38 protein-coding genes (2 of these 38 cut by a window edge) are annotated in these 57,671 nt (G+C 61.5%); 9 read left to right on the forward strand and 29 right to left on the reverse strand.

Translation table 11 applies throughout. From position 1 onward, the window contains the following. Both GTP58_RS28705 and GTP58_RS28710 read right to left on the reverse strand, forming a co-directional pair. Window positions 1–436: the 5' portion of a hypothetical protein gene (locus GTP58_RS28705; RefSeq protein WP_161080374.1), read on the reverse strand. Its footprint begins 224 nt before the window's first position; only the first 436 of its 660 coding nucleotides appear in the window; its start codon is at window positions 434–436; its stop codon lies off the left edge, out of view. 43 nt (window positions 437–479) lie between these two features. Then, window positions 480–977, reverse strand: coding sequence for a Spy/CpxP family protein refolding chaperone (locus tag GTP58_RS28710; RefSeq protein WP_161080375.1), 498 nt, complete (start codon window positions 975–977; stop codon window positions 480–482). A gap of 200 nt (window positions 978–1,177) precedes the next feature. On the opposite strand from GTP58_RS28710, the gene GTP58_RS28715 reads away from it, so the two are divergent. Both GTP58_RS28715 and GTP58_RS28720 read left to right on the forward strand, forming a co-directional pair. Continuing rightward, a complete protein-coding gene (locus GTP58_RS28715) occupies window positions 1,178–1,870 on the forward strand; it encodes a response regulator transcription factor (RefSeq protein WP_161080376.1) in 693 nt (230 codons plus the stop codon). Between the two features lie 3 nt (window positions 1,871–1,873). Further along, window positions 1,874–3,424: a cell wall metabolism sensor histidine kinase WalK gene (locus GTP58_RS28720; protein WP_161080377.1), complete on the forward strand. Its 1,551-nt coding sequence runs from the start codon at window positions 1,874–1,876 to the stop codon at window positions 3,422–3,424. Here GTP58_RS28720 and GTP58_RS28725 read toward each other — a convergent pair. From GTP58_RS28725 to GTP58_RS28740, 4 genes are all read right to left on the reverse strand, one after another. Beyond that, on the reverse strand, window positions 3,414–3,773 hold the full coding sequence (locus GTP58_RS28725; protein WP_161080378.1) for a FlxA-like family protein: 360 nt from the start codon (window positions 3,771–3,773) through the stop codon (window positions 3,414–3,416). The genes GTP58_RS28720 and GTP58_RS28725 overlap by 11 nt on opposite strands. Before the next feature lie 96 nt (window positions 3,774–3,869). After that, window positions 3,870–4,436, reverse strand: a complete 567-nt coding sequence (gene dcd / locus GTP58_RS28730; protein WP_072790061.1) for a dCTP deaminase — start codon at window positions 4,434–4,436, stop codon at window positions 3,870–3,872. 37 nt (window positions 4,437–4,473) lie between these two features. Further along, window positions 4,474–5,310, reverse strand: coding sequence for an alpha/beta fold hydrolase (locus GTP58_RS28735; RefSeq protein ID WP_161080379.1), 837 nt, complete (start codon window positions 5,308–5,310; stop codon window positions 4,474–4,476). A 74-nt stretch (window positions 5,311–5,384) separates the two neighbouring features. Then, the gene (locus tag GTP58_RS28740) at window positions 5,385–7,805 is read right to left on the reverse strand and encodes a DNA internalization-related competence protein ComEC/Rec2 (protein WP_161080380.1); all 2,421 of its coding nucleotides are present in this window, start codon (window positions 7,803–7,805) and stop codon (window positions 5,385–5,387) included. 141 nt (window positions 7,806–7,946) lie between these two features. Between GTP58_RS28740 and GTP58_RS28745 the strand changes: the two genes are divergently transcribed. Then, window positions 7,947–9,038 (forward strand): hypothetical protein, encoded by a 1,092-nt coding sequence (locus GTP58_RS28745; protein ID WP_161080381.1) that lies wholly within the window; start codon window positions 7,947–7,949, stop codon window positions 9,036–9,038. Window positions 9,039–9,074: 36 nt separating this feature from the next. Here the strand turns inward: GTP58_RS28745 and GTP58_RS28750 are convergent, their stop codons facing one another. The 6 genes from GTP58_RS28750 to GTP58_RS28775 form a co-directional block, all read right to left on the reverse strand. Continuing rightward, a complete protein-coding gene (locus tag GTP58_RS28750) occupies window positions 9,075–9,881 on the reverse strand; it encodes a CsgG/HfaB family protein (protein WP_161080382.1) in 807 nt (268 codons plus the stop codon). A 92-nt stretch (window positions 9,882–9,973) separates the two neighbouring features. Beyond that, window positions 9,974–10,768, reverse strand: a complete 795-nt coding sequence (locus GTP58_RS28755; protein ID WP_161080383.1) for a TatD family hydrolase — start codon at window positions 10,766–10,768, stop codon at window positions 9,974–9,976. A gap of 3 nt (window positions 10,769–10,771) precedes the next feature. After that, entirely contained in the window at window positions 10,772–11,467 is a 696-nt protein-coding gene (gene lolD / locus GTP58_RS28760; protein WP_072789572.1) for a lipoprotein-releasing ABC transporter ATP-binding protein LolD, read from the reverse strand. Continuing rightward, window positions 11,460–12,725, reverse strand: a complete 1,266-nt coding sequence (locus tag GTP58_RS28765) for a lipoprotein-releasing ABC transporter permease subunit (protein WP_072789569.1) — start codon at window positions 12,723–12,725, stop codon at window positions 11,460–11,462. Before GTP58_RS28765 ends, lolD begins: the two co-directional genes overlap by 8 nt. 147 nt (window positions 12,726–12,872) lie before the next feature. Beyond that, window positions 12,873–13,586 carry a PEP-CTERM sorting domain-containing protein gene (locus GTP58_RS31555; RefSeq protein WP_161080384.1) on the reverse strand — a complete coding sequence of 238 codons (714 nt, stop codon included), beginning with the start codon at window positions 13,584–13,586 and terminating at the stop codon, window positions 12,873–12,875. Between the two features lie 50 nt (window positions 13,587–13,636). Then, window positions 13,637–20,542: an SdrD B-like domain-containing protein gene (locus GTP58_RS28775; protein ID WP_161080385.1), complete on the reverse strand. Its 6,906-nt coding sequence runs from the start codon at window positions 20,540–20,542 to the stop codon at window positions 13,637–13,639. 254 nt (window positions 20,543–20,796) lie between these two features. Between GTP58_RS28775 and GTP58_RS28780 the strand changes: the two genes are divergently transcribed. The 3 genes from GTP58_RS28780 (at window position 20,797) to GTP58_RS31185 (ending at window position 24,270) form a co-directional block, all read left to right on the forward strand. Beyond that, on the forward strand, window positions 20,797–21,828 hold the full coding sequence (locus tag GTP58_RS28780) for a hypothetical protein (protein WP_161080386.1): 1,032 nt from the start codon (window positions 20,797–20,799) through the stop codon (window positions 21,826–21,828). After that, window positions 21,825–23,519: a single-stranded-DNA-specific exonuclease RecJ gene (recJ, locus tag GTP58_RS28785; protein WP_161080387.1), complete on the forward strand. Its 1,695-nt coding sequence runs from the start codon at window positions 21,825–21,827 to the stop codon at window positions 23,517–23,519. The genes GTP58_RS28780 and recJ overlap by 4 nt, the downstream gene beginning before the upstream one ends. Before the next feature lie 79 nt (window positions 23,520–23,598). Continuing rightward, complete coding sequence (locus GTP58_RS31185; protein WP_202413899.1) at window positions 23,599–24,270, forward strand: hypothetical protein; 672 nt, start codon at window positions 23,599–23,601, stop codon at window positions 24,268–24,270. Here GTP58_RS31185 and GTP58_RS28790 read toward each other — a convergent pair whose 3' ends face one another. Continuing rightward, window positions 24,271–24,696 carry a DUF4440 domain-containing protein gene (locus GTP58_RS28790; protein ID WP_229215784.1) on the reverse strand — a complete coding sequence of 142 codons (426 nt, stop codon included), beginning with the start codon at window positions 24,694–24,696 and terminating at the stop codon, window positions 24,271–24,273. A gap of 87 nt (window positions 24,697–24,783) precedes the next feature. Here GTP58_RS28790 and GTP58_RS28795 point away from each other — a divergent pair, with 87 nt between their 5' ends. Genes GTP58_RS28795 through GTP58_RS28805 form a run of 3 tightly spaced genes read left to right on the forward strand, consistent with a single transcriptional unit; the run spans window position 24,784 to window position 26,240 of the window. Beyond that, on the forward strand, window positions 24,784–25,218 hold the full coding sequence (locus tag GTP58_RS28795) for an antitoxin Xre/MbcA/ParS toxin-binding domain-containing protein (protein ID WP_072789550.1): 435 nt from the start codon (window positions 24,784–24,786) through the stop codon (window positions 25,216–25,218). Continuing rightward, window positions 25,219–25,908: an RES family NAD+ phosphorylase gene (locus tag GTP58_RS28800; protein ID WP_161080389.1), complete on the forward strand. Its 690-nt coding sequence runs from the start codon at window positions 25,219–25,221 to the stop codon at window positions 25,906–25,908. Window positions 25,909–25,910: 2 nt separating this feature from the next. Beyond that, window positions 25,911–26,240 (forward strand): DUF2288 domain-containing protein, encoded by a 330-nt coding sequence (locus tag GTP58_RS28805; RefSeq protein WP_072789544.1) that lies wholly within the window; start codon window positions 25,911–25,913, stop codon window positions 26,238–26,240. Here the strand turns inward: GTP58_RS28805 and GTP58_RS28810 are convergent, their stop codons facing one another. The 16 genes from GTP58_RS28810 to GTP58_RS28885 form a co-directional block, all read right to left on the reverse strand. Next, window positions 26,241–28,094: a carbohydrate-binding module family 20 domain-containing protein gene (locus GTP58_RS28810; RefSeq protein WP_229215785.1), complete on the reverse strand. Its 1,854-nt coding sequence runs from the start codon at window positions 28,092–28,094 to the stop codon at window positions 26,241–26,243. Between the two features lie 156 nt (window positions 28,095–28,250). Then, complete coding sequence (locus GTP58_RS28815) at window positions 28,251–30,290, reverse strand: alpha/beta hydrolase domain-containing protein (protein WP_161080390.1); 2,040 nt, start codon at window positions 30,288–30,290, stop codon at window positions 28,251–28,253. A 109-nt stretch (window positions 30,291–30,399) separates the two neighbouring features. Beyond that, complete coding sequence (locus tag GTP58_RS28820; RefSeq protein WP_161080391.1) at window positions 30,400–30,789, reverse strand: RcnB family protein; 390 nt, start codon at window positions 30,787–30,789, stop codon at window positions 30,400–30,402. 79 nt (window positions 30,790–30,868) lie between these two features. Further along, window positions 30,869–31,945, reverse strand: a complete 1,077-nt coding sequence (locus tag GTP58_RS28825) for a DUF4272 domain-containing protein (protein ID WP_161080392.1) — start codon at window positions 31,943–31,945, stop codon at window positions 30,869–30,871. Window positions 31,946–31,957: 12 nt separating this feature from the next. Then, window positions 31,958–32,797 (reverse strand): aldo/keto reductase, encoded by an 840-nt coding sequence (locus tag GTP58_RS28830; RefSeq protein ID WP_161080393.1) that lies wholly within the window; start codon window positions 32,795–32,797, stop codon window positions 31,958–31,960. A gap of 102 nt (window positions 32,798–32,899) precedes the next feature. Further along, window positions 32,900–33,223, reverse strand: a complete 324-nt coding sequence (locus tag GTP58_RS28835) for a hypothetical protein (RefSeq protein WP_161080394.1) — start codon at window positions 33,221–33,223, stop codon at window positions 32,900–32,902. Between the two features lie 56 nt (window positions 33,224–33,279). After that, window positions 33,280–33,579: a hypothetical protein gene (locus tag GTP58_RS28840; protein ID WP_161080395.1), complete on the reverse strand. Its 300-nt coding sequence runs from the start codon at window positions 33,577–33,579 to the stop codon at window positions 33,280–33,282. Between the two features lie 141 nt (window positions 33,580–33,720). After that, the gene (locus tag GTP58_RS28845) at window positions 33,721–34,476 is read right to left on the reverse strand and encodes a hypothetical protein (RefSeq protein WP_161080396.1); all 756 of its coding nucleotides are present in this window, start codon (window positions 34,474–34,476) and stop codon (window positions 33,721–33,723) included. Next, window positions 34,476–49,112, reverse strand: a complete 14,637-nt coding sequence (locus GTP58_RS28850) for a hemagglutinin repeat-containing protein (protein WP_161080397.1) — start codon at window positions 49,110–49,112, stop codon at window positions 34,476–34,478. The genes GTP58_RS28845 and GTP58_RS28850 overlap by 1 nt, the downstream gene beginning before the upstream one ends. A gap of 43 nt (window positions 49,113–49,155) precedes the next feature. Beyond that, complete coding sequence (locus tag GTP58_RS28855; protein ID WP_229215786.1) at window positions 49,156–50,850, reverse strand: ShlB/FhaC/HecB family hemolysin secretion/activation protein; 1,695 nt, start codon at window positions 50,848–50,850, stop codon at window positions 49,156–49,158. A 172-nt stretch (window positions 50,851–51,022) separates the two neighbouring features. Continuing rightward, window positions 51,023–51,745 carry an ABC transporter ATP-binding protein gene (locus GTP58_RS28860; RefSeq protein ID WP_161080398.1) on the reverse strand — a complete coding sequence of 241 codons (723 nt, stop codon included), beginning with the start codon at window positions 51,743–51,745 and terminating at the stop codon, window positions 51,023–51,025. Window positions 51,746–51,757: 12 nt separating this feature from the next. After that, window positions 51,758–53,707, reverse strand: coding sequence for an ATP-binding cassette domain-containing protein (locus GTP58_RS28865; protein ID WP_161080399.1), 1,950 nt, complete (start codon window positions 53,705–53,707; stop codon window positions 51,758–51,760). A 3-nt stretch (window positions 53,708–53,710) separates the two neighbouring features. Beyond that, window positions 53,711–54,601, reverse strand: a complete 891-nt coding sequence (locus GTP58_RS28870; RefSeq protein ID WP_072789521.1) for a branched-chain amino acid ABC transporter permease — start codon at window positions 54,599–54,601, stop codon at window positions 53,711–53,713. A 69-nt stretch (window positions 54,602–54,670) separates the two neighbouring features. Further along, window positions 54,671–55,828 (reverse strand): ABC transporter substrate-binding protein, encoded by a 1,158-nt coding sequence (locus tag GTP58_RS28875; protein WP_072789518.1) that lies wholly within the window; start codon window positions 55,826–55,828, stop codon window positions 54,671–54,673. A 164-nt stretch (window positions 55,829–55,992) separates the two neighbouring features. Then, window positions 55,993–56,517 carry a tetratricopeptide repeat protein gene (locus tag GTP58_RS28880; protein ID WP_161080400.1) on the reverse strand — a complete coding sequence of 175 codons (525 nt, stop codon included), beginning with the start codon at window positions 56,515–56,517 and terminating at the stop codon, window positions 55,993–55,995. Further along, window positions 56,514–57,671 carry the 3' portion of a bifunctional 2',3'-cyclic-nucleotide 2'-phosphodiesterase/3'-nucleotidase gene (locus tag GTP58_RS28885; RefSeq protein WP_161080471.1) on the reverse strand. Its footprint extends 873 nt past the window's final position, so only the last 1,158 of its 2,031 coding nucleotides appear in the window; its start codon lies beyond the right edge, outside the window — the gene reads right to left on this strand; it ends in the stop codon at window positions 56,514–56,516. The genes GTP58_RS28880 and GTP58_RS28885 overlap by 4 nt, the downstream gene beginning before the upstream one ends.

Below are 57,671 nucleotides of genomic sequence, written 5' to 3' on the forward strand. Positions count from 1 at the left end.
CCGAACCCAGTTTGGCGATCAGGCTTTGCAGATCCGATTCCAGCTTGCCCGGCCCGCCGGGGCCACCACTGCCCTGCTGCTCGCTGTATGGCGGCGGCGCATCGTTGCCGCTGTTCTGCGCATGCAGCGCGCCCATCAGGCTTTGCAGGAAGCTGCCCAATGCAGCAGTGATATCCGTACCGTCCGTCGTGCTGGTACTGTCACTGCTGGATGCCGCCGCCGAGGCGTCGGTGCTGCTGGTACTTGTGCTGGTGTCAGAAATACCGATCGACTTGAGCGCGTCGGCAATCGCGTTGGCAAAACCGCCGCCATCCGGCGGGGGCGGCGGACGCACACCGTCGGTGCCGTTGCTGCTGTTTTTGTTGGTGCTGCTCAGACGGCTCAGGAAACTGAGCGAGCTGGCCGCGCTGCTGGAACTCAGGGCGCTGATAGACATACGGTTCTCCGCTGTTGAGGTTTGAGGGGCACTGCAAAGACAGTCATGGGCGCGGCGGATGGCGCGGCGGTTCGTCCGCCTGCTTCTTGCGTTGTTCCGGCGTCAGCACCGCCAGCAACTTCTGCTGCGTGCGCACGTGCTGCAGCATGATGTTGGCTTCAGCGGTGGCGGCATCCTTGGCCAGGGCTGTGGCCTTGGCGTCGTCAAACTTGTCGCTGTCACCCAGCGCGTGCAAGGCGTCGCGCGCCTTGGCGGCGGTCCTGGACTGTTCGCGCAGATACGGCGCCTCCGCATGCAAGATGGCGAATACCTTGTCTTCCTGCGCCTCGCTCAGCTCCAGGCCGCGCAGGAACGGTGGACGGCCGCCATGCATCAGGCCATGCGGGCCGTGCGGGCCAGGGCCAGGCTCGCCTGGCATCATCGGCGGCTGGTCTGGTGGCACATTGCCATCAGCGCGCGCCGCGCCGCCGGTGACCAGCAGCGGCAACGCCAGCGCGGCCGCCAGCACCATATTGCGTACACCTGAGGTGGATGTTTTCATTGCACATAATCCTTGATTGTTGGAACCGTCATTCTCTGGGCGCCCGGTGTAAAGCGACGTTAGGGCAAAGTAAATCAGGGTAAAGATGTCTAACTGATATTCAATTCCCTGCTGGAAAGACGTTGTAAAACGGCGTAAAAGCGAGCCGTCATGCGGGTTCGGACTGTTATGATGGGCAATCTATACCTGAAGAAATCGCAATGAAAAGCAAAGTACTGCTGATAGACGACGACATTGAACTGGTCGGCATGTTCAAGGAATACCTGGAGCAGGAAGGCTTTGACGTCAAAACCGTGCACGACGGCGAAGCCGGCACCGCCGAAGCATTTACCGGCCTGTACGCCATCGCCATCCTGGATGTGATGATGCCGCGCATGAACGGCCTGGAAACCCTGCGCCGCATCCGCACCACCAGCCAGTTGCCGATCCTGATGCTGACCGGCCGCGGCGACGATACCGACCGTATCGTCGGCCTCGAACTGGGCGCAGACGACTATGTGGCCAAGCCATGCACCCCGCGCGAGCTGACCGCCCGCATCCGCGCCATCCTGCGCCGCGCCCAGGCCGTGCCCGTCGACACCAGCCAGCAGACCGCGCTCACCGTGGGCCAGCTGACCATGTGGCCGGAACAGCGCCGCGCCACCTGGGCCGGCGACAAGCTGGAACTGACCAGCACCGAATTCAACCTGCTGGAAGTCCTGGCCCGCAACGCTGGCCGCCCAGTCAGCAAGAACACCCTGTCGGAACAAGGCCTGGGCCGTCCGCTGGCGCGCTTCGACCGTAATATCGATGTCCACCTGAGCAGCCTGCGCCACAAGCTGGGCACGATTGCCGATGGCCGCTCGTGCCTGCAGACCGTGTATCGGCTGGGCTACCAGCTGATCAAGGAGTAAGTTTTGGGTCGTTTGTTCTGGAAGTTTTTCCTGTCCATTTTGCTGGCGCAGCTGGCTGCGACCGTCGGTATCGGCGGCGCGATCTGGCTCAAGAACCGCAATCAGCTGAATGGCGCGCAGGTCAGCCTGGATACCAGTCCACCGGCGGAAATGGCCATCAACGCCGCCGCGTCGACGCTGGAGTTTGGCGGCGTCAAGGCGCTGCAGCGCATGCTGGAGAGCATGGAGCGCCACCGCGTGTATGCGGTGGACGACCAGGGACATGAACTGCTGGGCCGCGTGGTCAATCCGCGGATCTTGCAGGAGTCGCGCGTGCGCGTGAAGGAAACGGGCCGGCGCCGCGCCGTGCGCCAGGTGACCGCCGACGACGGCAAGCACTACCTGCTGTTCCTGCCGTCAGGCGAGCATCAGCGCGGCCTGGAAGGCGATGGCCGCCCGCTGCTCTCCGGCCTGGGCGGTGGCGCACAGATGGCGATGAAAGCCGCCTCGGTACTGCAAAGCGCCACCGATGACCGCCGTGGCGGCCCTAATCCGGGCCAGGGCGAACCACCGCCGGCCGGTATGCAGCCCGCGCAAGGCATGCAGGCACCGCCGCCCGGCATGGATGGCGAGCGCCGCGACATGGGCGACCGTCCATGGGGTCCACGCTTCCAGCCGCTCGGCCCGTGGGTGCCGATTGCCGCCGCCACGCTGGCCAGCCTGCTGTTTGCGGTGCTGCTGGCCTGGTACTTCTCGCGCCCCATCCGTGCCTTGCGCCAGGCGTTTGATGCGGCCGCGAATGGCGATCTCTCGCCACGCTTCGCCAGCGATAGCGGCAAGGCCGGCAATGAACTCAACGACCTCGGCCGCGATTTCGACCGCATGAGCGCGCGCTTGCGCAGCCTGATCGATGGCCAGACGCGTCTGCTGCACGACGTCTCGCACGAACTGCGTTCACCGCTGGCCCGCCTGCAGGCCGCCATCGGCCTGGCGCATCAGCAGCCGGAGAAATGGAGCGCGTCGATGGAGCGCATCGAGCGTGAAAGCGTGCGGATGGACAAGCTGGTGGGCGAGCTGCTGACGCTGGCGCGCCTGGAAGCTGGCGCCATCAAGGCCTCGCAGGAAGAAATCAGCATGGCCGACCTGCTCGACCAGATCGCCGATGATGCCCGTTACGAAGCCACCAGCCAGAACCGCACAGTGATGCAGGAAGGCGACGCCGACGTGCAAGTGATCGGCCAGTCCGACCTGCTGGGCCGGGCCATCGAAAACGTGGTGCGCAACGCCATCAAGCACAGCCCGGAAGGCGGCGAAGTGCAACTGCAGGCGCGCGCGCTGCCCGACGCCAGCCAGCTTGTGATCCGTGTGCTGGACCGTGGCCCTGGCGTTGCGCCCGCCGATCTGGACACCATCTTCCAGCCGTTCTTCCGCTCCAGCAGCGCCAGCGCCGAAGGCCATGGCCTGGGCCTGGCGATTGCACGGCACGTGATTGAAGCGCACGGCGGCAGCATCCGCGCCAGCAACCGCGCCGGCGGCGGCCTGTGCGTGGAAATGACGCTGCCGGTCAAGCGCTAGTGTCGATCACGCTGCCGACGGTGGCGTAGCGCGATTTGTCGCTGTCCGTGCCGGGCTGCTGCGCGGTCTGTTTGGCCTCGGCTTGCTGCTGGGCCTGCTGAGCCGCCTTCTGCGCGGCCTGCGCCTGCAACTGGGCAATCTGGGCTTCCAGCGCCTGCACCTGGGTTTGCAGCAGCTTGGTCTTTTGCTGACCCGCTTCCGAGGTATCCTTGGCCGCCTCGGTCAAATCCTTTTGCACATTTTGCAACTGTTTCTGCAAGGCAGCGATTGCGCTGCTGCTGTCCGAACTGCCGCTGGTGCTGGTGCTGGTGCTGGCCGCGGCTGTACTCGATCCCACTGCGCTCACCATGATTGCTCCTCATTAATTTATTTCATTAATGAGCTTATCGGCAAAAACAAACGCGGGCCGTAGCCCGCGTGATGTAAAGATCGGTAAATGCCCTGCTTAGGCTTTTGGCAAGGTTACACCATGCTGGCCCTGGTATTTACCGTTACGGTCCTTGTACGAGACGTCACAGATCTCGTCGCTTTCAAAGAACAGTACCTGGGCGCAGCCTTCGCCCGCGTAGATTTTTGCCGGCAGCGGCGTGGTGTTGGAGAACTCCAGCGTCACATAACCTTCCCATTCCGGTTCAAACGGGGTGACGTTGACGATGATGCCGCAACGGGCATAGGTCGATTTGCCCAGGCAAACCGTCAGCACGCTGCGCGGAATACGGAAGTATTCCATGGTGCGCGCCAGGGCGAACGAGTTCGGCGGGATGATGCAGACATCGCTTTTCACGTCCACGAAGGAGTTCGAATCGAAGTTCTTCGGATCGACGATGGTGCTGTTGATGTTGGTGAACACCTTGAATTCGTCGGCGCAACGGATGTCATAGCCGTACGAGGAGGTGCCGTATGAAATCACCTTGCGGCCGTCTTCCTGGCGTATCTGGTCCGGGAAGAACGGTTCGATCATTCCGTGTTCTTCCGCCATACGGCGTATCCATTTGTCGCTTTTAATCGTCATCGCAAGGCATTCCTAAAGTTTTACAATGCCCGGGATTTTACGCTAAAGCTTCTTTTTTAAGAACTTTTTTACCAGGCTGCCCGCCGAGCAGGTCGGCAATCATCTCTTTGGTGGCTTGCGCGGCAGCGGCTGGCGTCTCCATCGGGAACAGGTGGCCGCCCGGCAGGATGCGGAAATGGCGGCCAACCAGCGCCTGCGTGTGCTGGTGGCCGGACTGGCTGGTTTCCCAGGAATTGTCGCCGCCGATAAAGCCGATCGGCACCGGAGAGCCTTTGCTCAGCAGTTTCGGCAGGTGGTGCGGCAGCGTCGCATAGACGGCGGTTTCGTTTTCACGCGTAAACCGCAGCTGGACGCCTTCCAGATGCGGTTTCAGGCCGCTGTCCATGTAGTCACCCAGCACGCCAGGCGCCCAGGCCGCAAACAGGTCCTTGGCGGCGAAATGGTCGTAGGCGGCTTTCACGTCGGGCCACACATTGCGGCGGCGGATAGAGAACTTGGCCGGCGGCACGGCGTAAGCACGCCCCAGCAGTTTAATCATGCGCCAGGCGAACGCGCGCCAGCCGCCAACCACGGGCGCATCCAGCATCACCACGCAACGCACCAGGTCGGGACGTTGGTGCGCCACCATCATGCTCAACATGCCGCCCAGCGAGTGGCCCACAAGGATCACCGGTTCGGTGTAGCGGGTGGTGAGTTCGTTGATGTATTCATCGACCAGATGCGGCCAGCCGTCCGTGACGGGATAGTGCGGATTATGGGCATGCATGTCGAGCGACTGGATGTCGAAGTCTTCAGACAGCAGCGCAAAGAACTGGCGATAGACGCCTGCCGGGTAGCTGTTGGCGTGCGCGAAATGCAGCTTGGGCTTGCTCACAAGCGGTCTCCGTATGATAGTTTTTGCCCCATTGTAATGTGAGTAAGCGCGGGCTGTTGGTGGAAACGCTCTAATTAGCGCGCTTGCCAATAGCGGCCATGGGTGCTGCGGTAGGTGCTTATTCGTATAGTTTCATCAAACTCCAGGGTGATGGCGCCCTGCTGGTCGGTACGGTAGCGCTGGATGTGCATGGCGCCGTAGCGCTCGTAGACTTCCGGCTTGGGATGGTGGTAACGGTTGCGGTGCCCGACCTGGAAAATGGCCGCCTGTGGGTGGACCGCGCGCAGGAAGACCGGCGTCGAACTGGTGCCGCTGCCATGGTGCGGCGCCAGCAGGATATCGGCTTGCAGTTGCGCCGGCGCGCGTGCGACCAATTGCGCTTCCTGCCCGGCCTCGATATCCCCAGCCAGCAGCATGGATTTGCCACCGGCCGTGATTTTGAGCGTGCAGCCGCGCGCGTTGGGCTTAAGGCTGGCGTCGGCATAGCTGGCCGGCAGCGGGTGCAGCATCTCAAAGCGCACGCCGTCCCAGGTCCAGCTCTGGCCTGCCGCGCAGGACACGTGCTGGCGCGCGGCCCGGACAATGGCATGGTTGACGGGCAGCGACGACAGCACCCAGGCGGTGCGTATGCCATCGAGTACAGCGAGTGCGCCGCCGGAGTGGTCGGCGTCGCTGTGCGAAATAAGCACGCCATCCAGCGCATTGATGCCGCGCGCCCGCAGGTACGGCAGGATGACACGGCTGCCAGCATCGGATTCGGGCGAGTAGGCGGGGCCGGTGTCGTACAGGAGCCGATGGCCACGGGTTTCGATCAGCAGCGCCATGCCCTGCCCTACATCAAATACGGTAATGGCCATCTGGCCGGACGCCGGATGAGAGGGCTGCGCGGTCAGCAGCGGAATCCAGCTAGCCAGGCCCAGCCAGCGCACCGGCCAGCCGCGCGGCGCGAGCAGCCAGATGGTGCCCAGCATCGCCCAGCAAAACATCCAGAACGGCGGCACCGGCGCGCTCCACACGGCATAGCGCATGGCGCTGAACCATTGCAGGCACAGGGCCAGCATCTCCACCAGCCAATGCGCGCAGCCCAGTACCGGAACGGCCAGCACACCGGGCAGCATGCTGCCGATCAGTGCAAGCGGCGTGACGACCAGGCTGACCAGCGGAATCGCCACCGCATTGGCCAGCGGGCTGACCACAGAGACCTGGCCGAACAGCAGCATGGTCAACGGCACCAGCCCAAACGTCACCACGTACTGCGTGTGCGTGCCGACGCGCAGCGAATGCGCCAAGCGCTGCCAGCGCGATGGCGCCGGCGGCAGACGCGGCGCAGCGGCAGCACCGGCTTGCGTGTCCGTGCGTTGTGGGCGCGGCGCCGTGCGGCCGATCGTCGCGTACAAAATAATCGCCACTGCACCAAACGATAGCCAGAAGCCTGGCCACAGCACGGCCCAGGGATCGATCACCACCACCACGCCCAGCGCAGCGCACAGCACGTGCGAGATGCTGGTCAGGCGGTTGAACCACAGCGCCGCCGCGACCACGGTCAGCATATAAAGGGTCCGCTGCGCCGGCACGCCGAAACCGGCCAGCAGCACATACAGCAACGCCACCGCCGCCCCGACCAGCGCCGCCACTTTCTGCGCCGGCAGCAGCAGGGGCAGTTGCGCGCGCGTGAAGAAGGACCAGCGCCACAGCGTATAGGCCACCAGCGCGAACAGGCCCGCCACCATGGTGATATGCAGGCCCGAAATGGATATCAGATGGCCGATACCGGTGCGGTTGAACACCTGCCAGTCCGACTGCTCGATACCGCGCTGATCGCCGACCACCAGCGCCACGATCACATTGGCATACGGCCGCCCCGGCAGCGCGGCAAGGATGCGTTCCCGCAGCGCCGCCCGGCTACGTTCAACCAGGTTGCCAACACTCACAACGAAGTCATCCAGCCGCTGGTTACTGCGCACTGGACGTACGTAGCCGGTCGCGCGCAAGCCCTGCTCCAGCAGCCACGCTTCGTAATCAAAGCCGTAGGGATTGGCATTGCCATGGGGGCGCTGCAAGCGTACGGTGAGCTGCCAGCGTTCGCCGGGCTGCAGGTCCGGCACCACACTGACCTGGTCGCGATACCCTGCATACCACGCCAACGCCAGCCGCTGCGGCACTGCGGCGCTGGCGCCCTGCACTAAAAAATTGAAGCGCACGCCTTGGGAAAAACGGTACGGCAAGTTATCGATGGTACCGGTCAGCTGAATATCGCGCCCCTCGTCTTCCAGCGCAAGCTGCGGCGCCAGCGCCTGGTGTGCCAGCCAGCCGGCCCACAGGAAGCCGGCAATCGCGCCATGGCCCAGGTTCGCCATGGCGCGCAGGCGACGCCGCAGCAGGAGCAGCAACGCGGACAGGACGGCCAGCGCGGCGAGCATGGTCCATGAAGGTAGCGACGCCTGCATCTGTAGCACTGTCACGCCTGCCGCAACGCCAATCAGCACCATACGCATCGCACCACCTCCCGGCAGTGATACTACAACGCTGGACAACCCTGCCCGCTTGAGGTGCCTCAACGTGATAATTGACGAGAATTGTTAGCCAGAATTTCAGGCACCATAGGCAATCTCACAACGGATGCCCGGGAGTACGCCATGAAAAGAGGTATCGCCGCTTTGGCCATTTTCCTTGCCGCTTGCAGCAGCACGCCGTACAAGCCGGATGTGGTGATCAAGGACAGCAAACCGTTTGCAGGTATCACACAGTTGCTGGCAAATGCGCCCGACAAAAGGGTGGATGTGATACTGGTCCACGGCATGTGCACGCATCAGCAGCAGTGGGCGCTGGAGACGATCACCACGCTCGCCAGGGCGGCAGGACAAAGCACGTCCGCAGCCAAGACCAGTCAGACAAAAAATATCGATGGCATCGAGATCGTCAGCGCGGAAAGCAGCACGCCCGATGGCACGATTTACTTTAGTGCGTTTATCTGGTCCGGCCTGACGGCGCCAGGCAAGGCCACGCTGGCCTATGACCTCAGCGGCACGCCGACCAATTGCGCGGCGGATGATGCATGCCGGCCAGTGCGCGCCACCTTGAACGCCAGGCTCAAAGACACGCTGATGAATGACTGCCTGTCCGATGCGCTGATTTATCAGGGCGAGAGCAAGGCCGCGATCAACCAGGCCTTCATCAACGCCATCACGCAGGTAACCGCGGAACAGGCCAGCCGCAATGCCGGCAAGACGGTGCCGCTGGTGCTGATCTCCGAAAGCCTGGGCAGCAAGATGACTTTCGACGCGCTCAACCTCATGGCAGGCCATCCTGCCGACAGCAGCAGCAAGCGCGCGGGCGATGACGCCATCGAACGTATCTCCTATCTGTACATGGGCGCCAATCAATTGCCGATACTGAGCCTGGCCGACCGCAGTGCCACGCTATCGCTGCTGGCCGACGGCAAACGTGACGATGCCCTCAACCGGCTGTTGTCGGCCCAGAAGACGCGCAGCCTGGTACCGAAGATCACGGTGGTCGCCTTCACCGACCCGAACGACCAGCTCTCCTGGTGGCTACAGCCCAGCAACTACAGCAACAAAGCGGCCATCGCCAATGTGCTGGTCTCCAACGACAAGACCTATTTCGGCTACCTGGAAAATCCTTACACGGCCCACACCACATATCTGGCAAATGACGACGTCACCCGCGCCATCATGTGTGGCATGCCCGCCAGTCCGCAATGCAAATAGCAAGGCGGCGGCCATCGGCCACCGCCTTGCGCTGCCTTATTTGACGCTCACGTCGGTGGCCTTGATGGCCACGTGTTCGGTGATGTTTTTCGCGGCGATAGTCTCGGTCAGGAACGAGGTCGATTTCACCAGCAGGTCACGCGCCACTTCTTCCAGCGGCGAACCGCTGATGCTGGCGTGGTTGCCGCCCAGCGCGGTGCCGCCGCCCCAGCCCAGTGCCGAAATGCCGAAACCGTTTTTCTCGTTATTGGCCTGGAAGGTCTTGGACGCGATGATCTTGGCGCGCTTGACGTCCACCACACGGATGTCCATGTTCATGTGGACCTTGGATTTTTTGAAGTCAACCGAGCCAGCCAGCAGGCCCAGCGGGCCTTTCAGGAAGCTCAGGCCACCCAGGCCGGTCGAGCTTTGTTCGAAGCCCAGCGAGGTAATCGAGCCGGTAATCATGTAGTCGGCCGCTTCGGCTTCGACCTTCTTGCCCACCAGGGCCAGTTCCTTGTTGATTTCGTCCAGCGCGGCGCGCTCCTGGACGTCGAAGCAGCCGGTCTGGGTCAGCGCGGTGGCCAGCATTTCGGTCATGCCGGTGCCGACGCCGGTGTAGCTTGGCTGCGCCACATTGCCCTGGCGCTCCCACCAGCGGTACTGGCGCGGGTCCTGCTGGCCGGAGCCGGACGAGCAGTCTGCCGATTTGCATTTGAATTCGGTGAACACCACCTTGGCAGCAGGTGCGTTGCATTTGGGGACGTCAATCGCGCGCTCGGTGACTTCGCTCGGCTCGGCGAAGCTCAGCGCGGGCACCAGCAGGAGGGCTGCGAGGCTATAGTTACGTACGTTGTTTTTCAAGGCGGGCTCTCCGTTAGGTGGGTGTAAAGATTTGAAATTATGCACTGTTAAGCAAATATCAAATCTAACCAAATCCCACAATTGGGAAATAATTACCGCACGGAAATTCTTGGCAGCACGTTTTGGGCGTTCTCCGTGGTGGTGGCGGCCACCTGCTCCACCGTCATGCCGCGTAGTTCAGCCAGCACGGCGCCGATGCGCGGAACCTGGTCCGGACTGTTGCGGCCCGGGTGCACCCAGGACGGCGCAATGTCCGGCGCATCGGTTTCCAGCACGATGGACTCCAGCGGCAAGTCCGCCGCCAGCCGGCGTATCTGCAAAGCACGCGTGAAGGTCATGGCGCCGCCGAAGCCCAGCTTGAAACCGAGGTCGATATAGCCTTGCGCCTGCTGGGCGCTGCCGTTGAAGGCGTGCGCGATGCCGCCGTTCGGCCGAATCTGGCGCACATGCTTGAGCACCACGTCCTGTGAACGGCGCACATGGGTCAGCACCGGCAGATTGAAGTCACGGGCAATCTTCAGCTGCTCGCGGAAGAAAAAGACCTGCTTGTCGCGCATGGCCGGTTCGGTCAGCATGGGAATGAAGAAGTCGAGGCCGATCTCGCCCAGCGCCACAAAGCGCGGATCGTCCATGGCGGCGGCGACCTGCTCGCGCAATACGCGCAGGTCATCTTCCTTCGCATGCGGTACGTAGATGGGATGGATGCCCAGCGCGTAACAGGCATTGTCCACGCTGGCCGCCAGCTGCGCCACGATGGCGAAGTTGGCCACTTCCACCGCCGGCAGCACGATCATGTCCACGCCCTGCGCTTTGGCCAGCGCGGCCTGGGCCACGGATTCGTTGCCGAATTCGTGCGCGTCCAGATGGCAGTGGGTGTCTATCCACATGGCTTACGCCTCGTCTGGCTGCAATCCCTGCTCGGTCATGCGCAGCACGCGGTCGCAGCGGCGTGCCAGTTCGATGTCGTGGGTGACGATGACAAACGCGGTGCCCAGGGTGCGCGACAGTTCCAGCATCAGGTCAAAAATCTGCTGCGCGGTGGCGTGGTCCAGGTTACCGGTCGGCTCATCGGCCAGCACGCAGGCCGGCTGGGTGACGAGCGCACGCGCCAGGGCCACGCGCTGGCGCTCACCGCCGGACAGTTCGCCCGGCACGTGCGACACGCGCTTGCCCAGATTGACGCGCTTCAGGATCTCCTGCGCCGCCGACGTGGCGACGTCGCGCTTGACGCGGCGGATCATGAGCGGCATGGCGACGTTGTCCTGCGCGCTGAATTCCGGCAGCAGGTGATGGAACTGGTAGACAAAGCCCAGCGACGAATTGCGCAGGTCACCGCGCGCCGATTCACTGAGGCTGGCGAAGTCCTTGCCCTGCAGGGTCACGCTGCCGGCGGTCGGCGTATCGAGGCCGCCCAGCAGATGCAGCAGCGTCGATTTGCCAGAGCCGGAAGCGCCGACAATCGCCACCCGCTCACCACGGCGCACGTCGATATCGATACCGGCCAGCACCTTGACCGAGTAGCTGCCCTGGGTGAAGGTCTTGCCGAGGTTGCGGCAGGACAGAACGACCGGTTCCTGGTTACTCATAGCGCAGCGCCTCCGCAGGTTTCACACGGGCGGCCCACCAGCTTGGATACAAGGTCGCGACAAAAGCCAGCACCACGGCCACGCCGCCGATCTTGAAGACGTCCGGCCAACGTAAATCCGAAGGCACGGTGCTGATGTAGTAAATATCCTTGGACAAGAACTGCACTCCCAATAAATGTTCAATAAACGGTACGATCACATCGATGTTCAGCGCCACCAGCACGCCCAGGCTGACGCCGATCACGGTGCCCAGTATGCCCACCAGCGCGCCCTGAATCATGAAGATCTTCATGACCGAACGCGGCGAGGCGCCCAGCGTGCGCAGGATGGCGATGTCGGCCTGCTTGTCGGTCACGGTCATCACCAGCGTGGACACCAGGTTGAATGCGGCCACCGCGATAATCAGCGTCAGGATAATGAACATCATGCGCTTTTCGGTCTGCACGGCGGCGAACCAGTTGGCATTGAGCTTGGACCAGTCGCGCACAAACAGCTCGCCCGGCATCGAGTGCTTGAGATCCTCGGCCACTTGCGGTGCGCGGTGCATGTCCTGCAGGCGCAGACGCAAGCCGGCCGGCGCGTCAATGCGCAGCAGCTTCTCGGCGTCGGTCAGGTGCACAAACGCGAGCGCCGAATCGAACTCGTTGTGGCCAGCTTCAAAGATGCCGACCACGGTAAATGAGCGCAAACGCGGCAGCACGCCAGCGGGCGTCGGCTGGCCTTGTGCCAGCGCCAGCGTCACTTTCTCGCCGAGGTTGACGCGCAGCGCGCGCGCCAGCTCGATGCCCAGCACGATATTGTAAGCGCCCGGCTGCAAAGCGTTAAAGCTGCCGCGCCTGGTCTGCCTGGCGACATCGGAGACTTTCGGTTCTTCTTCCGGCAGCACGCCACGGATCACGGCGGGACGCAGCACGTCGTCGCGCACCAGCATGCCCTGGGTTTCTGCAAAGGGCGCGGTGCCGATCACTTCTGGATTCTTGCGCGCTTCAGCGGCTTCCGCCTGCCAGTTCGGCATGGAACCGCGGCCATCGAAAATTTCGACGTGGGCCAGCACCGACAGCATGCGGTCCGTGACTTCCTTCTGGAAGCCATTCATCACCGACAGCACCACGATCAGCGCCGCCACGCCCAGGCCAATGCCGGCCATGGAGATCAGCGAGATAAACGATATAAAACTATTCCGCCCGCTGCGCTTGCCAGCGCGCGTATAACGCAGGCCAACCAGCCATTCGAACGGCAAATTCTTGACTATGCTCATGGGCTCCCGAGGGGATCAATCTGAATAGCCCGCAGTGTGCCATACAAAAGGGATTTCATGGGTGAAACACCGAACCTTGGCCCATAAAAAAGCCGCGCCGGGCAGCGTGCAGCTGCCAGGGCGCGGCGTTCAGACCTTAAGAACTGCTTAAACGGCGAATTTCTCGCTCTCATCGGATTTGCGGCGGCCCATGAAGCCGATCAGGCCCAGGCCGACGGCCATCATGGCCCAGGTATCGGCTTCCGGTACGGCCGACACGCTCAGCAGGTTTTGCGAATGGGTGCTACCGGCCACGCCAGTGAAGGTGCTGTAGTTGTACATATTGGTCAGCGTGTGGGTCGATGCTGCCGTCAGCATCTGCTGCGCGGTCGCCACGTAGGCGCCGCTGTTGCCGGTCAGGCCGGTCGAGAACTTCTGCGTCGTGCCGTGGTACATATCGCCGTCGTCTTCAATCAGGTCCCACAGCGCCAGCTGGAAGCCCAGCAGCTTTTTCTTCTGCTCGACGGTGGTGCCGTCCAGCAGCGTGCCGTACGAGGTTTCAAACAGGGCTTTGACCTTGTTGCCGGTCGCGCCGGACCACAGCGTCGACAGGTTCACTTTGTCGTGTTCGGTGTACACCGTGCCGTCACCCTGCGCGACTTTGGCTTCCACGCAAAACGCCAGGATCTGCGCGCCCAGTGAGGTGCCGGTCAGGTCGTAGGCGGATACGCCCTGGGAGGCGGTGCCGCTCAGCAGCGTGCCGTGGGTGTCGGTCACCAGGCCGGCCACGTGCGGAGCGTAACCGATGGCGGCGTGGCTGGCGCCCGAGAAGACCAGAGCTGCGGCGATGGCGGCGGTTTTCAGTGCGAATTTGATTTTCATAATGTGCTTTCTATTTTCTGTTTTCTATTGGTCGGTCTTGGTCTGGCGAATTAAGCGTGTACTGCCGGGCACTGGCCCACCAGCTGCACGGCCTGGCTGGTTTCCTGCATCAGGTCGGCGATGGTTGGCGTGCTCACGCCAGCCGCTGCCGCATCTTCCCTGGCGACGTTGAAATACACGTCGGTCATGTCTGCGGTTTTGCCGTTGCTCAGCGTGACGCTGCTGCGCTCCAGATGCAGGTTGTTGTTCGCGTCCACGAACGGCAATTCGGTGTAGCTCACTTTGAGGCTGGCGATGCCCGCATCCTTCAGGCTCATCAGCTCACCCGCATCGGTCTTGCCGTTGCTGTTGGCGTCCTGCCAGATCAGCAGGCTGGCGAAGTCGGTATCGCGGGCGTCCACCACGCCGTCGTGGTTGCTGTCGTAGCTGGCCAGCTTGGCGAAGCCCGAACCCTTGCTGACGCCGCCGAACAGTTCGCTGATGTCGTCGATCTGGCCGTTGCCGTTCTTGTCGATGGCCAGGAAGCCATCGCCCTTGGACAGCCAGCCCGACTGGATCGGCTTGCCATTGCCCAGCAGGTCGAAGCTGCCGGTCATGTCCTGACGCGCGATGGTGTGGATGCCGTCGCCGTTCAGGTCAATCGCGATTGGCGTGATGGTGGCATCCCAGCTCATGTCGTTCTTGCCCGACGTCAGCGCGATGTTGTCGGTCTTGGTGATGTTCACCAGCGACTTGCCATCGCCCTGCACGTCCGAGTCGATCTGGTCGTTGGTGCCGGTATTCTTCATGCCCCACTTCCAGTTGCTCATGTTGTAGGTCGTCTTGTCCGAAGCAAAGTACACCTTCACATCGGTCTTGTCGAACTGCAGGTAGTAGTTGCCCGGGTTCAGGTCGCTGAACTTGTAGTTGCCGTTGGCATCGGTCTTGACGGTCGAGCCGATCTGCTTGCCGGTTGCCGTATCAAACAGCGCTACGCTGATGCCGCCGATTCCCTCTTCGCCGCTGTCCTGGATGCCGTTGTGGTTGGCGTCACGCCAGACCTTGTCGCCAATCGCCGCCTTGCGGTACAAGCCGGCATCTTCGGTGGTGATGTTCTGGCCGGTGCCCAGCGTAATGGCGCCCGTCTTGCCGCTGCTGCCCGACACGATGGTGATGTCGGAATCGTTGGCGTCCGTGCCCTGGCCGGACTTGGTGAAGTACCAGCCGCTGCCGGCCGTGACTTCCACCTTGTAGCTGCCTGCCGCCAGGTCGTCGAACAGGTACTGGCCGCCGTCGTGGGTCACGGTGGTGGCTTTCAGTGCGCCGGTGTTGGCGTCGTACAGCTTGACGGTCACGCCGTCCACGCCCTTCTCGCCGCTGTCCTGGATGCCGTTGTAATTGCTGTCTTCCCACACGCGGTCGCCAATGCTGGCGGCCTTGACCAGGCCGGCGTCACGGGTTTTGTCGACCTGGCCGGAGCTCAGCGTGAACTGCGCAGTCTGGCCGGTGCTGTCGGCGTCCGAATCGACGCTGTCATTGCTGCCTTGGTCCTGCTTGGTGAAGATGTAGCCGTCCGGCGCGGTGAACTTGACCGAGTATTTGCCAGGCATCAGATCGGTGAACGAGTACACGCCGCTGGAATCCGTGGTGTCGGTCGCGATCACATCGCCTTTTTCGTTGAGCAGCGACACTTTCAGGCCTTTGGCGCCCAGTTCGTTACTTTGCTGGATGCCATCGCCATTGGTGTCGTACCAGACCTTGTCGCCAACTTCCGCTTTCTGGTACAGGCCGGCGTCCATATTGGTGACGTTCTGGCCTGCGGTTACGGTGACCGAGCCCAGGTTGCCGCTGGCGTCCGCATCGCTGTCGATAGCGCCGTTGCTGCCGACGTCCTTGGCGGTAATCAGGTAGCCGGCTGGCGCCTTGATGCCGACCGAGTAAGTGCCTGCCTCCACCGAGAACTTGTAGTTGCCGTTGCTGTCGGTGGTGGTGGTCTTGACCACGGTGCCGGTGCTGTCGCGCAGTTCCACGGTGACGCCGGACTTGCCGCTTTCGCCATCATCCTGGATGCCGTTGGCGTTCTTGTCGATCCACACGCGGTCGCCGATGGTGGCGGCCGCCAGCACGCCCGCATCGACGGTTTTGTCGACCTGGCCGGAGGTCAGCTTGATGACGTGCGAGACACCGTTGGCATCCACATCGGAATCAATGCTGTCGTTGCTGCCGACATTGGCGCTGGTGAAGGTCATGCCTTCCGGCAGCGAGCTCTTGTCGAACACCACGGTGTAGCTGCCTGGTTTCAGGTTGGTGAACTGGTAGTTGCCGTTGGCATCGGTGGTCACCGTGGCGCCGACCTGCTTGCCGTCCGCGTCGATCAGTTTGACCTTGACGCCGCAGACGCCGCATTCGCTGCTGTCCTGGAGGCCGTTCTTGTTGCTGTCCAGCCAGACGCGGTCGCCGATGGTGCCGTATTTGTACAGGCCCGCATCCACGGTGTTGTTGATTTCACCTGGTTTCAGCGTCACGGCATTGCTCTGGCCCGTGCTGCTGAAGTCGCTATCGACGGTATCGTCGGTGCCGGCATCCTTGCCGGTGAAGTAGTAGTCCTTCGGCGCGGTGACCGACACCGTGTACGTGCCCGGGTCGGCGGTGAAGGCGTATTTGCCGTCAGCGCCGGTGGTGGTGGTTTGCACCACTTTGCCAGTGCTGTCCTTGAGCTGCACGGTGACGCCGCCAATGCCGGCTTCGCCCGCATCCTGCACGCCATTGCCGTTCTTGTCTTCCCAGACGGTGTCGCCCAGCTTGGCCGGCAACGCCACGATGCCCGCGTCCAGATCGCTGTTGACGGCGCCCGAAGTCAGCGTCACTTGTGCGGTCTTGCCGGTGGTGACATTGGCGTCCGAATCCTTGGCGTCATTGGTGCCCTGGTCGGCGGCGGTGAACACGTAGTTGGCCGGCAGCGTGGTCTTGTCGAACTGGACGCTGTAGGTGCCCGGTTTCAGGTTGGTGAAGCTGTAGCTGCCGCTGGCATCCGTGGTGGCGGTGACGCCGGTGGCATTGCCGGACGCGTCCAGCAGGATCACCTTGACGCCGGCGACGCCGGTTTCGCCGCTGTCCTGGATACCGTTCTTGTTGGTGTCATACCAGACGCGGTCGCCCAGCGTCGCGCCCTTGTAGAAGCCGGCATCGACGTTGTTGTTGGTCTGGCCGGCGCTCACGGTGATCTGGTCGCTCTGGCCGTCGGCGTTGATGTCGCTGTCGACGCCATCGGCGCCTTTGTGCTGGCCGGTGGCGGTCATGCCGTTTGGCGCAGTCACGGACACGGTGTACTTGCCCGGATCAACGGTGAAGCTGTACTTGCCGTCGGCGCCGGTGGTGGTGGTCTTGACGACGTTGCCGCTGGCGTCCTTCAGGTCAACCTTGACGCCAACGATGCCGGCTTCGCCTGCATCCTGCACGCCGTTGCCGTTGGTGTCTTCCCACACGCGGTCGCCAATGGTGGCCTGCTGGATCACCAGGCCGGCGCGCAGCGTCAGGTCCTGGCCGGAGGTCAGCGTGACTTGCGCGGTCTTGCCGGTACCGGTGTCGGCATCCGAGCCACCGCTGCCCGGGCCGCCCTGGGTGGCCGAGGTGAAGTCATAGCCCGCTGGCAGGCTGCTCTTGTCGAACTGGACGCTGTACTTGCCTGGCGCCAGATTGGTGAACTGATAGTGGCCGTTCGCATCGGTGGTCGCCATCGCGCCCGGCACCGCTACACCGTTCGCGTCCAGCAGGATCACTTTGACGCCCGCCGCGCCCACTTCGCCGTTGTTCAGGCGGCCATCGCGGTCGGCATCGAACCAGACCACCTGGCTCAGCGAAGCCGGACGGTAGACACCGGCATCAATGCTGTTATTGGTTTCGCCCGGCGCCAGCGAGACTTTGACTTCGCCGCTGGCGTTGACGTCGCTGTCCAGATTGGCGTTACCGCCCTTGCCCGAACCGGTGAACGCATAGCCCGCAGGCGCCGCCACCGACACGGTGTACGTGCCTGGATCAACCGTGAAGTTGTACTGGCCGCCATCATGGGTGACCACGGTGCTGACCACATTGCCATTGGCATCCTTGAGCGACACGGTGGCGCCATCGACACCCAGTTCGCCCGCATCCTGCACGCCGTTGCCGTTGCTGTCTTCCCACACGCGGTCGCCCACGCTGGCTTTCTGGACATAGATACCGGCATCCAGATCCTGGTTATTGTCACCCGAATTGAGCGTAACCTGCGCGGTTTTGCCGGTGCTGGTGTTGGCGTCCGAATCGGTGGCGCTGGTGCCCGCACCCTGCGCGGTGAACACATAGCCGCCTGGCAGTGTGGCCTTGTCAAACTGCACGCTGTAAGTGCCTGGCTTGAGGTTGTTGAAGCTGTAGTTGCCGCTGGCGTCGGTGGTGGCGGTAATGCCGGTCGGGTTGCCCGAGGCGTCCAGCAGAATGACCTTGATGCCAGCCACGCCACTTTCACCGGCGTCCTGCACGCCGTTCTGGTTGGCGTCGTTCCACACGCGGTCGCCCAGCGAGGCCTGGCGGTAGAGGCCGGCGTCGACGTCGGTCTTGGCCTGGCCGGATACCAGCGTGAAGCTGCCGGTGTTGCCGCTGGCGTCGATATCGCTGTCGGTCGCGCTGTTGCCGCCCTGGCCCGCGCCAGTCGCCACGTAGCCGGACGGTGCGCTCACCGATACCGAATACGTACCTGGATCCACCGTGAAGCTGTACTGGCCGCCATCGTGGGTGGTGACGGTGCTGACCACTTTGCCGGTGCTGTCCTTGAGCGCCACCTGCACGCCATCCAGGCCCTGCTCACCGGCGTCCTGCACGCCATTGCCATTGCGGTCTTCCCACACGCGGTCGCCCACGGTGGCTTGCTGGATGTAGACGCCCGCGTCCAGATCGTGATTGTTGTCGCCCGAATTCAGGGTCACCTGGCCGGTCTTGCCGGTCGTGACATTGGCGTCCGAATCAACATCGGCGCCGCCCTGGCCTTGCGCGGTGAAGACATAGTTGGCCGGCAGCGTGGCTTTGTCGAACTGCACGCTGTAGGTGCCTGGCTTCAGATTGTTGAAGCTGTAGTTGCCGCTGGCATCGGTGGTGGCGGTGATGCCGGTCGGGTTGCCGGTAGCGTCCAGCAGTATGACTTTAACGCCCGCCACGCCCGCTTCGCCACTGTCCTGCACGCCGTTGTGATTGCCGTCGTACCAGACCTTGTCGCCCAGCGAGGCAGGACGGTAGAAGCCTGCATCGACGTCGCTCTTGTTCTGGTCCGGCGTCAGCGTGAAGCTGCCGGTGTTGCCATTGGTGTCGATATCGCTGTCGGTGGCGCTGTTGCCGCCCTGGCCGGCGCCGGTGGCGACGTAGCCGTTCGGCGCGGTGACCGACACCGAATAGGTGCCTGGATCAACCGTGAAGCTGTACTGGCCGCCATCATGCGTGGTGACGGTGCTGACCACTTTGCCGGTGCTGTCCTTGAGCGCCACCTGCACGCCGTCGAGGCCCTGCTCGCCCGCGTCCTGCACGCCGTTGCCGTTGGTGTCTTCCCACACGCGGTCGCCCACGGTGGCCTGCTTGATGACGATGCCCGCATCCAGGTGCTGGTTGCTGTCGCCCGAGTTCAGCGTCACTTGCGCGGTCTTGCCGGTGCTGACATCCGCATCGGAATCCTTGGTGGCATTGCCGCCCTGGCCTTGTGCCGTGAACACATAGTTCGCTGGCAGGCTGGTCTGGTCAAACTGCACGCTGTAGGTGCCCGGTTTCAGATTGCTGAACTGGTAGTGACCATTGGCATCGGTGGTGGCAGTTGCGCCAGCCACCGGATTGCCGCTGGCGTCCAGCAGCGTGACTTTTACGCCGGCCACGCCGGCTTCGCCCGCATCCTGCACGCCATTACGGTTGCTGTCGTACCACACGGTGTCGCCCAGCGAGACGGGACGGTACAGGCCGGCATCAGCCTTGTTATTGGTTTCACCTGGCGCCAGCGCGATCGGCGCGGTGTTGCCGGCGGCGTCGATATCGCTATCGAGCGCGTCGTTGCCGCCCTGGCCTTTCTGCGTCACGCTGTAGCCGTCCGGGGTTTTCACGGTCACCGAGTAGGTGCCGGCATCCACGTCAAAGTGGTATTTGCCGGCAGCGTCCGTGGTGGTGGTGCCGACCACCTGGCCCGCGCTGTTCTTGAGCTGCACGGTCACATTGGCCAGGCCAGCTTCGCCGCTGTCCTGCACGCCATTGCCGTTGCTGTCTTCCCAGACGAAATCGCCGATGTGCGCTTGCGGCACCTTGAAGGTCAGGTAGTTGGGCGTGACGCTGGTATCGGCCGCGCCGCAGCCGACGGTGCCGCCGTTATCGCGTACCTTGAAGCCGACATCGAAGCTGCCCGACGTGGACTGGCTCGGCTCAAACGCCAGCTTGCCCGCTGCGATGTCCGCTGCGGAAATTTCCGTACCGATGGCGACGGCAACGCCGTTCAGCGTGACCTTGCCGGCGGTTGGCAGCGAGGTGATGATGACCGACATGAACGCGTCATGCTCGACCGCGTCCACAAAGCCGAAATCGCCCTGGGACAGCACCACCGGTGCGCCATTGTTCAGGTTGAAGGCCTTGTTGGCGCCGGTTGGCGCGTCATTGACGGGATCGACCACCACTTGCAGGCTCAGCGTGATGGAATTGGTGTTCTTGCCCTGGTCCAGCACAAATTCAAACGTCGCGAACTGGCCGTTGTAGTTCGGCGCCCAAGCGCCCGGATGAACGTAAATGGTATCCGCATCCACCTGGCCAAACAGCGGCGTGTCGCCGTCGGCAATCGTACCGTCTGGCAGCACAACCGACATCTCAGCAATTTCCAACGAGGTTTGTGCGGTGTAGCCCGCTTGTTTCAGGATATCGCGGATGTCGAAGTTACCATTGGTATCTTCGCAAATGTGAATAGTGGTAGCAAGGTTGATCGCGCTCATTCTAGGCCTTCAAAAAAAATCGTTTTTGGAGTTGTGGGCCGGCGCCGCTGTTACGGTGTTTGGGTAGGCAGGGGCTGGTGATACCAAGCATTACGGTGGTTCGAGTAATGCTGTTAATACATGTTAGTTGTCGCAATTATAGCGAACATTTACTTACAATAATTAAGAATTTTCCTATTGGTGTGGTTTTTTGGTAATTTTAATTTCTGGAAAGAATTAATTCATCCCATCGCGGGATGCCCTACAATCTCGGGATGAACGAAATTACCCTCGCAATCCCCTTTGCACTACCTCCACCAGAGCTGGCCAACGACCTGATACGCGCGCTCAACGCGCCGGCGCTGGCAGCGTTGCTGGCGCGCCACGCCAGCTTGCAACATCATAGTTATGACAACGATAGCCGCGTGTTGCCGCACGAGGCCTGGCTGGCCCATGCACTGGGCCTGGCCAGCGCGCCCGGCCAGCCGGACACCGGGGCGCCACTGGCCACCGCCGCCATGCGCGGCTGCGGACTGGCCGCCGAGGCAAGCCAGGGCTACTGGTTCATGCTGCAGCCTGCGCACGTGCAGATATCGCGCACGCATCTGCTGCTGTCCGACCTGCGCGGCCTGCAACTGACCGAGGCAGAGTCGCGTAGCCTGTATGACATCGCCCGCCCGTATTTCGACGACATCGGCAAACCGCTGCTGCATGGCGCGCCCGGCCTGTGGTTTATGCGCGCCGATGACTGGACCACGCTGAGCACCGCTTCGCCCGACGCCACCACCACCCAGAGCATGAGCGACTGGCTGCCGGAAGGCGAGCACGCGCGCGATTTCCGCCGGCTACAAAATGAAGTCCAGATGCTGTGGCACGAACATCCGATCAATGAAGCGCGCCAGGCGCGCGGCCTGCAGCCGGTGAATTCCTGCTGGCTGTGGGGCGGCGCCGGCCCGGCCGCACCCGGCGGCCAACTGGCGATCGTCGGCGGCCCGGCCTGGATGGCGGCATTAAGCCAGCGCCAGCCAGATGCGCAACAACTGATCGCCGAACCGGGAACCGCCATGCTGGCGGAGCTGATCGCGCCAGCGCAGGTGGGGGACTGGGCCGACTGGCTGGCGCGCATGCAGCGCCTTGAGCAGGACTGGTTTGCGCCGCTGCTGGCGGCGCTGAAAGCCGGCCGCGTAGCGCGCGTGAACCTGATGCTCAGCCATCGCCATGGCTGGGCGGATGTCAGCAGCACCGGCATGGCGCAACGTAAATTCTGGCGCAAGCCTTCCCTGTCTCACCTGTTGAAGCAATCATGACCCGCATCGCCACCCGCCCCTACCCGTTCCGCGAATCCGAAGTGCTGCGCCAGAACGGCATCCATCCTGTATTGGCACGGCTGTACGCGGCACGCGGCCTGACCGACGTGAAAGAGCTGTCGAGCGAGCTGGCGGCCATGATTCCGCCTTCCGGTCTGCTGCATATCGACGCTGCCGCCGTGTTCCTGGCCGACTCGATCGCCGCCGGCAAGCGCATGGTGATCGTGGCCGACTACGACTGCGATGGCGCCACCGCCTGCGCCGTGGCGCTGCGCGGCTTGCGCGCGATGGGCGCCAACATCGATTTCATCGTGCCCAACCGCTTCGAGTATGGCTATGGCCTGACACCGGAAATCGTGGCGCTGACGGCGCGCGAAAAGCAGCCGGACATCATCATCACGGTCGATAACGGCATCGCCAGCATCGATGGCGTGGCCGAGGCCAACCGCCGCGGCATCGAGGTTGTGGTGACCGACCACCACCTGCCGGCCGACACCTTGCCCGCCGCGCGCGTGATCGTGAATCCCAACCAGCCGGAATGCGGCTTCCCGAGCAAGCACATCGCCGGCGTCGGCGTGATGTTCTACGTGCTGCTGGCCCTGCGCGCCGAGCTGCGCAAGCGCGGTGTATTCGATGCCCAGACCCAGCCCAAGCTGGACAATCTGCTGGACCTGGTGGCGCTAGGCACGGTGGCCGACGTGGTGCGCCTCGATGCCAACAACCGCATCCTGGTCGCCCAGGGCCTCAAGCGCATGCGCATGGGCCGCATGCACGCGGGCGTGGCGGCCCTGTTCCGCGTGGCGGGCCGCGAGCCGCGCAACGCCAATCCGTTCGACCTGGGCTTTGCCCTGGGTCCGCGCCTGAACGCGGCCGGCCGCCTGGAAGATATGTCGCTCGGGATCGAATGCCTGATTACCGACGACGAGGGCCGCGCCTGGCAGCTGGCGCAGCAACTCAATGACATCAACCTCAAGCGCCGCGAAATCGAAGCCGACATGCAGGACACCGCCATGCTGCACCTGGACGCATTTGAGCCGGCCGAAAGCAGCACCATCTGCGTGTTTGACGATTCGTGGCATCAGGGCGTGATCGGGATTGTGGCCTCGCGCCTCAAGGAAAAGTTCTACCGCCCGACCATCACCTTCGCACCAGGCGCGGACGGCTGGATCAAGGGCTCCGGCCGTTCGATCCCCGGCTTCCACCTGCGCGATGCGCTGGACCTGGTGTACAAAAAAGCGCCGTCGCTGATCGACAAGTTTGGCGGCCACGCGATGGCGGCCGGCCTGACCTTGCGCGCCGAGGCGTTCGACGCTTTTGCCGCCGCGTTTGAAGAAGTGGGCCGTGCGTGGCTCAGCAAGCAGCAACTGGAACGCGTCATCGAAACCGACGGCCCGCTGGAAGACGCTTACTACACCACGTCCTTCATTGAACTCATGGACGGCCAGGTGTGGGGCCAGGGCTTTGCGCCGCCGGTGTTCTGCGACGAGTTCCGCATCGTCAGCCAGCGCATCCTCAAGGAGCGCCACCTCAAGCTGCTGCTGGAGAAAAACGGCGCCCGCTACGACGCTATCTGGTTCGGCCACATCGATGCGCTGGGCGACCGCGCGCGCGTGGCTTTCCGTCTGGACGCCAACGAGTACAACGGCGTCACCAAGGTCCAGCTGCTGGTGGAGCACGCCGAGCCGGCATGAACGCGCGCACGATTGAAGACGCGGCGGCGAGCGTTTACGGCAAGTGATAGGATTGCCTTAAAAATAACTCAAGGCTCCTATGAAACGCTTTCTCGCCGCCGCAGTGCTGGCACTGATCTGTTCAGCGCCAGCACTCGCCGCCACGCTTCCCGGGCACTACTACCTGAATGGCCGCAGCGAAGTCGGCTCCGAATTACTGCTCAAGGCCGATGGCACCTTTCAATGGGCGCTGATGTATGGCGCGGTCGACCAGTATGCCCATGGCACCTGGGCCGCAAAGGGGGACGAAGTCACGCTGACCAGCGCGCCACAGGAAAAACCCGATTTCGCGCTGTTCGAGGCCGATGACTATGGCAGAACCAAACCCGCCGAACCCGGCTTGTGGGTTGCCATCGTCGGTTTTCCGCACGAAGGGCCGCTGGCGGAGGTCGAAGTCCTGTTTGAAAGCGCCAGCGGCAAGACCGCCACTGCGGTTTCCAAACGCAATGGCGACGCCATCGCCAACATGCCCGGCGGCGAGCAATGGAAACGCGCCGGCCTGCGCATGAAAGGCGCCGCCACCGATTACCAATGGATCAACCTGCCAGCAGACCGGGCCAAGGCACGGCTGGCAGGCTTTACCGTCAAGAACCGCGAAGCCTTTGCCCCGTCCGCGTTCAAGACCATGACATTGACGGTGGAAGGCAATGCCCTGCATGCCGATAGCAAGTCCGGCCTGGGTATCGGCGGCACCTACGAAAAGGCCAAGTAGTTATTTCTTGCACACCTCGGTACCGCCATCGAAGACGATACGCCAGGTCTTGGGCGCCTCCAGCCGCCAGACGGAACTGAAGCGCGCGATCAGCGTCCCGTCCGGGCCATACACCGGGCCGGCGGTCTTGGCCAGCGTGCCCGAGGCCAGCACTTCGACCTCGTCCGGCTCCCAGGAGAATGGCGCAGCCGGCTTGGCGTAAAATTTTTTCCATTCATCGGCGACCGCCTGCTTGCCGCGCAACGGTTGCGTGCCGCCGCTAAAGATCGCCTCCTCGGACAGGAAGCTGACGAAAGCCGCATGGTCGCGGGCCTTCATGGTTGCCGCAAACGCGCGTTCAACCTGGGCGACCTCCTCCTGGATGCCGGTGAATGCGGGCGCCGCCTGCGCCCCGGCGGCCAGCAAAGCCGCTAACGGTATCGCCATCCATTTCATCGCTGCCTCCCCTTGGTATGCTACACAATTGCTATTTATCCAAAATGAGAGTATAAAGACTCCACAAACGGAGGATTTATGCTCAACTATGCCTACCCCCGCAGCCGCTTCGAGCCAACCGTCTTGGTGGATCTGAATGCCAAGGCCGAGCGCGAACGCCTGTCCCAATCCGCCCTCAAGGGCTTTTTCAAACTGGTCGCCACCTGGAAGGTGCGCGATGAAGATGCACGCCAATTGCTCGGCGGCGTCTCCAGCAGCAGCTACTACGACTGGAAGAAGCATCCAGAGCGTACACTGGAAGTGGACTGCATCACGCGCATTTCCTACCTGCTGGGCATTTACAAGGCACTGCACATCATCTACGGCGACAAACTTGCCGATGAATGGGTCAGCCTGCCCAATAGTAATCACATTTTCGAAGGCCGCACACCGCTGGCCTATATGCTGGGCGGCGGCTTGCTGGCCATGCAAATCGTGCGTCAGCTGCTGGACGCGCGCCGTGGAGGGCTGTAAGTGCCGGTCAGCCTCGCTCCCCCTTTAACCACTTTACGCCAGTTCGACACCTGCCGTCTGCTGCCCTCCCGCTTTGCGGATGTCGAGGATTCCGTACTGGCGCCGCTGGCCGACAGCGACGCCCACCTGCGCGACCTGTTCGACCTCGACAACGCCACCAATGCGCGCCTGCGCACGCAGAACGGCGGCGCGGCCGGCATCAATGTCGATGAGCTGGTGTTCGGCGTGCCCAACTTCCGCATCGTCAACGCCGCCTTTACCTACGCCCATCCGCAAGGCAGCCGCTTTAACGATGGCCGCCGTGGCGCCTGGTATTGCGCGTTTGACGCGGAGACGGCGCTGGCCGAGGTCAGCTTCCACAAGGCCGTGGAGTACGCGGAGATCAACCGCTTTGACGACAGTGTGCAGTACCAGTGCATGCTGGCCGATTTCACTGCCACCTTCCACGACATCCGCAACCAGCCGCGCTACAGCACCAGCCTGGCGCCGGACAGTTACATCGCGTCGCAAACGCTGGCCGAGCGCCTGCTGGACGGCGGCTCGCTGGGCATTATTTACCCGAGCGTGCGGCGCGAAGGCGGCATCAACCTGGCCTGCTTCCGCCCCGCGCTGGTGGGCAATGTTCGCAAAGGCCCGGTCTATCGGTTAACATGGCAGGGTAGCCCAGTACCGAAGATAGAAATTATTTAACCATGCAAACCAAACCAGAAAAAGACCTCGACCTCCGCAACAAAGTGAACCGCGAAACGGCACGCCTGCCGTGGACCGAGCTGCTCAAACACTTCGCCCAGGGGAATGTGGTATGGGTCGCCAATTCGCTGGACCTGGTCGATGTGGCCGTCCGCGTCTCGCACGACGACAAGGCCAATATCAGCCAATGGATGAACGCGGGCCTGCTGGCCAAGGTCAACGACCAGCAGGCGCAGGAATGGCTGGAGAACAACGCCCAACTGTGGGCATGCGTCGTGAGTCCATTCATTCTGGTACAGCAGGAAAAAGCTGTACCTTCCAACGTGCACTAATCAGAACTTGAAGCTGCCGGCGTCCAGCGTCAGCGAACCGCCGCAAGCCGGCGTGGTCGCTTCACGGTTACCGCTGGCAGTGGACTGATTGCTCTCCCATACCGTATTCACGCCGTACTTCATGAACTTGTATTGAATCGGCGTCGCTGGCGGCAGCTGGATGGTGCGCGACCATGGCACATTGGCGCCGCTGCCTTCGATGTTCAGCTGGTTGCTGCTGCCCTGCACCCAGTTGCCCAGCTCCGCGCGATTGCCCACCACGTACACATTCTGGCCCACCACCGTATTGGCGTTCGCCACACGGAAGGTCACCGGCACCGTGGTGCACGAGCCGCCACCGCCACCGCCGCCCACCTTCTGATTGATGTGCAGCGCCACCGCCGGCACCACTGAACCGCCATTGGCCGGGATACTCACGCTGATGACGCCATTGCTGCCGACCGTGACGCTGTCGCTGGTGCACGCCGTGCCTGCGGCATTCAGCACACCATGCACCACGTTGCAGTAGGTGCCGGCAGGGAGCGCTGTCTGCAGCGTGGCATTCCATGCAGCGTATTCGTTGTTGATGGCGACAAAGCCCTTGGCGCCGCGGCCAAACGCGATCTGGTTGGCCGTTCCATTGGTGAAGTAGTCCACGCCCTGCCCCGAGGCCGCAGCACGGAACGCCACCATGTTGGAGATATCGCTCCAGCGATGGATGAAATCCCAGCTCTGGTTAATCAGCGGATTGCCGCTGGCGTCAAATGGACTGGCGCTTGGCGGCGCCTGGTCGTAGCTGGTGAAGCGGAAGCCCGAGTGCAGTTGCGCCGAACCATAAGGCCACGCCAGCATGAAGATATTGGCGAGGTCATAGCGCTTCGTGCCCTGCGTGTCGTTGGTGGTGCCGGAAACGTAGTTGCTGGCCACCAGCGAGCTGCCGTTACGCTCCGTATCCCAGTTGTTGACGAACACCGTGGCCTTCTCGCTGGGCACAAAGCCCCAGGTGCCACCCCAGTTGCCCGGCGTGCCCATGATCGCGCGGATCTGCGACAGGCTGGCGCCGTTCTCGTTGCGGAACACAGCCTTGATCGCAAAGCTGTACTGGAATTCGTTCAGCGTGCCATTGCTGTAGTAGTCCGAGCGCACCACATTGCTGTCCGGGATAACCTCTTGCGTCACCCACAGCGACTCGCCCGCCGTGGTGGTGCGCGATACGCCATTGAGCATGGCCGCGATGTCGGATGGCTGCATATGCTTGGCAGCGTCGAAGCGGAAGCCATCCACGCCCATGCCGACCAGCTTGGTCAGATAATTTTTGACCTGGCCCTGCACGTACGCACCATCGGTGCGCAGGTCCGGCAGTCCGCTCAGCCGGCAGTTGATGACGTTGTAGCGGTTTCCCGGCGAACCGTAGTCGCCGCCCGCGATATCGCAGGCCGGATGGAAGTCGCTGCTGCTGAAATACGGATAGGCCAGCGAGGTGGAATTCCATGCCGAACCATCCGTCGCGGTGCCGGAGCCTGCAGCCAGGTGATTGGCTACCACGTCCACATACACGCGCACCTTGGCCGCGTGGCAGGTGTTGACCATGGACTGGAATTCGGCCTCTGTACCCATATTACTTTTCAACGAAGCGAAGTTGACGGGCTGGTACACATCCCACCAGGCGCCAAGGCTGGCCGAGGCCTGCGGCGGCGACACCTGCACCGCGCCAAAGCCCTGCGGGCCGAGCCAGTTGGTGCATTCCTTGGCGATATCGTTCCACTTCCAGCGGAACATCTGCGCCGACGTATCGGCGGGATTAAAAGCGGCGTGTGCGGGCGCCATCGCAACGCCGGTCAGCAAGCCGGCGGCGAGCAGGGATTTCATCATCATGTGTTTGTCTCCGTGTAGTTATGTTTTGGGAAATACTGCATCCCAAGCAAAATGTAGCAGAACTACAGCAAACAGCAATCGCGCACACGATATGGAACCGGTACCAGACAAATTGGTGTAATCAAGTTACAACAGCAATATGGCCGTGCGCAGGGCTTATTGGGCAAACAGATAGGTGCAGCCTTGATCGGCGGGGTCACGTGCCAGAATGCGGTCATAAAGGCCGACGTTCTGCTTCATGGCACGCTCAACGTCCTCCGGCAGCAGCAGGCCAGCGGCAACTTGCTGTTCCGCCGCCAAACGCACAGCAGCGATGTAGGCGTCGCGATTGGCATAGCGGGCCTCCAGGCTGGGACGTGGATCGCCTGCCGCCAGGCGCTCCGCCTCGGTGCGGGCGAACGGCACAAAGCTGCCGTCAAAGCGCGAGGTGGCCCAGGCAAAGCCTGTGTCAGGCGCGCGCAGATTCCAGCCAGTGTGCGTACCCAGCGGCGCTTGCAGTTCGACCAGACGCACGCCACCTCTGTCATTACCGTCGGTATCCGGTGTCGGCACACGGGTTTCGTAATCGTCGCCGTGCTTGGGCGGGATGGTATCTGCGATGCCATGCATGTTGAAGCGCAGGCCGAAGTTCAAGCGCGGTTCGCGCAGGTTCTGCTCCGGCGGCGTGAGGCCAACACCTTTCGGGAAAATGGCGCGGTAGTCAGCCACCGTGGTGAGCGTACCGTCGGCCAGTGCTGGATAGGCGCTGGCCGGCGGCTGCTTGCCTTGGGTAGTCCAGTCATCCAGCGCGACGATCAATGCGCGCATCGGCAAATAGTGGTCGGTGGTGGATACGCAAGCGGTGAACGGCGCGCGTTTGCTGGAGCGCCCCACGTAATGCTGCGCGCCCATGAATCCATAGATGCGTACATTCGGCGCCGGGGCGACGTCGTTCACGGCATCGGGCGTGGTGGCGATCAGCGACGCGCCACGGTTCCAGAACTCGGTCGAGGTATTCGCGTAAAACAGCTTGGGCAGATTGCCCTGCTTGTCGCGCGCCTTGTCCAGGGTGGAAGCCGTTTTGCCGGTAGCGGGATCACGCGTAGGCGCGCTGGTGAACGGGAACGCATCGGCCGGATAATCATGCTCCTCCAGCATCGATGGATGACGCGTGGGCTGGGCGAAGCGGCTGTTGAAGCCCGCCGAGCCGCCAGCACCCGGCACCTGCAGATACGCGCCATTGAATACCAGCTTGCCGCTTTCATCGACATTCAGGCCATCGTGCATCATGCGGCCGATCACGCGGCCGGACTGGCTGATGCCAAACATGAGCACATTGCGCGGCACCGGCGCACCTTCAAACGGATTGTCGCGGAAGTATGACAGCAGATCGCGGATGCCTGCCAGGCCGGCGCCCGTCACGTACGGATCTTTGGCGGCATAAGTCACTTCGTAAATCGTGCCGGGCTGGAAGCCGCCTTCCAGCTGGATGCGGCCGGGGCCACCCTTCAGTTCCGGCTCGACGAAACGCCAGGCGCTACGCGCGATGGGACGGCGCTTGTCATCCGGACGTGAGCGCGCGGTGAGCTGGGCGTGCGGGTCATTCGGCGTCGCTGGCTCATAAGTCAGGCCGCGCATGCCCGCGTAAGTGACGACATCCGTGGGCGCGTTGACGGTGAACTCGTTCTGCACCTTGCCTTTGACGCCCTTCGCCACCGGCGGCGCAAACACCAGCGGACGTGCGCCAGCGGCGGCGCCTGGCGCCACGTCCCATGTCCACGCGGAGAACAGCAGCGAAAAGCCATGGCGCATGAGAAAACCATCGCCCGCGTCAGCGGCAGTGGACGGATCGTTATTGACAGGGCTGCGGCCATTCACCTGTCCGAGGATGGCAATGTTGCCGCGGTTGTTGACGTCATACAGCAGCGTGGCTGGCTTGCCGCCGACAGGCCGCAGCAGTACGAATTCGCTGGAGAACAGCACGCGGCCCTTGCTGTCGCGCGGCGCATGCTTCAGATCCACGATGCTGGCATTCGCTGCGGCTTTGGGATCCAGCGCATAGTAAGCGATGCCGCGTATCTTTTCATACGCGCCGTATTCACCAAAGGTGACGCCGGGAGCGAACGGCGCACGTTCAACTACTTGAATACGTTCGACCGCAGCCTGTGCGGTGGTGAGCGCCAGTGCCATCGCCAACATCGTCAACTTGCGTTTCATCCCGCGCTCCCGCTATGCAAAGCGCCTATCCTAGCAAGCCAGTTAGCCGACGTCTACCCACGGCCCTGCCGTCGGGCAATCCGACGGCAGGTTGTGAGAAAATATTCGCTCAATTATTGAGCAGGAGTCCGGCGATAATGCCGGTGGTGATCGCAACCAGTACGTAGTCACTGCCGGTTTGCACCCAGTGATAGCCGCGCGGCGGCGCGCTCAGATGGTGGGAGCGCCAGTTATCGACCACATACTGGCGGCTGCGCCATTCAGGTGGCAGGCGGCCGCCTTTGCGCAGGTCGTGACGCGGACCAGCACCGCGGTCGCGGTCATTGCGGTCGTCGTGATGATAGTCCTGACGGTCGTTACGGCGTTCGTCGTAGCGGCTGAAGTCCGGGCCACCGCGACGGTCACCGCGGTCACGGTCATGGCGATCCTGCGCCGAAGCTGCGCCGCTCACGCCGATCAGTACCGCCAGTGCAGCGGCAACAATGCGATTGCTATTCATATCAAGCTCCTTATGTGTGCTTCGATAGAATCAGCATAGTGCTGCGAACGGTGGTGCACCGTTCGCCAGCCAACATTACTCAGGTTGGCGTATCGACATCATCCCACTCACGGTCTTCAAAGCGCACCAGCCAGTTCAGGGCGTGGTGACGCTCTTGCAGCACGCTGTCATTAAGCCCTGCCGGTACCGGCGTTTTCTTCAGGATGGCCTGGCGGCTGGCCCAGTGCAAACGATAGTGCAGATCCAGCGCATCCAGAATCTCTGGCGCCGGACGCGCGACCGGCTGCTTGCGCAGGCCCTCTGTACCACGGTCGATCACGGTGCTGGAGATCGCCGAGACATCGCAGATCGCGTCCGCAAACGGCAATGCGTCCTGCAAACCGAGCGCCCATTGCAGCACAAGGATGGCTTCATAGCGCCACAGGAATTGCGTCACTTCCTGCTGGCCCGGTGCATCCTTGGCGAGGAAATCACGTTCAGCATCGGTCAGGCCGGCGAAAGCTGGCGGGAAGCGCTCCTGCAACGCAGCGACCGGGATCGGTGTCTCACCCGTCAGCGATTCAGCACGGATGGCGACCACAAACAGCGCCAGCATACGGCGCAGCACATCTTCCGGCGCGCGCAGGCGCAGTTCCGGCTCGGACACCAGTGGCGGCAAATCGGCCGGTACATCGATCTTGCGGGCAGCCAGCTGCTCGCCGGTGCGCGCCTTGCGCTGCCAGGCTTGCGGCGGATACGGCACCATGGCTTTCGGGTCGCCATCATCGCTCGATGCCGGCAACAGCGTACGACCCTGCGGATCGCAGACACGGCCATCCTCCATAAAGACGATGGCATTGGCCGCCTCCGCCCAGGCATGGAACGCCGCCTGCTGCTCCGGTGCGAATGACAGGCTGACGTGATGCTGCACGCGCTGCAGATGGCGGATAACGTGGTAGCGCGTGCGCGACATCTTGCCCTGTCCTGCATCGGCCAGATGATGCATCAAGCCATTCAGATGCGGCGCCAGCTCCTTGTCCGCCAGACTGCGGCGGCCATTCAGCACATGCAGGAAGTCCGGCTTGGGCACATCGGCTACGGTGCAAAAGGCGTTGGTCTGAATATGGTTGCTGGTGTCTTGCGGCTTGGCGAACAGCTGTTTAAGTCGATTTAGCATAACAATAATTTTCTAGCGCATGTCCAGCGCGCGGCGACGGCGCGGCGGTGGAAAAGCGCGGTTCAGCGCGGCCAGATCATCGTCGGACAGCAGGAGATCGGCCGCAGCGCGGTTGGCGCGCAAGTGTACAGGATCGACGGCCTTGGGGATAGCAATGACGCCATCCTGATGCAGCACCCAGGCCAGCGCAACCTGCGCAGGCGTGACGCCACGCGCCTCGGCCACCGCGCGCAGGCCCGGATTTTCCAGCAGCGCGGCCTGTTCACGGCCTGAGCTCTCCAGCGGAGAGTACGCCATCAGCGGCATGCCCTGCTGGCGGCACCACGGCAGCAAATCGAACTCGATACCGCGCTTCACCAGGTTATAGAGGACCTGATTGGTGGCCGGGGCGCCGTAGGTCATCGACTCCTCCATGTTCTCCAGGTCGAAGTTACTGACGCCATAGGCCTTGATCTTGCCGGCTTTCTTCAGCGTCTCGAAGGCATCGAAGGTCTGGGCCAGCGGATGGTGTCCTTGCCAGTGCAGCAGGTACAGATCGATGCAGTCGATCTTCAGGCGGCGCAGACTGCGTTCACAAGCGGCCTGCGCGCCTTCAAAGCTGGCGTTGTGGGGATAGACTTTGCTGACAACGAAGGCCTCATCGCGGCGGCCGGCGATGGCTTCGCCCACCACCTCTTCTGCGCCACCTTCGCCATACATCTCGGCGGTATCGATCAGCGTCATGCCCAGATCAAGGCCAAGCTGCAAAGCGCGCACCTCGTCCTTCCGCTGTGACGCCTTTTCGCCCATATTCCATGTGCCCTGCCCTAGCACAGGAACCTGCCGCCCCGAGGGGAAACTAGCCATCCGCATATCTCATCTCCTGAAAAAATGAATAGCATTGCTCAATCAGTGTTCATGGCATGTGGCCAAGGAATATCAAATTCTTTAATCAGAACTTCAAATTACGATTCATCAATTACTTAAATCATCGCCGCATGCTGAAAGAGGCTGTCTTCTATTTTTTTCAGCACATATCCCTACCCATCCATCAACCATTTTGAACCCTTTTTTAAACATACACTGTTGAGCTTTTGCTTTTTCCTCCAATGAAGCATCGACACCCGAAAATCCATTCAAATTTGGATAACCACAGCTGAACAAATCCCTCTTTATTCCGTCTTCTCCAACACCATTTTTTTCCCACATCTTAAATGCTGGCGGACCTGGTTGAAAAGGCTTACCAATGCAACCAGCAATGACAATAAAGAAAACAGCACCAAGAATATTTTTTGACAATTAATTAACCCCATGACACTTTTTGAGTTGTTTAAGCTAATTTTCTATTTTTAATATTACTTTTCATGGCATGCAGCCAAAGCCTCACGTCTGCCTTTTGAAGCGCATGTACCGAGTGATCCGTCGCGATGAAAAAATCCGCTCTTAAACATGCACTCTTCAGCAGAGGTTCGCTCTTCAAAGGAGGCATCAACTCCTGAAAACCCTCCGACATTAGGATATCCACAAAATAACATTGCGGACTTCACCTCATCTTCTGAAGTATTATTTTTCTGCCATATCATAAATTCAGCGGGGGTGGGTTGAAAGGGTTTATGGGCGCACCCACTTATTTCCATTATTGCAAAGATCAGCATAAAACAAAAACATTTCATATTGTGAATGTTCTTTCTTTAAAAGGCAGGAAGTCGCCGCTGGCCTTGCTGCTACTCATGCTAAGGCTGGCGCTGCTGCCCATTTCATAACAGAATGGCGGGACGCAGGCACTGAGGCCAATATTACTGGACTAAAATCGGCTCTCTCCTTATGGAAAAAAGATTTTCTGGGAATAATTTTTTTAACTCAAGTCTTCGCTTTGAAAAATATTCAAAATTATTTTTGATATCTGAAATATTTTTTGTCACCAATACCAAATATCCAGAACCTATTTTTTCAATATGGTAGCCGTGTTTTTTTATTCTTTCACAATCCACAATATTTAAAAATTCACTTCCGTAAAACATTGCCCAAGCAATGTCTTGCAATTCTGGATTTAATGCCGACTTAAACGATCCACGCAAAAAAGCGTCTCGTTCATGTTTTTCAGAAATCTCTATTGGGGTAAAGAGATGCAACATTGCTACCTGAGGTGATAATATTTCACACCATTTTTTAAACAAATTAAAAAAATCAATCTTTTCACAAAAATCAGAATTAAAATCAAAGGAAGCTGGAATTATTTGATTGTGAATATTTTTTTGAATATGAGTGATATAGCCTTTATATTTTAGCTTATTTTTTCTACACCAACTAAAGTCCTGATGTACAACGAAGGACTTGCTATCGACGGAAATAGTAGCCGGCACCGCCCACAATGCCTCGATTGATTGAATATCTTCAATTTTTTCAAAACCACTTCGTTCTGATCCACTGGACACAAAAGCAGGCTTCAGAATTTCTTCGCCAGACGTCAAAGAATGTACTATTTTTTCACCGATATCCCAAGAGGTCGTGTCAATTTTAGTTCGAAAAGAAATTTGTATATAGTTTTTCATTATTTTACGAATTTAGTTATATCGCGAGTTGCCGGATTGTACACATATACAGCCCCGCCAGTTTTTTCTATTTCATTTATAAGGGGTCGAGATATACTTTGCGTTCGGGGGCTAACAATAAGATTATATTGATCACCTCTAGCTAGAGCTACCTGTATTTGTGCTTGCAATTGAGTGCTCTTGTATAGATCAATAGAATTTTTTGCTTCGATCATCCCGCCAACATTTTTTCCCCATAAATCAGGAATAGTTGTTACCTTTTGCCCATTTGGTAACGTCACCGTCACAGGGGTTGTATTTTTTTCACCACCAACAAAATCAAAATATTCAACGAGGCTTTTTTCAAATTCAACGCCATTTTTATGGTTAATAACAATTTGAGGCGTGGACGATCCGGTATTGCCAGCTCCATTTACGTTACTGCCAGAACTGGAATTATCTGTAGCTTCATCCTTACCTCGCCCATTTTCATTTCCTGAGAAAATCGCATTGCCAGGTAGGTATCCCGGCACTCCAGGAGTGACGATACCAGGTGCTACCGTACAACCAAAATTGGGTAAGCAGGTAACTACAGGCAGGGTAACCATCGCACCGCTACCACCTAATGTAGGCCCTCCTGGACCGCCGAAGTCGCTTGGTAAATCTTGCGGCGTCAATGGAACTTTAGACGGCCCATTTTTTAGTATTTGATAACCAAGATTCACCACGTCCGTAGCAGCGTTAGCTATCTTTCCACCAACCCAATTGGCAGCCGGAGTGGCCGCATCAATCCCCTTGTCAAGCAGAGTGTACTTAAAGCCACTCATCATAGTTAAGAGATTCTGTTCAATGATGTAATTTTCACCACGCTTTTGCTGAGCAAGTAGCGCTAGTTTTGCGGGGTCACTATCCGACAATCCCGCCGCACATAATACCAATGCGCAAGCTGCATCAGCCAGCTTACGTTTTTCCTCATCAGTTTTACCTTCTTGTAGCGCTCTGAGATTTGCCAGTTCATTACGATGTAACTGCCGGTTATTGGTGTCCGTTCCAATAGCGGCAGCACCTCCTGACGTTCCTCCCGCAGCGGCACCGATTCCAAGAGCGGTAGTTTCTGCAACGCCTTGTGAGATTGCTTTCGCCAACTCAGGATCCACACCTTGAGCGATCAGCGCATTAGTAGCGTTTTTTTGCAGATTATCAAGAATAGTCGCAGACTGCGCCACAACACCGGCACCCGCCGCGCCCCCTAATCCTCCACTCAATGCACCGCTCACGGTATGAAGCGCAACGCGATAAATTCCGCCTTCGTCCCACTTCTTGGCTTCTTCCTCGCTACCATTGGCCTCACGAATAGCAGCTGCTTGTTTGCTCGCATATTGCGCTATCGCCTTCGGGGCCTGTTTGCTGAATTCCTGCGTGATCGCTATTTGGGCATCTACGTCTTTCTGCAATTGCTGCGCATTCCAGTTTTTAATAAGCGCCCCAGCATCAGCGGTCTCAGTCTTAACGTCACGGCTGAGCCCTGCTAAAGCTGCATCTGCATTTTTCCCAGTTGCCAGCTGTCTGGACACATCTGTGACAACCACTAGTCCTTCGCTAATTCCACTTGCAGTAGTGCTACTCTGGTTGCCACTTGCAGCCCCTAAACCGACGCTCGCTCCTGGTTTACTGGCAGCCGTCGCCGTTTCCCACTGCTTGTCCGACAACTCTTTTGGCTGAGTACTCTGGTCTCCCATCTTGCCGCTGACAGATGCTGACAACGAATAGCCACTGGCGTCGTATTGATCCTTGTTCTGTAGATCACTTGCAGTCAGACTGCCGGTCATTAACAAATTGCTTTTTTGATCTACGGCGACCTGACTACTACTAATAAGCCCAGCTTTAAGATCGGTATTACCAGCAACGCGGATATCAAAGCCACCGTCACCAGCTTTAATGCCGCTTTGCTCTACTACCGACAGGAAGTCGCCATTGACCTTCGACTTGCCGACGCTGATACCTACCGTGCTTGAACCGTAGCAGAATGGTGGTATGCACAGACTGGCGTTGAAGCCAGAGCTGCTTTGTTTGCTGTCGAATTTGCTGCTGTCTTGCAAACTTTCGATATTCAAGTTGCCGCCGATGACGGCAAGCACACTCTCGGCAGAGATCACCCCGCCTTTCAGCGTCGTATTGCCGCCGCTATCCACCTTGACATTGCCACCGGCATTAACATGTGTATTGGTATAGCCGATGTCGTCACCATCGGCATTGCCGCGCGCTTTGCTTGCCGCAAGGTCGATAGTGAAGCCATTAGACGTCCCGCCAATGCCAAAACCGATACCAATGCTGGTGCCGCTTGAGCTATTGGTGCTGTGCTGACTGGCGGTATTTTGCGCAGCCAGCAGGCTTACGTCGTTATCTGCCTCCAGCGCAACGTTGCCACCGGCTGATATATTGCTGCCAATCGCGGTAAGGTTACTATCCTTGCCTGCACCAGTCGCAGCGATGGTGACATTTCCACCTGCGGACACAGTAGAACCAACGGCGCTCTGGCTTGTCGTTACGACATTGCTCTCGCTCTTCGAATTGCCAAGGCTGATGCTGACCTGCAGACCCGCATTCATCACTGCATTGATCGACTTCGGTGCGTCGTACAAGGTGCCTGCTGCATTAAGTGCAGCCAATGCCTGCATCCGACTGTCACTGGTTTTGCTGGCCGCTTTGGCCATATTGCCCAAGCTCTGCATGGCTCCAACCACCGGTGCTGTAATTGTGCCGCCTATCGCAGTCTTATTAAAGGACGAGTGATCTGTTCCGTTGGTAACGTTCATGCCGCTGTTGATCAGCACGTCTTTAGCGCTGATGGAAATATTCCCATCCGGTGCTTTAAGCTCACTCGAGGTCTGGGTGTACTGCTCCCCTGCCTTCAACGTAACGTTGCCGCCCAAGCTGGCGATCTGGCTACCTACCTGGGTCACGCTGTCCTGCGTACCGTCATTGGTGGTCTTCATGGTACCGATCGCTACCTGGAAGCCGGAACCAATCGAGCCGGATTTCTTGTAGCTGCTCGACGACTCACCCGCAAAACTGTTTTCGGCGCTGACGATGCTCAGGTCATGCGCGGCGTCGATGCTGATATCCTTATCCGCCACCACGGTGCTGCCCTTCACGACGGTGTCGCGGCCGCTCGTGGTCACGACGCTGCCGCCGCTCAGCACGCTGCCGATCTGCGTGACCGTGTCGCCGTTGTTGGCGTTGGTGCTCTGGGTCTTGCTATAGCCTATGCCCTGTTTGAAGTCGAGCGAGAAGCCGCTCTTCTTGTGTTCTTCGCTATGCTGTTCCGTGTTGGACTGCTCGGCGCTGGAGATCAGCAGGTCGCGGCCCGCATCCAGTTTTAACAGCTTGTCTGCGCTGAGCTGGCTGCCAGCGACGATAATGTCATTGCCGGATTTGACCGACACCGCGTCGCCGCTCACGCTGCTGCTGACAACTGCGCTGGTGTCGCTGTAGTCGGCACGGGTATCGCTGCTCTTCTTGAAGGTGCTGCTCGATTCACGGTGCGACGCTGTGTCGGACAAGTGGGTTTCCTGCACTTGCGTGATGCTGACATCGCCCTTGGCACCAAGCTCCACCGATGCGCCGCCTGCCAGCTTGCTGCCGGCAATCGCCAGGTTGCCCGCACCGGCGATGCCTGCGCCGACTTTCAGGTCGCCACCTGCAGACACTACGGCGCCCACCACCGTCTGGTTCTCATGGACCTGCTTGTCGTAGGTTTTGCTGCCCGGGTCGTTCTGCTGCGAGGTCTTGACTTCATTGACTACTGCCGCGATCGAGATGTCGCGGCCAGCCGCCAGCGTCCCGGCGCCGCCAACCGACACCTGGATTCCGCTCAGCTTCAGGTCCTGCGTCGCGCCGAGGTGCAGGTCGCCGCTGGTACTGATCTGGCCAACCTTATAGCTGGTGCTGCTGTCCTTCTCCGTATAGCCGGACACTTGCGAGGCATAGGTGCTGCCGGTCTGCACCGCGTTGAAGCTGATGTCGCGGCCGGCGGTAAGGCTGGCGCTGCTTGCGGTGATGGTGCCGCCAGTATCGGTCAGGTCGCGTCCGGCGCTGATGCTCAGCGGGCCGCTGGCCGTGATGCTGGCCTGGTTGGACAGCGAGGTATAGCTGCCGCTGGTATTGACGCTGGCGTAGTCCTGCTTCACGCTCAGCGACTGGTTGATCACGGCGCCGCCAGCGCGCAGTGCCATCTCGCCACCCTTGATGGCGCCACCCTGGTTGACGATGTCCTGGCTGGCCACCAGCACGGTGCGGCCGCTGCCACCATCGATCAGGCCACCGCTGTTGACGATGCTGTCGCTGGTGTTGATCGACACGCCTGCGCCGGTCACCAGCGCACCGCTGGATTTGACGGCGTCATGGCCAGCGTGTGCCAGATACACTTTGGGCACCAGCACCTGCTCCACCGTGCCGTCCGGCAGGCTGACGGTTTGCGTTTCCATCCAGACGATGTCGCTGGTCAGGTGCGCGACCTGGTCGGCGGTCAGCGCGATGCCGGGGCGCAGGCTGTATTGTTCTGCGAAGCTGACGCCGCTGGTGAGCAGTGCCTTGTAGCGGCTGTCGTCGTTGAGGCCGTCTGACGGCGCGCGGCCGGTCAGTTCGATCAGCTGGTCGCGCACCATGCGCTGTTCATAGAAGCCGTCGCCCAGGCGTTTCTGGGTGGTGGCCGGGTCCATGTCCAGCGCTTTGAGCAGGTAGTCGCTGCTGACCCAGTTGCCGTGGTTGGCAAACTGCGGGCGCGTTTCAAACACATATTTGCTCTTGGCGTCCGGGTTGATGGTGGACAGGCCGTTCGGCGTGACGCGGGTGGCGTTGCCGCCGATTTGCGACGCGCCCTGTGCCTGGCTGGCGCCACTGGCGGTCGTGACGTCGCCCAGCGCGCCGCTCTGTACGCCACTGCCTTGGGCTGCGCCGTTGACGGTAGCGTAACTGCCTCGGCCGCTACCGCTGGTATCGCCGGCCTTGCGGGCATCGTTGACCAGGCCGCTGCCGCTGGTGTCCAAGCTGCCTTGCGCATGGTTGCTCGTGCCGGTGCCGCTAGCGGCCATGGCTTGCGCGGCCTGGTTGAGTACGCCACTGAGGCCTGCGCTGCCGTTGACGGTAGCGTTGTTGCCATTGCCGCTGCTGCTGGCTGCGCCAGCACCACTGGCGTTGTTGCCGATGCCGCTGCCATACACGTGGCCGGCCGTGCTGCCACCGCTGGCGTTGCCGCCGTTGGCGTGGCTGGCGCCGCTCGCGATGTTATGCCCCGTGGCCACGACGTTGACGCTGTCGCGGATATTGCCGGCCACACCGGCGTTGACATCGACATTGCTAAAGCTGCGGCCGCTGATAGACACCCCTTTGCCGCCAGCGATGGTGCCGGCGGCGGTGCCGATCATTTCCGTGATGGTGGGCATGGTGTAGGCGGTGTCCGTGCCTTCATCCGTTTTCCAGGTGCCGTCAAAGGTATGGGTGCGGTACAGGCTGGCGCCTTGGTTGCTGATCGCAGCGCTGCCGCCTATGCTCAGGTTGCCGGTGGCCATGATGTCGCCATACTGATTGAGCAGCGTCTGGCCCACCGTTACGCTCATATTGCCGCCGGCTAGAATCTGGGCCTTCGCGCCAGAGCCTGGGGCGATCTGGTCCTCGACCGCCGTATGGTGGGCTTCGCGCGAGATTTCCAGCTTGCCTTCCTGCGGCGCCAGCGCACGCACGGTGTCACGAATGATGATGGTATTCGGATCGGTGTAGCCCGGCTGGGTAATAAAGCGCACGCAGTCGCCGGCGCAGCTGCCATACTGGTTCGAGAACGTTGGTGCGGCGCCTTCCCAGTGCGTGATGCGGCCGGTATCGTAATACGCATTGTCAGCGGGACCGCCCTGGTCGGGGTTGGCCATGCCGGTGTTGCTGTACAGGTAGTACAGCACGCGCGTGCCATCGCTGGTGCTGATGCGTGAGCGCTGGCCATACGAGCTGTAGGAACTACTCTCGGCGGCAAAGAAGGCCGAGTCGTTAGCGTGCGTGCGGATCAAGGCGCGGCCGTAGGTATTGCCATCCGGCGCCACAAAGTAGCCGTTTTCCAGTATGTCGGCGGGGCTGACGAAATACACTTCGTGCGGGCGGTAGTTGGACGAATTGGTATCGTAGTTATTGGGATTGCGGCCATGCTTGGACCAGCTTGGCAATGCCATGTGCTGGGTCTCATTCACCGTCTCGACTTTCACCAGCGATACGTTTTCACGGATGTTGTTCAGGGTGGTGGCGTTCAGGCCCAGGTCGCCAGCGGCTTCGATGGTGGACGAGATGTTGTTGACCACGCCCGTAACGCCACCGTCCGCTGCCGAGATCGCGACCGAACCAGCGCTGTAGAGCGTCGCGCCACCGGTGTTGTTGAACGTGCCCGCCACGCCCAGTGCAAGCGCGTTGGTCGCCCCCAGCAAGGTGCTGGCGCCAGTGTTGTTAAGGTTCTGCGCCACCAGTTTCAGATCGCCGCCAACCATGGCGTTGCTGTTGTCAACGGTGCCGCCAGCACTGATGTCCAGCTTGCCTTGGCCGTTGATCTGGCCTGCGTTGCTCAGGTTGCCTGCCGCGGTCACTGCCACGCCCTGTCCCTGTATCACTGCGCCTGCATTGTTGATGACGTTGTTGCCGCTCAGGCTCAGATTGCGTACCGCTTCGAAAGTGGCATTATTGGTGATGTTGCCCGTCACCGTCAGGCTGAGGTCGCGGTTGGCGCTGAACTGCTGGGTGCCGGCATTTTGCGTGTAGTCGCCGTCCATGGTCAGCGACAGGTCGCGGCCACCTTGCAGCTGGCCACTGCCTTGCATGACGTGGGTCACCACGGTCAGGTCGCGGCCGGTCGCAATGTGACCGGCATTGTTGCTCAGGTCCTGGGTGTTCAGGTTAAGGTCGCCCTCGGTGCCGGCGGCAGTGCCCATCTGGCCGCCGTTGTTATTGACGGTTTTGGCGCTGATGGTAGCATTGCCGGCGGCCACCATGGCACCGCTGTTGCTCAGCACGGCGCCGGTCTGGTTAAACGTCAGCGTGCCGCCGCTGTTGATCTTGCCCTGGTTGTCCAGTTGCTGCGTCACCTGCAAGTCCATATTCTTGCCGGACGCGATATTGCCGTTGGCGCCGCTTTGCAAGGTGGTGGACTTGACAAGCAGATTGCCGTTGCCAGCAATCACGCCGTTATTGCTGATCGCGCCCTGGCTGGTTACGTTCAGGTCGCCGCTGCCGATGTTGGCGATGCGGCCGGTACCGTTGTCGATGGACAGTGCCGCCAGCGTCAGCCTGGCTGCTGCGCCGGCTGCCTCGATGGCACCGGCATCATTGCTGAGCGCACCCGTGGTTTTCAGCTGCAAGTCGCCCACCGACTGGATCGTGCCCTGTTTGTTGTTGAGTGCGCCTGCGATGGTCAGCGTGCCTTTGCCATCGGCCAGGATCTGGCCTTTCGCGTTGCTCAGGCTGTTCGTAGTCAGCGTCAGGTCGGCAGCGCTGCTGTTGGCGGTGGCGATCTGGCCGTTGTCGTTGACCACTGTTTTGGCGACCAGAGTAGCCGCACCACCGGCAACCATCTTGCCGTCGTTGACCAGACTTGCTGCCGCCTGGTTGAAGTTCAGTTTGCCGGTGCTGGTGATGCCGGCGTGGTTGCTCAACTGGCCCGTGACGGCGAGTTCCAGGTCGCCTCCTGCGCCGATGGCGCCGCCCGTGTTGTTGGTCAGCGTCTGCGCTTGCAGTTCCACGCGGCCATTACCCGCCAGCGTGCCGCTGTTGATGATGCTGCTGTCGGCGTGGACGATGGTATCGCCGCTGCCGACGTTGACGACGCGGCCGGATGTGCTGTCCAGCGAGGTGGCATGGAGGTCCAGCGTGCTGGTCGTGCCGCCCGCTTCGATGGCGCCGCCAGTATTGTTCAGTGCGCCATCGGCATGCACTTTCATGTCCTGGCCCGCTTGCAGTGTGCCGTTGCTGTTGTCCATGGCCGCGCTGCTGGTCAGGCTGGCGTCGCCACTGGCCAGGATCTTGCCGCCGTGGTTGCTGATACTGTCGCTGTCGACCGTGATGCTGGCGCCCGAGCCGCCAGCAGTGGCGATCTGGCCGCCGTCATTGCTGAAGCTGGCCGAACGGAATACGGCGGTGCTGCCGGAAATCATCTGCCCACTATTGCTGAAGCTGGCGGCCTGCTGGGTAAAGTTGAGCGTGCCGGTGCTGCTGATGGTGCCCGCATTTTGCATCTGCTGGGTGACGCCCAGCTCGAGGTTGCCGCCCGAGGCCAGCGTGCCACCGGCCTTGTTCTGCGCGCTCAGTGCAGCAATGAACAGGTCGCCATTGCCGGCGACCGTGCCACTGCTGACCAGGCTGGTCTGGCTGGTGATGCGGGTGTCGCCGCTGCCGACGTTGACGATGCGCCCGCTGGTGCTGTCGATGGCGCCAGCCTGGATCGTCATACTGCTGCCGCCCGAGGCGGTCTCGATGATGCCGCCAATATTTGCGAGCGCACCGCCTGCGTTCAACTGCATGTTGCTGATGGCTTGCAGCGTCCCCTGGCCGTTGTCGAGCGCGCCCGCAACCGTGATGCCGGCACTGCCATTGGCCAGTATGCGGCCGCTGCGATTGCTCATGCTGGTGCTGTCGATAACGATGTCGGCATTGGAGCCGCTGAGCGTGGCGATCTGGCCGCCATCGTTACTCAGGCTGCCCGCATGGATGGTGACCTGGCCTGCCGAGGTCATGGTGCCGTTGTTGCTCACTTGTGCGGTGGTTTGCAGGAAGTCCAGCGTGCCGCCGCTGTTGATGGCGGCATGGTTTTCCAGGCGTTGGCTCAGCGACAGCGTCATCTGCCCGGCCGATTGAATCAGGCCGCCAGCATTGTTCTGCACCGATTGCGCATCCAGCGACAGCGTGCCGTTGCCTGCAATGGTGCCGCTGCTGGTCACACTGCCTTGCGCGGTGATGCTGGTCGCTGCCGTGCCGACGTTGACGATGCGGCCATTGCCATTGTCTATGCTGCCCGCTTGCAGCTGCAAGCCGCTGGTAGTGGAAATGGCTTCGATCACGCCCGCACTATTGCTCAGCAGTCCGCCGGCGTGGAGCTGCAGGTCGTGGCTGGTCTGGACCACGCCGCGTGCATTGTCGAGCGCGCCGCTGACCTGCAAGGTAGCGTCGCCACTGGCCTGCACACTGCCGCCATGGTTGCTCATGCTGTCGCTGCTAATGGCGATGGCCGAGCCGGAACCCGGCAAGGTGGCGATGACGCCGCCATCGTTATTCAGGCTGCCAGCGAGGACCGTCGCCAGGCCTGCCGACACCAGCTTGCCGCTGTTGTTGACGGCAGCCGTCGCTTGCGTAAACGTCAGCGTGCCCGCGCTATTGATGGCGCCAGCATTGTCCACCTGCGTGCTGACGCCCAGCGTCATGGCCTGGCCGGAGGTGATATTGCCCGCTGCGAGGTTGCGCAACGACGCAGCGCTCACATCCAGCGTGCCGTTGCCCGCAATAACGCCGCTGTTGATCACGGCACCTTGCGCACTGACGGTGGTCGCATTGCTGCCCACGTTGACAATGCGGCCAGTCGTGTTATCGATCGACCCGGCCTGCATGTGCAAGGTGCTGCCAGCATTGACCGCTTCAATCACGCCGCTGGTGTTGTTGACCGCGCTGCCCGCCGCAAAGGCGATATCCTTCTGGGCCTGGATGGCGCCGCCAGTATTGTCGGCAGCGACCGCCACGTTGATCTGCACGCTGCGGTCGGCCAGGATGGCGCCGCCACGGTTGCTCAGGTTCTGGCTGTTGAGTGTGATATCACTGCCGCTACCCTTGACGGTAGCCATCTGGCCGGCGTTGTTGTCGAACAGGCCCGCCGCCAGCGTGGCGCGGCCGCCGGAAATGATGCTGCCGCTGTTGTGCACTGCAATGGTGGTCTGCGTGAAGTCCAGCGTGCCAATGCTGCTGATCGCGCCCTGGTTGCTAAGCTCGTCGCTAACGCCCAGCGCCAGGCTGCTGCCGGAGGACAATGTAGCAGCTGCGGTGTTGCGCAAGGTTTGTGCTGTCACATCCAGCTTGCCGTTAGCGGCCAGCAGACCGCCGTTCAGCAGCACGCCATTTGCGCCAACGTGGGCATCGCCGGTGCCGACGTTGACGATGCGGCCGCTGGTATTGTCAATTGAGCCGGCTTGCAGGCTGAACGTACTGTCAGCAGCGATTGCCTCGATCGCACCACTGTTGTTGTTCAGCGCGCCACCTGCCGTGATGGCCAGGTTGTGGCCGGCCTGGATCAGGCCCTGCGCGTTGTTGACGGCACCGGTCACGGCAAAGATGGCGTTGCGGTCGGACTGGATTACACCGGAGCGGTTGCTGAGGCTGTCGGCCTGAATGCCGATGTCGGCCTGCGACTGCTTGAGTGTGGCGATCTGGCCGCCATCGTTATTGAGCACTCCGGCAGCCAGCTGCATCTGGCTGCCGGAGACGATGTGCGCGGCATTGGTCAATGTGCCGGTCGCCAGCGCAGACTTCAGCGTGCCAGCACTGCTGATGGCGCCGTAGTTGCTGAGCACATCACGCACGCCCAGCGCCATATTGGCGCCGGACATGATGCTGCCGCTGATGGTGTTGTTGACGGTCAGCGCATTGATCGTGAGATTGCCATTGGCGCCGATGACATTGCTGTTCTGGATGTAGCTGGCAGCGCTGATGCTGGTGTCGCCCGTACCGGCGTTGACGATGCGGCCGGCCGTGTTATCGATGGCTCCCGCCTGTATCGCCATGCTGCTGGCACCGCCGCGCGCCTCAATCACGCCAGAATGGTTGTCCAGCAGGCCGCCCACGCTGATCTTGTGGTTGCCACGCGATTGCAGCGTGCCGTTGCTGTTGTCCAGCATACCCGCAGCGTAGACATCCACCGCGCCATCAGACAGGATGGTGCCGCGCTGGTTCTTTAAATCATAGGCTTGCATGGCCACACTTGCGCCAGAACCGGCAGTGGTGGCGATGTGGCCGTCATTATTGTCCAGCTGGCCGGCGCGCAGGTCGATGCCGGCCGCAGAGACGATGTCACCACGGTTGAAAAGTTGCTGCGTGGTTTGTACAGATGTCAGATGGCCGCCGCTCTGGAGCGCTCCCGCGTTCAGCAGCCAGACGCGGATGCCAAGGTCCAGGTTGGCGCCGGAGCTCACTTTGCCCGCAACGGTATTGGACAGCGTCTCGGCATTGACGATCAAGGCGCCGTTGGCAGCGATGACGCCGCTGTTGAGGATGCTGGTGTCCGCGATGACGCGCGTATCATCGTTGCCGACATTGGTGATGCGGCCAGCGCTATTGTCGATTGCCTGTGCCTGCACTCGCATGCTGCTGCCTGCGCCGGTGCTTTCCAACACGCCCGTGGTGTTGTCAAGCGCACCGCCAGCGACCAGTTCAAGATGCGCCTCGGAGCGGATCAAGCCGCCACGGTTGCTGGCCTGGCCAGCGATAGTCAGCGCTGCATCACCGCTGGCGATCATGTTGCCGGCGTCATTGTTGAGGCCATTCGCCACCAGATTGATGCTGGCGTCTGGCTTGGCAGTGGTGGCGATGGTACCGGCGTTGCGGACCTGGTCTGCCTGCACCTTCATGCTGCCCGCAGCGTAGAGCTTGCCGCTGTTGTTGACCTTGGCGGTGCCGGCATTGATTTGCAGCGCATCGCCGCTGCTGATGAGCGCGGTGTTGTCCAGCAATTGGCCCAGGGTCAGCGTCATCTGGCCGCCGCTGGCGACGGTGGCGGTGTTGCTGAGACTGCTCGTTTCGATGGTCAGCTTGCCGTTGCCGGCAATCGTACCTGCGTTGACGACGTCGATCATGGCCCGAATCGCCGTGTCGCCGAGGCCGGCATTGGTGAGATGGCCATCGCCGTTCTGCAGCGAGGCGGCGTTGACGGTCAGTTTGCTGCCGCTACCAGTCGTTTCGAGGTAGCCGGTACGGTTGAACAAGGTTTGTGCAACATTGATGGCGCCGTCCCGGCCTGCGTGGATCAGGCCGGTGCTATTGTCCAGGCTGCCCGCTTGTGCGCTGAGCTTGAGGTCGCGGTCGGCAATGATCTGGCCGCCGATGTTGCTGAGCTCTTGCGCGCCCAGTGCAACGTCGGTGCCGGTGCCGGCTGCAGTACCGATCTGGCCGCCGTTGTTGTTGGCGTGCAGGATATCGATGTTGATGCTGCCGCCGGAGGCGATCTGGCCAGCATTGGTGAGGCTAGCCTGGTTCTGGACGAAGTTCAGGCTGCCCGCGCTGCTGATCGCGCCCGCATTGTCGAGCTGGCGGTTGATGCCGAGTTCCAGCATGCCGCCCGTTTGCACCGTCGCACCGTTCTGGTTTTGCATGGTTTGCGCCTGGACGGTCAGCGCACCATTGGCGCCAATCACGCCGGTGTTCAGCAGGTTGCTTGCGCTGCGCACCGTGCTGGCGGCGCTGCCGGTACTGGCAATGCGGCCGCCGGTGTTGTCGATGTCGCCTGCGTAGACTTGCATGGCGCCATTGGTGGCGATGCTTTCCACGGTGCCGGATTGGTTGTCCAGTTTGCCCGTGGCGCTCAGGGTCAGGCTGTTGGCAGCCTGGATGTAGCCGCTGCGGTTGGTGACCGCGCCGACCGCGTTGATGGCGCTGCTGCCAGAGGAGACAATTTTACCGCTGTTGTTGGCGATGGTGCCGGTGGTCAGCTTCAGGCTTTGCCCCGCAGACAGGGTGCCGCTGGTGTTGTCGAAGGCCTGCGAGAGGCCGTCAAAGTTGCGGCCAATCAGAAGCTTGCCCGCGTTGTTGTCGAAGGCCTTGGCCTGCAGGGTGAAGTCTTGTAGCACGCTGATCTGGCCAGCGCGGTTGCTGAAGTCGCCGCCATCCACGGTGAGCGAGGACAGGTTGAGCTGGCCACCGGTGTTGTCCAATGCGTGGACATTCAGGCCGATGGCGCCGCCAGACATGATCTGGCCGGCGTCGTTATTGATGGTTTTAGCGAGGTGGAGGTGGCCATCAGCGATGACGACGGGCGAAACTGGGCCGCTGCCGCCTGAGCCTGCACTGGTGCCGCTGTCCGTGCCAGTGCCGTTGCCGGTACCGGCAGTGGTCCCACTGCCCGCGCCATTGCCGGACCCTGCGCTGCTGCCTGTGCCTGTGCCTGTGCCTGTGCCTGTGCCTGTGCCTGTGCCGGCCGTGCCGGAGCTGCTGTTGCCGCCACCGCCTGGGGCCGCCGGTGGCGCCCCGACCTGGCCGCCATTGGTGTTCACCAGCTTGTCCGCAGCGATATCCAGCAGCGCCGCGCCGCTCTGGACAATCTTGCCCGCCTGGTTGTTCACCGCGCCCACCGCGCTGTCGATCGACAGACTCTGCGCCTGCATCACGCCGCTGCGGTTATCAATATCGCCCTGCACTGCCACCACCGCACGGGCCGCACTGCTGATCAGTTTGCTGTTGCTGAGGCTGCTCGCAGCAAGATCCAGATTGCCCACCGCGTGCACCGTACCGCTATTGGCGAGGTCCGCGCCGCTTTGCACCGATACCGCCGCCTCGCCGTACACGCTGCCGCTATTGGCGACGCCGCCTTGCGCCTTGAGCATCATCGCCTTGGTGGCGGCAATGCTGCCGAGGTTTTCCAGCCGGCCCTCGGTCGTCACCACCAGCTCGCCCGCCGCCGCACCGATACTGCCGGCGTTGCGTACACCGACACCGGCCTCGGTACCAATCAACGTGATCTTGTTGGCATACATGCCGCCCAGTTGCGCCGCATCGATGCCGTAGCGCGGCGCTTCGCCGCTGCCTGCGGCTGGCGCCAGCGTTGCCTTCAATGCGCCCGTCTCGTCCGCAGCCAGCGTGACCTGGTTGGCACCGGTCACGACCTCCAGCTGTTGCGCCCACAGGCCCGCATTGAGCTGCACCGAACGCGCAATCAGCGTCGTGTAGTCGGTCTGGCGCGCATCCAGGCCCGCGCCGTCCAGGCTGATCACGCCGCGCTGGACCTGGTAGCCGACCAGCGTGCCGTCCGCATTCAGCACTGGCGCACCGATGGTCAGTGTTGCCCGGCTGACGTTGATAAAGCCGCTGCCATCGACCGAGATACCCGCCGCATTGGCAATCACCACCTCGGCCTTCTGGCCCGCCACTTCGATATAGCCGCGCAGCTGGCTTGGGCTGCTGGCGTTGACTTCGTTCAGGATCACTTTGGCGGTGCCTTGCGCCATCCACGGATTGGCATCCACCCAGCCGCCCAGCTGCGTCTGTACCGCAGTGCGCGAGTTGTTCAGAATGGCGCCGGTCTTGGGCACATCAAACCGGTTGTAGACGTTGCGTGATACGCCTGCCGCGCTGGGCGTCTGCACGTTGACCTGCAGCACGCCATTGGCGGCGTTCAGTACGGTGGCCTGCTGGCGGCCGGCCGCATTGGGATCGGCCACGATCTGGGCCGCAGCCAGGCCGGCGATCACAAACGTCGCGCCAAATGCGGAGGCCACGGTGAGTGCCATGCGCCGGATGCGGCTTCCCAGCCCGTCGGCATCCGGTGCAGTGGTCGAGGCCGGTCCGGCGCCACTGCCGTGGCTGCGGGCATGTTCCTGGACGACCATCAGCAGGCCACGGGATTTATTGAAGACGACGCGATAGCAAAGCTTGTTCATGCGGGATCCTTCTACCGGCGGGGTTTGGGCCGGCTGAAAAAAATTAGTACTGGTAATTCAGGCTGAAACCGCCGGTGTTTCGGGCGGTACGGAAATGCTCGGGCTTGCGCAGTGGCCGCCCGGTGAATATGTCGATCTGGACGCCAGCCAGCTGGCCGCGCCAGCCGAGCGCACCGCCCATCAGGCTGTTCCCGGCCAACAGGGCCGCATGCGGACCGGCCACGCGGCCGTAATCCAGGCCCAGGTACAGCTGGTTGGCGGCGCCAACGGTCCAGCTAAGTTCATTGCGCAGCAGCCAGCCGCGCTCGGCAGACAGACTGGCTTCGCCGTCAAAGCCGCGCACCGTGTAACGGCCGCCGATGGCAAAACGGTCTTGTGGGATCAGCAGCATGCTGCTGGACTGGCCGCGCAGCGTGGTCTGGTATTGCATCTGGCTTGCCCCCAGCTTGAATGGCAGCGTGGCCGTGGCATCAAGGTTGATTAGCGTGGGGCGCGAGGTGCCGTCGTTGAACTCTTCTTCCGGCGCGGGCAGCGTGCCAAAGAAATGCATGCCGCGCTTGTAGGCCAGCGTGCCTTCCAGCGTGGCGTCACCAGCGAACTCCTTGTGCGACAGGCTGAGCTCGAAGCCGCCCATCTGACGACGCTGTACCTGTACTTCGGTGTCGTCGATATAGTTGTTGCTGCGGCGCTGGTACAGGCGTAGCGCGGCAGTGGTTTTGCGCGCGGCATCGCGGTACATCACGCGCGCCACCTTGAACTCGAGGTTGCCGCTGGTGCCGCTGTAGATATAGTCCTGGTTGGCGCCCGCTATGCGCTGATAGTAGCGGTAGCGGCTGGCATTCAAGCTGTACAGCCAGTAGCCGGCGGGGATCGAATAGTGCAGCGCGTAGTTGCGCGTGCCATGCTGGCCGCGGCCGCCAGCCGTGGGGAGGTCGCGGTTGGCACTGAAGTAGACCAGCTCGTTCCAGCCCATCAGGTTGTCCAGCGAGACGGTGGCGCCGCCCTGGTACTTGCCGGTCGAGTCGCTGCCGCTGTCGTCGGCGGACAGGCTCAGGCGCACCGGCCGCGACTGCTGCCATTTGATCAGCAGGTCGCTTTCACCCGGCTGTTCACCAGGGACGATGTCGATATCGGCTTCGGCAGTGGGAACGCGTTTGAAGTTTTCCAGCGCCTGTTCAATGTCGCGCAAATTGAGGATATCGCCCGGGCGGGCGGGCACCGCATTGCGCCAGGCCGGGCCATCGCGGTCAGCCGGCGCGGCAAAGCGCACGCTCCGCACGCGGCCAGGCATCAGCGTCAGCGTCAGCTGGCCAGTGGTCAGGTCCTGCGGCGCCGCCAGTACGCGCGTGGTGACATAGCCGGCGCCCACCAGCGCGTTCTGCATGCGCGCGAGCACGGTGTTGATGCCGCCGCTGCCAAGACACATGCCGATGGCGTCGTGCGCTACATTGAGCGCCCACGAGAATTGCGCCGCGCTATCGCCCTGCAGGTCGATACGGCGAATCGGGAAGCACGGCTTTTCGTCGGCCGGATAGGCGCCCGCCTGCGGCCCCTGCTCGCGCGGCAGGCGCACGTCGGGGCGCTGGTCTTCGGCTTTGTCGCTTTGCGCCTTGTCGCGCTGCTGCTGGCGTTGCAGTTGCTGGGTTGCAAATTCGCTCTGGGTTTGTGCCTGTGCGGTGGTGCTGACTACGCTGAAAGCTGCGGCCCACATGGCCAGCAGCCTGGTGTGATGTTGCATTCATTGCCTTACGGAAACTAACTTTGGCGAATTATATCTTCGCTCTTTCCATGCGGCAATATATTATTTAAATAAAAATTGAGATTTTAAATTTGTAATACCTCGATTAATTCTCACCAATTGTCACATTATCCGCAATAATATCTGCAATAACTTTTAATATAATAGTGAATTAATGTCCACCACCTAAATAAGCGGCAATTACCTTGGGATCTGTCTTCAGGCTCTGTGCCGGACCATGCACGGAGATGCTGCCGTTTTCCAGCACGTACCCATAGTCTGCAACGTTGAGTGCGGCGGCGGCGAATTGCTCCACCAGCAGCATGGTCACGCCTTCTGATTTCAGGCGCTGGATGATGCGGAACACTTCTTCCACCAGGATCGGCGCCAGGCCCATGGATGGTTCATCCAGCAGCACGACGTCGGGATTGAGCATGACGGCGCGCGCCATGGCCAGCATCTGCTGCTCGCCGCCGGACAGCGTGCCGGCCAACTGCGTCTGGCGCTCTTTCAGGCGCGGGAACAATTCGAGCGCCTTTTCCAGATCGCGCTGGATGTCGCCCTTGGGTCGTGCACGCGTAAACCGTGGGAAGGCGCCCAGCAGCAGGTTGTCGGTCACGCTCATGGAGGCAAACACGCGCCGCCCTTCCGGCGAGTGCGCCAGTCCGGCGCGGGCGATTTTGTGCGAGTCGCTGCCGGTGATGTCTTTGCCGTCCAGCGTGACCTTGCCCGCTTTCGGCTTGAGCATGCCGGAGATGGCGCGCATGGTGGTGGTCTTGCCGGCGCCGTTGGAGCCGATCAGTGTCACCAGCTTGCCTTTCGGGACTTCCAGCGAGATGCCGTGCAGGACTTCGACTTTGCCGTAGGCGGCGTACAGATTGGAGATCGATAGCATGTCGTGTCCTCGTTAGTGCGCCGCCGGCGCTTTCATGCCGCCGTGTTCTTCGCCGCTGCCGCCCAGGTAGGCTTCGATCACTTTGGGATCGCTTTGCACGGCGGCCGGTTTGCCTTCGGCGATTTTCTGGCCGAAGTCCAGCACCGTGACGGTGTCGGACAGCGCCATCACCACGTCCATGTGGTGTTCGATCAGGATGATGGTGATGCCGTGGTCGCGGATCTTGCGGATAATCGCCATCAGTTCCTTGATGTCGGGCGCGGTCAGGCCGGCGGCCGGTTCGTCGAGCAGCAGCAGGCGCGGACTCAGGCCCAGCGCGCGGCCGATCTCCAGCAGGCGCTGTTTGCCGTACGGGAGGTTGCGCGCTTCCTCATTGGCCAGGTCGGACAGGCCGACGAAGTCCAGAATGCTGGCGGCGCGCTCGCGGGCGGCGCGTTCTTCGCGCTTGTAGCGCGGCGTTTGCAGCATCACGTCCAGCACGTTGGATTGGAAGGTGTTGTGCAGGCCGACCAGCACGTTTTCGGTGGCGGTCATTTCGCCGAACAGCTGCACGTTCTGGAAGGTGCGCGCCACGCCGCCCAGCGCGATTTCGGACGGCGTGCGGCCGGAAATGATGGCGCCCGAGAACGCGACCTTGCCGGCGGTCGGTTTGTAGATCCCGGTCAGCACATTCATCATGGTGCTTTTGCCGGAGCCATTGGGGCCGATCAGGCCATGCACCGAACCCTGGATCACATTCAGGTCGACCTGGTTGAGTGCTTTCAGGCCGCCGAACTGCATGAGGATCTGTTCGACGCCAAGCAGCGTGTCGCCGACCTTGCCGCCCTGCGCGCGCGGGAATGGCTCGGCGCCCGTGGCGACGACGGCTTTGGCGTGGACGGCGCCGCGCCCGAACAGGCTTTGCAGATAACCGACGATGCCATCCTGCAGGTAGTAGACAACGAACAGTGTCATCAGGCCGAAGATGGTCAGGCGCCAGTCGACGATGTTTTCCAGCTTGAAGGAGAACGCCGCCATGCCGATGGTGGCGACCAGCGGCACGATCACGCCGCCCACGGTGGAGCGTTTGCGGGCCACGGCCAGTGCGGCGCCTATCACGCCCAGCACGGCGGCGGCGACGGCGATCTGGCGGAACAGTTCAATGTCGGCCAGCAGGCTGGGAAGCATGACCACGATCAGCGCGCCGATCAAGGCGCCGGAACGGGTCTTGCGGCCGCCCATGATGACCGCCAGCAGGAACAGGATGGTCAGCTCGAAGTTGTAGGTGTTGGGCGAGATGTATTCTTCCGAATACGCGTACAGGCTGCCCGCCAGGCCGGCGAAACCGGCGCTGATGATGAAGGCGTAGACCTTGTATTTGTAGACGGAGACGCCCATGCAGTCGGAGGCGATAGGGCTGTCGCGCAGCGCTTCGAACGCGCGGCCCAGGTTGGATTTGAGGATGCGGTGCACCACCACCAGCGATACCACCATGAGCGCGGCGACCAGGTAGTAGTACTGCACTTCACTGAGCTTGGCGCCCAGGATCAGCGGCTTGGAGATCTTGATGCCCATTGGGCCTTCGGTGAGGAAGGTCATTTCATTGATCAGGATCTGGATGATGGTGCCAAAGGCCAGCGTCACCATGGCCAGGTAGGGACCGGTCACGCGCAGGGCCGGCAGCGCGAGGATGGCGCCGAAGATGGCGGCGCCAGCCACCGCGCCCGGAATGGCGATCCAGAACGGCGCACCGAGTTTGAATACCAGCACGCCGGTAACGTAGGAGCCGATGCCGAACAGGCCGGCGTGGCCCAGCGACACCTGGCCTGTGTAGCCAACCACGATGTCGAGGCCAAATAACAGTATCGCGTAGATCAGTATCGTTTCAAACAGGTGGATGTAGTACGGGTTCGGTATCAGCGTCGGATACAGCGCCAGCACCGCCAGTCCGATCACGCTGGCTGCGATGATTTTCTTGTTCATGGATCAGACCTTTTTGATGGCGGCTTTGCCGAACAGGCCGGACGGCTTCACCGCCAGCACCAGCAGCAGGAGCAGCAATCCCGGGACTTCCTTGTAGCCGGTGGAGACGTAGTAGCCGGTGGTGGTTTCAGCGATGCCCAGTATCAGGCCGCCGACGATGGCGCCAACGCCCGAGGTCAGGCCGCCGATGATGGCGACCGCGAACGCTTTCAGTCCCAGCGAGGCGCCCATGGTGGCGCCGGTCAGCGTCAGCGGCGCCACCAGCACGCCGGCAAACGCGGCGACGGCGGACGATAGCGCGTAGGAGAAGGTAATCACCATGCCGGTGTTAATCCCCATCAGGCCTGCGGCGTCGCGGTCATTGGCGGTGGCGACGACGGCCTTGCCGTAGATGGATTTGCGGTTGAAGAGTTCTACCACGGCCATGATGGCCAGGGCGCCTACCACCACCGCCACCTGCATCGGCTGCACATTGGCGCCGAGGATCTGGATCGGCGCGGAGTCCAGCGGCGACGGGAAGGTCAGGTCGTCCTTGCCCCAGATGTTTTCGGCGACGTTCTTGAAGATGATGGCCAGCGCGATGGTGGACATGATCCAGCCAAATTCGGATTTGATCTTGATGGCCGGCCGCACGCCTATCCATTCCACCAGCATGCCTTGCAGCGCGCCGAACACGATCACCAAGGGGATCATGAGCAGGTAGCCCATGTACGGGCCGCCGTGGATGGTGCCGACCAGGCTCAGTCCCACGAGTGCGCCCAGCATCAGCGATTCGCCCTGGCCGAAGTTCAGCGTGCCGGAGGTGGCAAACGTCAGCTGGTAGCCGAACGCGATCACCGCATAGATCATGCCCAGCGCGACGCCGCTGAACACCAGTTGCAACAGGATTTCCATGATTCCCCCGACAAGAAAATGGCCAGGCTTGCGTCAACAAGTCTGGCCATTGTGGCGCGCTAGACGGCCTTATTTGGCCTGGACGACTTTGCCGTCCTTGACTTCACCAAACACGGTGACGTCGGCGGTGATGGCTTCGTGGTCATCTTTCGAATAGGGCTTGCTGTAGGAGGTCACCACGCCCTCCACTTTCTCGTTGAGGTTCTCCAGCGCGGCTTTGACTTTCGGGCCTTCGGTGCTGCCGGCCTGTTTGATGGCGGCGGCCAGCAGGTAGATCGAGTCATAGCCCTGCGCCGCCGATACCGGCGACGGCATGCGCCCTTGCGGCGGGTTGTAGGCTTTTACGTAGGCGTCGATGAAGGCTTTGCGCTTGGGCGTGCTGGCATCCTGGATGAAGGTCTGCGGCATGCGGGTGCCGTTGCCGTTCTTGCCGGCGTTGTCGATGAAGTTGGCCATCGACAGGGTCCAGCTGCCGATCAGCGGCACTTTCCAGCCCAGCTTTTCCATGCCGTTGGCGATCTGCGCCAGCTCGGGGCCGATGCCGTAGGTGAGCACCACGTCGGCGCCGGCCTGTTTGGCTTTCAGCAGCTGGGCCGTCATGTCGACGTCCTTGATGTTGTACTTCTCCACCGCGACCGGTTTCATGCCGCGCTTGTCGAGGACTTTTTCCAGGTCTTCGCGGCCCAGCTGGCCGTAGTTGGTGGAATCGGCCAGGATCGCGACTTTTTTGAATTTACGGTTGTCGACCGCTTCCTTGATAATCATCTGCGACTGGATCTGGTCGCTGGCGGAATTGCGGAAGATGTAGTTTTCCGGCTGGTCGGCAAACTGTTTGGTGATGATGGAGCCGGTGGCGACGTTGTTCATCACCGGGATTTTGGCATCCTGGTAGAAGCGCTGCGAGGCCAGCGCCACGCCGGTGTTGATGTAGCCGACCGTGGCGACCACGCGTTCCTTGTTGATGAGTTCCTGGGCGATCTGCACGCCGCGTTCGTTCTTGGCTTCGTCGTCGCGTTCGATGATCTGGAGCTGGCGGCCCAGCACACCGCCCTTGGCGTTGATCTCGGCCACGGCCAGCTTGACGCCGTCGCGCATCGATACGCCCATCGGCGCGGAGCCGCCGGTGAAGGGGCCGGACACGCCGATCTTGATGGGATCAGCAGCCTGCGAGGCCGCTGCGAAACCGAGTGCCAAACCTGCCACGAGCAATTTCAACTTGAAGTTCATCTGTCATCTCCTGTTATACAACGCTTTTTTTAATAGTCGTACGCTGGAAAAGCCGCCCCATCGGGAAATCATTGTAGGTTAGTAGAACTACATCAGCAACAGATAGCTGTGCGGCATCGCAGCAAGGGCAGGCACCCTGTGCGCTTGTAAGCTGGCAGTAAGAATTACATGCCCGGCGTGGCTTGTTTGAGGGCGCGGTTGGCGAAGCGCATCTGGGTTTCGGCCAGCGCTTCATTGCGCTCGAAGCCCATGGAGCCGTCGCGCAGGCCGATGGCCATGGCCATCACGGCTTCGGGATATTCAAGGTCGGCGGCTTTTTCGATCCAGCGGCGCGCGGCCAGTTCGTCGCGCTTGACGCCTTCGCCGGACAGATAGAGCTTGGCCAGCGCGTACATGGCGGCCGGGGTCTGGCGGTTGGCCGCGAACTGCAGCCAGTGCGCGGCGGCCTTGAGGTCGCGCGCGACGGCCATGCCGTTCTTGTACATCATGCCCAGGTAGTAGGCCGCCTGCGGGTCGCCTTTTTTGGCGGCGCCGCTGAACAATTCAAAGGCACGCGGCAGATTGGCCGGTGTGGCTTCGGAGCCGCGCAGGTTGAGGCGCCCTTCTTCCACCGGTCCGGCCACGGCCACGCCGGCCAGCACGCAGCTGGCAGCGGTAAGGACGGCGATGACGAGGTGCGGGATCTTCATTGATTCAGGTCGATGGCGTACAGGGCGAAACCTTTGCCGCTGCCGTCGTCCACTTTGCGCTGCGAGACGTTGGCCAGGCCGGCTTCACGCGCCAGGTCCAGCAGGCCTGGCGCGGAGTGGAATACTACCGTACCTTGGACGGCGGCCGGCGCAAATCGCCAACTGCGCGTGGCGCCGTTGCGTGCACGCGTCAGTTGCCGGGTTTTCTGGATGTAGGCGATCAGCACGTCGCGGCTGGAATCCGGCGAGGCGATCACGGTTTTGCCGCCATCCAGGCCGGGGAAATTGCCGCCGCCGCTGGCGCGGTAGTTATTGGTGGCGACCAGGAACTCCTGCGTCGGTGACAGCGGTGCACCTTTGTAATGCAGGCCGACGATGCGCTGGCCGACGGCCTGCGTGACGTCGATCTGGTAGCGGATGTCAGCACTGGTCAGCATGTCGAAGTTAAAGCCGGCGAAGCTGGTGTTGATGAGTTCCTGCTGCGCGCTGCTGGCCGGATCGATGCGGTTAAAGCGTTCAGCGGATTTCTCCAGCCAGGCCTTGAGGCCGGCGCCATCGAGTTTGACGGCGTGCAGCGCGTTCGGATACAGATACAGGTCGGCCGCATTGTTCAGCGCGACGGCGCCCGGCTTGACGTCGGTGTAGTCTGCCACGCCAGCGGCGCCGGTCTTGAACGGCGATGCCATCGACAGCACCGGCAGTGCTGCGTACTGCGGCAGGTTGGCCTTGACGTAGTCCTGCACGTAGGCGGTTTGCGCCTGGTTGACCAGTTCAATCGCGCTGATGTCGCCCACGTCGGCGAAATAGCTGGTCATGCGGAAGTCGCTGGTGCCGACCGGGGTTTTCACATAGCTGATGGTGGCCGCGTGTTCGGCGGCGACCAGCGGCGCGATGGCCGGATCGGCGGCGACATAGCTGCCGTCCGGCTGTTTGGTGCTGCGCGCTGCAACGGTGGTGCGGCTTTTGTCGACCGTCCAGTGCGCGCCGTCGTACTGGAGGTGCAGGCCAATCACGCCCAGGTTCTTGCCCCACAGGTTGGCCATCACGGTCGGCACGCCGTAGACCGTGCCCTGGACTTTGTCGACGCCCGGCAGGTTGAAGGCGGCGCGCTTGCTGGCGGCGTCCGGGAATGGCAGGTGTTCATGGCCGATCAG

Source organism: Duganella sp. CY15W (assembly GCF_009857555.1).
In the GTDB taxonomy this organism is placed as follows: Bacteria; Pseudomonadota; Gammaproteobacteria; order Burkholderiales; family Burkholderiaceae_D; genus Rugamonas; species Rugamonas sacchari.

Excerpts from the sequence above, each read along its gene's own strand:
- GTP58_RS28775 (WP_161080385.1), bottom strand. The coding sequence starts at position 20,542 with ATGAGCGCGATCAACCTTGCTACCACTATTCACATTTGCGAAGATACC.
- GTP58_RS28755 (WP_161080383.1), bottom strand. The coding sequence starts at position 10,768 with ATGTGGATAGACACCCACTGCCATCTGGACGCGCACGAATTCGGCAAC.
- GTP58_RS28790 (WP_229215784.1), bottom strand. The coding sequence starts at position 24,696 with ATGGCGATACCGTTAGCGGCTTTGCTGGCCGCCGGGGCGCAGGCGGCG.
- GTP58_RS28765 (WP_072789569.1), bottom strand. The coding sequence starts at position 12,725 with ATGAGCATAGTCAAGAATTTGCCGTTCGAATGGCTGGTTGGCCTGCGT.
- GTP58_RS28875 (WP_072789518.1), bottom strand. The coding sequence starts at position 55,828 with ATGAACTTCAAGTTGAAATTGCTCGTGGCAGGTTTGGCACTCGGTTTC.
- dcd (WP_072790061.1), bottom strand. The coding sequence starts at position 4,436 with ATGACGATTAAAAGCGACAAATGGATACGCCGTATGGCGGAAGAACAC.
- GTP58_RS28840 (WP_161080395.1), bottom strand. The coding sequence starts at position 33,579 with ATGCTGATCTTTGCAATAATGGAAATAAGTGGGTGCGCCCATAAACCC.
- GTP58_RS28810 (WP_229215785.1), bottom strand. The coding sequence starts at position 28,094 with ATGATGATGAAATCCCTGCTCGCCGCCGGCTTGCTGACCGGCGTTGCG.
- GTP58_RS28815 (WP_161080390.1), bottom strand. The coding sequence starts at position 30,290 with ATGAAACGCAAGTTGACGATGTTGGCGATGGCACTGGCGCTCACCACC.
- GTP58_RS28710 (WP_161080375.1), bottom strand. The coding sequence starts at position 977 with ATGAAAACATCCACCTCAGGTGTACGCAATATGGTGCTGGCGGCCGCG.
- GTP58_RS28820 (WP_161080391.1), bottom strand. The coding sequence starts at position 30,789 with ATGAATAGCAATCGCATTGTTGCCGCTGCACTGGCGGTACTGATCGGC.
- GTP58_RS28880 (WP_161080400.1), bottom strand. The coding sequence starts at position 56,517 with ATGAAGATCCCGCACCTCGTCATCGCCGTCCTTACCGCTGCCAGCTGC.
- GTP58_RS28865 (WP_161080399.1), bottom strand. The coding sequence starts at position 53,707 with ATGAACAAGAAAATCATCGCAGCCAGCGTGATCGGACTGGCGGTGCTG.
- GTP58_RS28795 (WP_072789550.1), top strand. The coding sequence starts at position 24,784 with ATGCTCAACTATGCCTACCCCCGCAGCCGCTTCGAGCCAACCGTCTTG.
- GTP58_RS28740 (WP_161080380.1), bottom strand. The coding sequence starts at position 7,805 with ATGCGTATGGTGCTGATTGGCGTTGCGGCAGGCGTGACAGTGCTACAG.
- GTP58_RS31555 (WP_161080384.1), bottom strand. The coding sequence starts at position 13,586 with ATGAAAATCAAATTCGCACTGAAAACCGCCGCCATCGCCGCAGCTCTG.
- recJ (WP_161080387.1), top strand. The coding sequence starts at position 21,825 with ATGACCCGCATCGCCACCCGCCCCTACCCGTTCCGCGAATCCGAAGTG.
- GTP58_RS28805 (WP_072789544.1), top strand. The coding sequence starts at position 25,911 with ATGCAAACCAAACCAGAAAAAGACCTCGACCTCCGCAACAAAGTGAAC.
- GTP58_RS28870 (WP_072789521.1), bottom strand. The coding sequence starts at position 54,601 with ATGGAAATCCTGTTGCAACTGGTGTTCAGCGGCGTCGCGCTGGGCATG.
- GTP58_RS28850 (WP_161080397.1), bottom strand. The coding sequence starts at position 49,112 with ATGAACAAGCTTTGCTATCGCGTCGTCTTCAATAAATCCCGTGGCCTG.
- GTP58_RS28825 (WP_161080392.1), bottom strand. The coding sequence starts at position 31,945 with ATGCTAAATCGACTTAAACAGCTGTTCGCCAAGCCGCAAGACACCAGC.
- GTP58_RS28745 (WP_161080381.1), top strand. The coding sequence starts at position 7,947 with ATGAAAAGAGGTATCGCCGCTTTGGCCATTTTCCTTGCCGCTTGCAGC.
- GTP58_RS31185 (WP_202413899.1), top strand. The coding sequence starts at position 23,599 with ATGAAACGCTTTCTCGCCGCCGCAGTGCTGGCACTGATCTGTTCAGCG.
- GTP58_RS28725 (WP_161080378.1), bottom strand. The coding sequence starts at position 3,773 with ATGGTGAGCGCAGTGGGATCGAGTACAGCCGCGGCCAGCACCAGCACC.
- GTP58_RS28845 (WP_161080396.1), bottom strand. The coding sequence starts at position 34,476 with ATGAAAAACTATATACAAATTTCTTTTCGAACTAAAATTGACACGACC.
- lolD (WP_072789572.1), bottom strand. The coding sequence starts at position 11,467 with ATGAGTAACCAGGAACCGGTCGTTCTGTCCTGCCGCAACCTCGGCAAG.
- GTP58_RS28855 (WP_229215786.1), bottom strand. The coding sequence starts at position 50,850 with ATGCAACATCACACCAGGCTGCTGGCCATGTGGGCCGCAGCTTTCAGC.
- GTP58_RS28715 (WP_161080376.1), top strand. The coding sequence starts at position 1,178 with ATGAAAAGCAAAGTACTGCTGATAGACGACGACATTGAACTGGTCGGC.
- GTP58_RS28860 (WP_161080398.1), bottom strand. The coding sequence starts at position 51,745 with ATGCTATCGATCTCCAATCTGTACGCCGCCTACGGCAAAGTCGAAGTC.
- GTP58_RS28780 (WP_161080386.1), top strand. The coding sequence starts at position 20,797 with ATGAACGAAATTACCCTCGCAATCCCCTTTGCACTACCTCCACCAGAG.
- GTP58_RS28830 (WP_161080393.1), bottom strand. The coding sequence starts at position 32,797 with ATGCGGATGGCTAGTTTCCCCTCGGGGCGGCAGGTTCCTGTGCTAGGG.